The 57671-nt window shown below is 61.3% G+C and carries 42 protein-coding genes and 3 tRNA genes (2 of these 45 running past the window's edge); 7 read left to right on the forward strand and 38 right to left on the reverse strand.

Annotated features, from left to right (window positions below):
- The 13 genes from CAY53_RS00690 to CAY53_RS00755 form a co-directional block, all read right to left on the reverse strand.
- Positions 1-2771, reverse strand: partial view of a type I restriction endonuclease subunit R gene (locus tag CAY53_RS00690; protein WP_104935505.1) — the 5' portion only. It extends 376 nt beyond the left edge of the window; 2771 of the gene's 3147 nt are visible here — the first part of the coding sequence; the start codon lies at positions 2769-2771; its stop codon lies off the left edge, out of view.
- Positions 2759-3367 carry a transposase gene (locus CAY53_RS00695; protein WP_104935506.1) on the reverse strand — a complete coding sequence of 203 codons (609 nt, stop codon included), beginning with the start codon at positions 3365-3367 and terminating at the stop codon, positions 2759-2761. Before CAY53_RS00695 ends, CAY53_RS00690 begins: the two co-directional genes overlap by 13 nt.
- 78 nt (positions 3368-3445) lie before the next feature.
- Positions 3446-4834, reverse strand: a complete 1389-nt coding sequence (locus tag CAY53_RS00700) for a restriction endonuclease subunit S (RefSeq protein WP_104935507.1) — start codon at positions 4832-4834, stop codon at positions 3446-3448.
- Positions 4824-6392 carry a class I SAM-dependent DNA methyltransferase gene (locus tag CAY53_RS00705; protein ID WP_104935508.1) on the reverse strand — a complete coding sequence of 523 codons (1569 nt, stop codon included), beginning with the start codon at positions 6390-6392 and terminating at the stop codon, positions 4824-4826. The genes CAY53_RS00700 and CAY53_RS00705 overlap by 11 nt, the downstream gene beginning before the upstream one ends.
- 614 nt (positions 6393-7006) lie before the next feature.
- Positions 7007-7082, reverse strand: a tRNA-Asn gene (locus CAY53_RS00710).
- Between the two features lie 24 nt (positions 7083-7106).
- Positions 7107-7180, reverse strand: a tRNA-Gln gene (locus CAY53_RS00715).
- A 64-nt stretch (positions 7181-7244) separates the two neighbouring features.
- Positions 7245-8078, reverse strand: coding sequence for a hypothetical protein (locus CAY53_RS00720; protein ID WP_104935509.1), 834 nt, complete (start codon positions 8076-8078; stop codon positions 7245-7247).
- Positions 8079-8335: 257 nt separating this feature from the next.
- Positions 8336-10132, reverse strand: coding sequence for a translational GTPase TypA (gene typA / locus CAY53_RS00725; protein WP_104935510.1), 1797 nt, complete (start codon positions 10130-10132; stop codon positions 8336-8338).
- Between the two features lie 215 nt (positions 10133-10347).
- Positions 10348-10956 (reverse strand): histidine phosphatase family protein, encoded by a 609-nt coding sequence (locus CAY53_RS00735; RefSeq protein WP_104935512.1) that lies wholly within the window; start codon positions 10954-10956, stop codon positions 10348-10350.
- On the reverse strand, positions 10953-11714 hold the full coding sequence (cobS, locus tag CAY53_RS00740; RefSeq protein WP_104935513.1) for an adenosylcobinamide-GDP ribazoletransferase: 762 nt from the start codon (positions 11712-11714) through the stop codon (positions 10953-10955). Before cobS ends, CAY53_RS00735 begins: the two co-directional genes overlap by 4 nt.
- Complete coding sequence (gene cobU / locus CAY53_RS00745; RefSeq protein ID WP_104935514.1) at positions 11702-12289, reverse strand: bifunctional adenosylcobinamide kinase/adenosylcobinamide-phosphate guanylyltransferase; 588 nt, start codon at positions 12287-12289, stop codon at positions 11702-11704. Before cobU ends, cobS begins: the two co-directional genes overlap by 13 nt.
- A 41-nt stretch (positions 12290-12330) precedes the next feature.
- The gene (locus CAY53_RS00750; RefSeq protein ID WP_104935515.1) at positions 12331-12894 is read right to left on the reverse strand and encodes a P-loop nucleotide/nucleoside kinase family protein; all 564 of its coding nucleotides are present in this window, start codon (positions 12892-12894) and stop codon (positions 12331-12333) included.
- A 6-nt stretch (positions 12895-12900) separates the two neighbouring features.
- On the reverse strand, positions 12901-13938 hold the full coding sequence (locus CAY53_RS00755) for a phosphotransferase (RefSeq protein ID WP_104935516.1): 1038 nt from the start codon (positions 13936-13938) through the stop codon (positions 12901-12903).
- A gap of 107 nt (positions 13939-14045) precedes the next feature.
- Here CAY53_RS00755 and CAY53_RS00760 point away from each other — a divergent pair, with 107 nt between their 5' ends.
- Positions 14046-14330, forward strand: coding sequence for a hypothetical protein (locus tag CAY53_RS00760; protein ID WP_104935517.1), 285 nt, complete (start codon positions 14046-14048; stop codon positions 14328-14330).
- 85 nt (positions 14331-14415) lie between these two features.
- On the opposite strand, the gene CAY53_RS00765 is transcribed toward CAY53_RS00760, so the two are convergent.
- The 14 genes from CAY53_RS00765 to CAY53_RS00830 all read right to left on the reverse strand — a co-directional run bounded on the left by CAY53_RS00765 (position 14416) and on the right by CAY53_RS00830 (position 29179).
- Positions 14416-14491 (reverse strand) — tRNA-Arg (locus CAY53_RS00765).
- Positions 14492-14636: 145 nt separating this feature from the next.
- Positions 14637-15905, reverse strand: coding sequence for a glucose-1-phosphate adenylyltransferase family protein (locus CAY53_RS00770; protein WP_104935518.1), 1269 nt, complete (start codon positions 15903-15905; stop codon positions 14637-14639).
- A complete protein-coding gene (locus tag CAY53_RS00775; protein ID WP_104935519.1) occupies positions 15902-17158 on the reverse strand; it encodes a glucose-1-phosphate adenylyltransferase family protein in 1257 nt (418 codons plus the stop codon). The genes CAY53_RS00770 and CAY53_RS00775 overlap by 4 nt, the downstream gene beginning before the upstream one ends.
- A gap of 224 nt (positions 17159-17382) precedes the next feature.
- Entirely contained in the window at positions 17383-19002 is a 1620-nt protein-coding gene (locus CAY53_RS00780) for a fumarate hydratase (protein ID WP_104935520.1), read from the reverse strand.
- Positions 19003-19142: 140 nt separating this feature from the next.
- Entirely contained in the window at positions 19143-20303 is a 1161-nt protein-coding gene (gene hemW / locus CAY53_RS00785) for a radical SAM family heme chaperone HemW (RefSeq protein ID WP_104935521.1), read from the reverse strand.
- A complete protein-coding gene (radC, locus tag CAY53_RS00790) occupies positions 20296-21030 on the reverse strand; it encodes a RadC family protein (RefSeq protein WP_104935522.1) in 735 nt (244 codons plus the stop codon). Before radC ends, hemW begins: the two co-directional genes overlap by 8 nt.
- Complete coding sequence (gene gatB, locus CAY53_RS00795; protein WP_181040332.1) at positions 21027-22448, reverse strand: Asp-tRNA(Asn)/Glu-tRNA(Gln) amidotransferase subunit GatB; 1422 nt, start codon at positions 22446-22448, stop codon at positions 21027-21029. The genes radC and gatB overlap by 4 nt, the downstream gene beginning before the upstream one ends.
- Before the next feature lie 33 nt (positions 22449-22481).
- Positions 22482-23822: a hypothetical protein gene (locus CAY53_RS00800; RefSeq protein ID WP_104935523.1), complete on the reverse strand. Its 1341-nt coding sequence runs from the start codon at positions 23820-23822 to the stop codon at positions 22482-22484.
- Positions 23823-23867: 45 nt separating this feature from the next.
- Positions 23868-24422 carry a hypothetical protein gene (locus CAY53_RS00805; protein WP_104935524.1) on the reverse strand — a complete coding sequence of 185 codons (555 nt, stop codon included), beginning with the start codon at positions 24420-24422 and terminating at the stop codon, positions 23868-23870.
- 24 nt (positions 24423-24446) lie between these two features.
- Entirely contained in the window at positions 24447-25913 is a 1467-nt protein-coding gene (locus CAY53_RS00810; protein ID WP_104935525.1) for a tetratricopeptide repeat protein, read from the reverse strand.
- A gap of 26 nt (positions 25914-25939) precedes the next feature.
- On the reverse strand, positions 25940-26545 hold the full coding sequence (gene rdgC, locus CAY53_RS00815; protein ID WP_104935526.1) for a recombination-associated protein RdgC: 606 nt from the start codon (positions 26543-26545) through the stop codon (positions 25940-25942).
- A 99-nt stretch (positions 26546-26644) separates the two neighbouring features.
- Positions 26645-27343 (reverse strand): ATPase, encoded by a 699-nt coding sequence (locus tag CAY53_RS00820; RefSeq protein ID WP_219842687.1) that lies wholly within the window; start codon positions 27341-27343, stop codon positions 26645-26647.
- A complete protein-coding gene (locus tag CAY53_RS00825) occupies positions 27330-28097 on the reverse strand; it encodes a hypothetical protein (RefSeq protein ID WP_104935527.1) in 768 nt (255 codons plus the stop codon). Before CAY53_RS00825 ends, CAY53_RS00820 begins: the two co-directional genes overlap by 14 nt.
- Positions 28097-29179 carry an LptF/LptG family permease gene (locus tag CAY53_RS00830; protein ID WP_104937378.1) on the reverse strand — a complete coding sequence of 361 codons (1083 nt, stop codon included), beginning with the start codon at positions 29177-29179 and terminating at the stop codon, positions 28097-28099. The genes CAY53_RS00825 and CAY53_RS00830 overlap by 1 nt, the downstream gene beginning before the upstream one ends.
- Positions 29180-29401: 222 nt before the next feature.
- Here CAY53_RS00830 and CAY53_RS00835 point away from each other — a divergent pair, with 222 nt between their 5' ends.
- Complete coding sequence (locus CAY53_RS00835; protein ID WP_104935528.1) at positions 29402-30469, forward strand: DHH family phosphoesterase; 1068 nt, start codon at positions 29402-29404, stop codon at positions 30467-30469.
- 125 nt (positions 30470-30594) lie between these two features.
- Here the strand turns inward: CAY53_RS00835 and CAY53_RS00840 are convergent, their stop codons facing one another.
- From CAY53_RS00840 to CAY53_RS00865, 6 genes are all read right to left on the reverse strand, one after another.
- Positions 30595-31638, reverse strand: a complete 1044-nt coding sequence (locus CAY53_RS00840) for a glycoside hydrolase family 3 N-terminal domain-containing protein (protein WP_104935529.1) — start codon at positions 31636-31638, stop codon at positions 30595-30597.
- On the reverse strand, positions 31635-32030 hold the full coding sequence (locus tag CAY53_RS00845; protein ID WP_104935530.1) for a pancreas/duodenum homeobox protein 1: 396 nt from the start codon (positions 32028-32030) through the stop codon (positions 31635-31637). Before CAY53_RS00845 ends, CAY53_RS00840 begins: the two co-directional genes overlap by 4 nt.
- 120 nt (positions 32031-32150) lie before the next feature.
- A complete protein-coding gene (locus CAY53_RS00850) occupies positions 32151-34346 on the reverse strand; it encodes an ATP-dependent helicase (protein WP_104935531.1) in 2196 nt (731 codons plus the stop codon).
- A gap of 120 nt (positions 34347-34466) precedes the next feature.
- Positions 34467-35012: a dTDP-4-dehydrorhamnose 3,5-epimerase gene (gene rfbC, locus CAY53_RS00855; RefSeq protein WP_104935532.1), complete on the reverse strand. Its 546-nt coding sequence runs from the start codon at positions 35010-35012 to the stop codon at positions 34467-34469.
- A complete protein-coding gene (rfbB, locus tag CAY53_RS00860) occupies positions 35009-36097 on the reverse strand; it encodes a dTDP-glucose 4,6-dehydratase (RefSeq protein ID WP_104935533.1) in 1089 nt (362 codons plus the stop codon). Before rfbB ends, rfbC begins: the two co-directional genes overlap by 4 nt.
- 4 nt (positions 36098-36101) lie before the next feature.
- Complete coding sequence (locus CAY53_RS00865; RefSeq protein ID WP_104935534.1) at positions 36102-37616, reverse strand: diadenylate cyclase; 1515 nt, start codon at positions 37614-37616, stop codon at positions 36102-36104.
- Positions 37617-37827: 211 nt separating this feature from the next.
- Between CAY53_RS00865 and rpmB the strand changes: the two genes are divergently transcribed.
- Together rpmB and CAY53_RS00875 are read left to right on the forward strand one after the other, a co-directional pair.
- The gene (gene rpmB / locus CAY53_RS00870) at positions 37828-38025 is read left to right on the forward strand and encodes a 50S ribosomal protein L28 (protein WP_104935535.1); all 198 of its coding nucleotides are present in this window, start codon (positions 37828-37830) and stop codon (positions 38023-38025) included.
- A complete protein-coding gene (locus CAY53_RS00875) occupies positions 38025-38282 on the forward strand; it encodes a hypothetical protein (protein WP_104935536.1) in 258 nt (85 codons plus the stop codon). The genes rpmB and CAY53_RS00875 overlap by 1 nt, the downstream gene beginning before the upstream one ends.
- A 12-nt stretch (positions 38283-38294) precedes the next feature.
- Here CAY53_RS00875 and CAY53_RS00880 read toward each other — a convergent pair whose 3' ends face one another.
- The gene (locus CAY53_RS00880; protein ID WP_104937379.1) at positions 38295-39122 is read right to left on the reverse strand and encodes an SDR family NAD(P)-dependent oxidoreductase; all 828 of its coding nucleotides are present in this window, start codon (positions 39120-39122) and stop codon (positions 38295-38297) included.
- 97 nt (positions 39123-39219) lie between these two features.
- Between CAY53_RS00880 and CAY53_RS00885 the strand changes: the two genes are divergently transcribed.
- The 3 genes from CAY53_RS00885 (at position 39220) to CAY53_RS00895 (ending at position 44468) form a co-directional block, all read left to right on the forward strand.
- Positions 39220-42081: a M16 family metallopeptidase gene (locus CAY53_RS00885; protein ID WP_181040334.1), complete on the forward strand. Its 2862-nt coding sequence runs from the start codon at positions 39220-39222 to the stop codon at positions 42079-42081.
- 137 nt (positions 42082-42218) lie between these two features.
- On the forward strand, positions 42219-43493 hold the full coding sequence (serS, locus tag CAY53_RS00890) for a serine--tRNA ligase (protein WP_104935538.1): 1275 nt from the start codon (positions 42219-42221) through the stop codon (positions 43491-43493).
- 225 nt (positions 43494-43718) lie between these two features.
- Complete coding sequence (locus CAY53_RS00895) at positions 43719-44468, forward strand: alpha/beta fold hydrolase (RefSeq protein WP_104937380.1); 750 nt, start codon at positions 43719-43721, stop codon at positions 44466-44468.
- Positions 44469-44860: 392 nt separating this feature from the next.
- On the opposite strand, the gene CAY53_RS00905 is transcribed toward CAY53_RS00895, so the two are convergent.
- From CAY53_RS00905 to CAY53_RS00920, 4 genes are all read right to left on the reverse strand, one after another.
- Positions 44861-50830: a putative Ig domain-containing protein gene (locus tag CAY53_RS00905; protein WP_104935540.1), complete on the reverse strand. Its 5970-nt coding sequence runs from the start codon at positions 50828-50830 to the stop codon at positions 44861-44863.
- Between the two features lie 26 nt (positions 50831-50856).
- A complete protein-coding gene (locus tag CAY53_RS00910) occupies positions 50857-52836 on the reverse strand; it encodes a calcium-binding protein (RefSeq protein WP_104935541.1) in 1980 nt (659 codons plus the stop codon).
- Positions 52837-52856: 20 nt separating this feature from the next.
- On the reverse strand, positions 52857-53537 hold the full coding sequence (locus CAY53_RS00915; RefSeq protein ID WP_146106344.1) for a hypothetical protein: 681 nt from the start codon (positions 53535-53537) through the stop codon (positions 52857-52859).
- Between the two features lie 404 nt (positions 53538-53941).
- On the reverse strand, positions 53942-57671 hold the 3' portion of the coding sequence (locus CAY53_RS00920; protein WP_146106345.1) for a putative Ig domain-containing protein. Its footprint extends 2294 nt past the window's final position; the window shows 3730 of its 6024 coding nt (coding positions 2295-6024); the start codon falls outside the window, past its right edge; the stop codon is at positions 53942-53944.

The following is a 57671-nucleotide window of genomic DNA, read 5'->3' on the forward strand; positions in this document are numbered from 1 at the left end:
GCCCGGTTCTGGTATTTCTTGATGGCATTCTCAAGCAGCTCTGCAAAGGACCGGGCCTGGACGACATTCTTTTGACCGCGTGTCCTGATCTCCCCTGCCAGCAGCTTGCGCAGCATCTCCACCGCCAGATTCCGCTGCGGCATGCCGCGCACCTCCGACAAAAACTCGTCAGACAGGATCGAAATGTCCGGCTTCTTCAACCCGGCTGCCGCGAAAATGTCGATGACCTCATCCGAAGAAACCGCCTTCGAAACAATCTGCCGAATGGCGAACTCGACTTCCTCCGGGCTGCGGCGGCCGTCGCCGGTACCCTTGGTCAGCACGGACTTCACTGCCTGGAAAAAGGCCACGTCGTCCCGGATTTCAAGCGCCTTCTCATGGGGAACGGCCAGCGCAAAGGCTTTCGACAGTTCGCCCACCGCCTTCACCAACCGGCTCTTGCCGTCATCCTGAGCCAGCACATGCTCCTGCGCCGCAGGGAGCAACGACAGCCGTTCTCTGGGCCCGCCGGTTTTCCAGGGCGATCGATCGAAGCCATGAAAGATGCCGCAGCAGATTTCGTAACATTCCAGCATGACCGCCACGGCCTCCTCCTGGTCAAGGGTCGTCCGACCCTTGCCGCCGCTCTCGGTGTAGTCGGCCAGGGCGTATTTGAGCTGGTCGGCTAGGCCAAGGTAATCCACCACCAAGCCGCCGGGCTTGTCCCTGAACACGCGGTTCACCCGCGCGATGGCCTGCATCAGCCCGTGGCCGCGCATCGGCTTGTCCACATACATCGTGTGCAGGCACGGCGCGTCAAAACCCGTCAACCACATGTCGCGGACGATAACGATTCTGAAGGGATCCTGCGGGTCCTTGAACCGCTTGGCCAGTTCCTCGCGGCGAGGCTTGTTGCGTATGTGTAACTGCCAATCGGCAGGGTCAGAGGCCGAACCGGTCATCACGATCTTGAGAATTCCCGCGCTGTCGTCATCATTGCACCAGTCCGGGCGGATCTTCGTGATGGCCTTATAGAGTTCGACACAAATGCGGCGGCTCATACAGACGATCATCGCCTTGCCGTCCATCGCCTCCAACCGGGTCTCGAAGTGCTTTACCAAATCCTCGGCGATCAGCTTCAGCCGCTTCTCCGTGCCGACCAGGACTTCGAGCTGCGCCCACTTGGTCTTCAGCCGCTCCCTGTGCTCGACCTCTTCCCCTTCGGTGGCCACCTCGAACTCCTCGTCCAAAAGGGGCCGCTCCGTTTCGTCGAGTTCCAGCCTGGCCAGTCGGCTCTCGTAGTAAATCGGAACCGTCGCCCCGTCCTTCACCGCCCGCTCGATGTCGTAGATGCTGACGTAGTCGCCAAAGACCGCACGGGTGTTCTTGTCGCTCAGTTCGATGGGCGTGCCAGTGAATCCGATGAAGGAGGCGTTCGGCAGCGCCTCCCGCATGTGCCGGGCGAAACCGTCGATGAAGTCATACTGGCTGCGGTGCGCCTCGTCGGCGATCACGACGATGTTGCGCCGCTCCGACAGCAGCGGGTGTTGATCCTCGCCGTTGGTGGGAAAAAACTTGTGCACGGTCGTGAACACCACTCCGCCGGAGGTGGTCCTCAGCAAGTCCCGCAGGTGCGCCCGGCTCTGGGCCTGCACGGGCTGCTGACGCAGCAATTCGTGACAGCGCGCGAAGGTGCCGTAGAGCTGATCGTCCAGGTCGTTTCGGTCGGTGATCATGACCAGCGTCGGGTTTTCCATCGCCGGATGCAGCACGACCCGCCCGGCGTAGAAGGCCATCGTCAGACTCTTGCCCGAACCCTGCGTGTGCCACACCACGCCGACGCGGCGGTCACCGGGCTTGGCGTCTTTCTGCCCCTTGGCAAAGTAGCTTCCTTCGTCCTCCCGCACCCGCCAGGGGAAAGCAGGAGGCGCACAGGCGCGGACCGTCTCCTGCAACGCGACATTGACCGCGTGGTATTGGTGGTAGCCCGCCATCTTCTTGACCAGTACGCCGCCGCCCATGTCTTCGAACACGATGAAATGCCGGATCAGGTCCAGAAAACGGCGTTTCTGGAATACGCCCTCAAGCACCACCTGGAGCTGCGGCAGTTTGGTGTCTGCAAGTTCTTCACCCTCAATGGTGCGCCAGGGCATGAACCACTCGCGGCCTGCCGTCAGCGTGCCGACCCGCGCCTCCACGCCGTCGGAAACCACCAGGGCCTCGTTGTATGCGAACAGCGACGGAATCTGCGCCTTGTAGGTCTGAAGCTGGTTGAAGGCAGACCAGATGGAGGCGTTTTCAGCGGCAGCGTTCTTCAGTTCCATCACCGCCACCGGCAGGCCGTTGACGAACAACACCACATCCGGACGCCGTTCGTGCCGATCCTCCACTACGGTGAACTGATTGACCGCCAGGAATTCGTTGTTTTCCGGGGCGTCGTAATCGAAGACCCGGACCAGATCGCCGCCGATGGTCCCATCGGCCCGCTGGTATTCAACCGGCACGCCATCGACCAGGGACTTGTGGATGGCATGGTTGTTCGCCACCAAGGACGGCGAATCCGGCCGCGTTAGCTTGCGGAACGCCTCCTCCAAGGCATCCGGCGGAACGTCCGGGTTGAGCCGCTCCAGCGCCTGGCGAAACCGACGTTCCAGCACGACCTGTCCATAATTTTCCCGCTCGGCGGCGGGCATACCGGGGGCGATCTCCGGGCCAAACAGGATTTGGTAGCCCAGACTCTCCAGCCAGACGAGAGCCGCGGCTTCAATATCGGATTCGGTCAACTGCGCCATGTTTCGTCCTCCGGCAATGGCCACTCGTGACCCGTCCCTTCGGAATCCGGATTTTCACGGTCCAATGCCCATTGCAACGGGTTATCGACAATATACGCCCGAATCCGATTCAGGGATTCGTCGTTGCGGATGATGTGTTCGTAATAATTGCGTTGCCACAACCGCCCGGGAAATGCCGTCCAGGCCCCTTTGTTCACGCCGTTGGCATACCGTTTCGTGGTCATTGTTTTGAACCGGTGCACCACGTCGGGCAACGACAACCCCGCCACCTGTCGTTGCCCCGCACCAGGGCAGGCACAGGCATTGGGGCAGGCACGGGGGCCTGCCCCTACGATCCCGATCACGATAATACCGTGGATGTGATTTGGCATGACAACGAATGCGTCGGTTGCGATTCCATATTTTTCCGGCATTTCCGTCCAGACCGTTTGAATCATTCGCCCCGCATCGTTTAACCGTATTTGACCATCGGCGATATTCCCGAACAAACAGGCCCGATTTTGCACGCAGATGGTCACAAAATACGCCCCTGCCCTGGAATAATCGTATCCTTTCAAACGGATGGATTGCCGGTGTTTGTCCGGATTATAGATCATTATGCGCCCCTAAATCCGCCCCCATGCCCATATCCCGCCCCATCGCATCCATGTAGGGGCAACCCCCTGTGGTTGCCCCTACGGATTATTCGCCATGAATTGGGTCGCGCCGCAAGAACAAATTCGCGCATGCGTTGGCACACGAACATCAGACCGATCCCCGACAATCCGTTCCGCATCCGGCACCCGCAATTCGCCGGAAATCAATTTGGGAAGCAATGTGTCGCGGATGGCGGCGAGAGTTGTAATAGAGCGCATATTTTTCAACAGCCGGGCAAGATAGTGGCGCGTGACGCTTGAAAACCGTTGCCGGAGTGCTTGCGGCGGAACTAGCATTGGCATCTCGGCAATTTCCTTGGGCTTAACCCTCTGGCGGCTACTAGTCGATCCAGTGACGCGGTTTATAATTTCTGCCTGTGCTACTTCAGACGACAGGAATGCGTAAAGGAAGGGCTGTTCGGATTCAGTTTTCGGGACAAATGGCATGAACTCCGTCGAGCAGATGCTAACCTCTGGATTTGGAATATCGGGAAGCCAGACTCGCGGGAACTGTGGATTGAGCTTTGAGGCCAGCACGCAGCAGGAGGGCACAAGATATTTACCACTCTTGATGGATTCGCCTTTTTCTCGAACTGGTTGGCGGCCATTGTCGAAGGCCGGAATACTGAAATGCTCCCATAATTGATTAGCAGAGTCCCCGGGAATTACTGCCTTTGTTTCCAGACTGGCTATGGTATTAAGCGCTCCCACCTCCCACCCCTCCGGGATCTCCCCCAGTTCTGAGTTCACCAGTCTGTCCGGAAAAGCATCCCACAGGTCAGTCGGCAGGCAGGGCAGGGATTCCCCTTTCTTCCAGCGGCCTTCCATCTTGGCGCGGACGGGGTCGAAGTCCACGAACCAGCTCTTGAAGATCGCCCGCGCCATCTCCTCCAGAGTCCGGTTCATCCGCCGGTTCAGCTCAATTTTGTCGTCCAGCGTGCCGAGGATGTGGGCAATGGCGCGCTGCTCGGCGAGGGAAGGAAACGGTATTTCAGCACTGGCAATGTCTTCGGACGAAACGGCAGGATAGGCTGCCCCCTTCTCTCTTGTGATTAAGTATTCCGTAAAAGCTTGGTTGAAAACGCAGGTGTATAAGAAACGGGGTTCAACAAGCTTAATGTTGGGCCGTAGAACAGCAAAACCTGTAGAGACGACCCAGTCATCGTTTGGCTCAGATGCGAAGAACATTGACCGTCGGTTTGGCCGAACGGTTGAAAGAATGGTGTCACCCTTACGTAGAAGCCGCTTTGCGCGGCTGGGCGCATCTGAAAGCTTCATCCACTGTGGAGCAACCTCTAATTGCCCCACTCCCACAGACGAGATGTCAATGTAACGGATATGTGAATGCGGCCAATCGCGGCCGATGGCATCGGGGTTGATATTTGCAACCTCACCCAACCGTTTTGTAGTCCAACCATCACCCGCCATAGCCCAGCGCCTTCAGGTTCTTTTTAATCTCGGCGTCCAACTTCGCGCCTTCCGCTATCTGCTCCTCCAACCGGGCGGTGAGGCGGGCCATCTTTTCCTCAAAGGGCTCCCCGTCGTCCTCGACCTTGGCTGCTCCGACATAGCGGCCGGGCGTCAGGATGTAATTGTGCTGGCGAATGTCCTCAAGCGTAGCGCTCCTGCAGAAGCCGGGGATATCTTCATAGGCCCCGGCGGATGGGTCGCCGCGCCAGGCGTGGTAGGTGTCCGCGATCTTGCGGATGTCCTCTTCGGTCAGTTCACGGTGAACGCGATCAATCATTGTTCCCAGCTTGCGGGCGTCGATGAAGAGCGTCTGGCCGCGCCGCTCGCGGAAGCGGCCGTTCTTTTTTTCGCGGGCGATGAACCAGAGGCAGACGGGTATCTGCGTCGAGTAGAAAAGCTGTCCGGGCAGGGCCACCATGCAGTCCACCAGATCGGCCTCGATGATGTTCTTGCGGATTTCGCCCTCGCCCGATTGATTGGAGGACATCGAACCGTTGGCAAGGACGAAACCTGCCAGACCGGTCGGGGCCAGGTGATGGATGAAGTGCTGGACCCAGGCGAAGTTGGCGTTACCTGCGGGCGGGACGCCGAATTGCCAGCGTTTGTCGTCCCTGAGCAGCTCGCCGCGCCAGTCGGAATCGTTGAAGGGCGGATTGGCGATGACGTAATCCGCCTTGAGGTCGGGGTGCAGATCGTGGTGGAAGCTGTCGGCGTGTTCCCGGCCCAGGTTGTTGTCGATCTGCCGGATGGCGAGATTCATCTTCGCCAGCCGCCAGGTGGTGTGGTTGGATTCCTGGCCGAAGACGCTGACATCGGCCCTCGCCCTTCCCCCATTGCCGTTGCCGCTCGCATGGGCCTTGACGAAGTCGACCGACTGGACGAACATGCCGCCGGAGCCGCAGCATGGGTCATAGACTCGGCCTTTGTAGGGACTGAGCATCTCAACGAGGAGTCGAACGACACAGCGGGGTGTATAGAACTGGCCGCCCTTCTTGCCCTCGGCGCTGGCGAACTGGGAAAGGAAGTATTCGTACACCCGGCCGAGGATGTCCCTGGAGCGGTTGGCCTTGTCACCCAAACCGATGTTGCCGACCAGGTCTATGAGCTGGCCGAGCCGCTGCTTGTCGAGACGCGGGTGGGCGTAGTCCTTGGGCAGCACGCCCTTGAGCGATGGGTTGTCGCGCTCGATGGCAAGCATGGCATCGTCAACGACCTTGCCGATGGTCGGCTGCTTGGCGTTGGCCTTGAGATGAGCCCACCGGGCTTCCTCCGGCACCCAAAATATGTTGACCGCCCGGTACTCGTCCGGATCCTCCGGATCGGCGCCCTGGCCCCGCTCCGCCTCGAGCCTGGCGTGCTGCTCCTCGAAGGCGTCGGAGATGTACTTGAGGAAAATCAGACCGAGCACAACGTGCTTGTACTCGGCAGCGTCCATGTTGGAGCGGAGCGCGTCGGCCGCCCTCCACAGATCGGCTTCAAAACCGAGGTTTGCGCCGTTGTTCGTGTTTTTTGCCATATCAGCGCCTCTTCTGGAGAAAACTTCTGTAGGAGGGCCTTGCCCTGTTCATCCGGATCCCGGGCCGGAGTCTCGATCTGTTTCTGCGCCAACGGCGGCGGCTTGCTGCGGCCGTTCTCCGGTCGGTGACGATGGGGCAGGTCATGCCAGGCCTGGGCGCCCTCGGTTCCTTTGCAAAGCTCATGGAGTGACCAGAATGTCCAGTCTGGGCGGACAACGTCGCTTGCCCTCCAGACCAGAAAAACCTGAGAGAAATAAAGGAAACCGAGGCAGTATCATGCAATAAAAGGAGCGATGTCAACGCTTATTTCCAGTGGGAGCCCTTTCTGGACTGGCAGCGGATTCTTTCGGCCTTTCAGCGCCAGATTCCGCCCCGAGCGGCATGTCGAAGCGGATCGAAAAACGGAGAACAGGAGAATTCAAAAAGGACATTTTCGGTGAGCGCCCGCGAGCTCAGGCTTGGTGCCTGACACCCAGATTTCGAAACGAAAAAACAGGGCAGATTGCGGGGCAGATTCAGCGTCGGCACGCCGGAAACGACAAGACCCCGGGGGGACTCGCCCACGGGGTCTTGTCGTCAAACAGGAAGCGCTGACATTCAGCGGCTTGCATTCTGGCTCCTCGGGAGGGACTCGAACCCCCGACAGGGTGGTTAACAGCCACCTGCTCTACCGGCTGAGCTACCGAGGAATAAAGTGCTCCAGCAAAAAATGCTGGCTGGGGGACAGGGATTCGAACCCCGATAAGCGGAGTCAGAGTCCGCTGTCTTGCCATTAGACCATCCCCCAACGCGATGGCGACTCGCTTTTTAGGAAAATCTGACGCCGCTGTCAAGGGAAAAGAGCCTGAAGCTCACTGCCTGCTCCCGTCTTCGACCGAAAGCGTACCGATGTTGATGCTGTTCTGCTCTGGCCGGTCAGTTGCCGGCTGCTCGCCATTGCGCACCGAAAGCGGCTTGATGGCAATATTGTTACCGTCCTGGGCTTGCAGCGATCTATCTGAATAGGTGCGACGCATCATGTTCAGAAACAGCAGGCCCAACACCAAAAGCACAATGAGCGTGCCCAGCGCCGCTGCCCTGCCCTTGGGAACAGCCGTCCATTTTTCCTGCAGACCGGCAAAAAGAGGGGCGCGCGCCGGGGCGAAGTCGCCTTCCGGCTGCTCCCGGACGCTTTCCACTGCATCGACGGGCCGGGCTGCCAGTCTGGCGCCAAGGGCCGCCCGCCACCGGGCGATGCGGCCATGCAAGGGTCGGCGAGCGCTGCGCCGGGAGCTGTGCAGATCTTCGGGCCCGGGCTCATTTTTCGGCCGGGTAGCCTCGGGAACGGGATCAGCGACTGCTTTCCTGGCCGCCTGGTCCTGGGCCTCCACCTGCCGCTTGCCGTATTCCAGACCAGGCACGTCAACGGCAATCCGCTCCATTTCCCGGTGCATTTTGCGGGCCAGCACGTACTCGCCCTCGGCAATATACTTATTGGCCTGCAGTTGCAGGTCGCGCACCACGGCGAGCAGGCCGTCCAGTTCGCGTTCCAGCGCCTGCCGTTCCTCGGCCGGGATGTCGTCCTCATCCAAAAGGCCGAAAAGAAACTGGGCCTCGAAGAGCCGCTTTTCCTTGATCCGTTCCCGAATCACAACAGCGGCATTGTGCGAGGGCAACTGGGAAGAGGCAAGATGTGGCGTTGGCATGGTCTTCTGATCTGAATCCAGGAAAAGCTCTTGACAAAAATCGCCCCAGCCATCGAAACAGGTTCTGGGGCTTAATGCAGCATCCGAACCAGTATTTTCACAAGCACATAGGTCGCAAGCCCCGCACCTGCGGCGCCGTACATGGGCAGTCAGGGCGAACAGCGCCCCCGGCTCATACGGCGCAAGCACCTCAGGGTTATCCAGGCCGCACCGACCGCGCAACCAAGCGCCAACACTTCGTTCAGCATGGGCACCTCCTAAATATGGGCCTTGACCCCGGTCTTTTTACGCAGCCGAATGGCATTGGGCGTAATCTCGACCAGCTCGTCTTCGTTGATATAGGCTATACATTCTTCAAGACTCATGTCAAGAGGCGGTGTCAGAATGACCGCATCATCCGAGCCGGCGGCACGGATATTGGTGAGCTTTTTGCCCCGGGCCGGGTTGACGACCAGATCGGTCTGGCGGTTGTGCTCGCCTATGATCATGCCCGGATAGGTTGCCACGCCCGGGCCGACAAAAAGCCGGCCGCGCTCCTGAAGGTTGAAGAGCGCGTAGGCCACGGTGGTGACCGCCTCCTTGACCACCATGACGCCGTTGACGCGGTTCTGAATCTCGCCGGTATAGGGCCCCCAGCCGGCGAAGACATAGTTCATCACGCCCATGCCGTGGGTATCGGTCATAAACACCGAGCGGTAGCCCAACAGCCCGCGGGTCGGAATTTTGAACTTCATGCGGGTCAGCTCCGGCCCCACCTGCATGTCGATCAACACGCCCCTGAGCCGGCCCAGTTTTTCGATGACCGCGCCCTGATACTGCTCGTCCACGTCAATCGTCAGCTCTTCGTAGGGTTCCAGCTTCTGGCCATTTTCCTCGCGCATGATGACCTGCGGCCGGGTCACCTGAAACTCGTAGCCTTCCCGCCGCATCTTCTCGATGAGAATCGAGAGGTGCAGTTCGCCGCGGCCTGCAACCTCAAAGCCGCCCCCCTTGCCCAGAGGGCTTACCTGCAGCGCCACGTCGGCCAGCGTCTCCCGCTTCAGTCGTTCCTCAAGGTGCCGGGAGGTCACGAATTTGCCATCCTGCCCCACAAAGGGCGAATCGTTGGGGATAAAGTGCATGGCAATGGTGGGCGGATCGATTTCGATCACCGGCAGGGGCTGTGGCTTGTCCGGGTCGGTGAAGGTCACGCCCACGGTCACGTCCTCCATGCCGGCAACCGACACAATGGCCCCGCAGCAGGCCTCGTCCACCGGCGCTTTCTGGTCGCCATTAAAGGCAAAGATCTTGTTGATGCGGGCGGGCCCGATGCTGCCATCCCGCCGCACCACAACCATGGGAGTGCGCAGGTCAAAACGGCCGCTGCTCACCTTGCCGGTCCCCAAGCGGCCCAGATACGGCGAATAGTCGATGGTGGCGATCTGAAACTGCAGGGGGCCCTTCGGATCGCCAGGCGGCGGCGGCACGTGCCGCACGATCATTTCGCTGATGGCGTCCATGGTTGCGCCCTCGGGCGAGTCGCTGAGACTGTTGAGCGCATAGCCGCTCTTGGCCGAGGCATAGACCACCGGGAAGTCCAGAATTTCGTCCGGTGCGCCCAGCCGGACCAGCAGATCGAACACCTGATCCACCGCCCAGTCGGGCCGGGCCGCCGGCTTGTCGATCTTGTTCACCACCAGAAGAATCGGGAGCCTGGCAGCCAGCGCCTTTTTCACCACAAAAAAGGTCTGGGGCATGGGGCCCTCCTGGGCGTCGACCAAGAGTACCGCGCCGTCGGCCATGCGCAGCACCCGCTCCACCTGACCGCCGAAATCGGCGTGGCCGGGCGTATCGATGATGTTGATCTGATACCCGCCGTAACGGTAGGAGCCGTTTTTGGCGGCAATGGTGATACCGCGCTCGCGTTCCAGTTCCATGGAATCCATCAGGCGTTCCGCCACCTGCTGGTTATCGCGAAACATGCCGCTCTGGCGGAAGAGCTGGTCAACCAGGGTGGTCTTGCCGTGGTCAACGTGGGCGATTATGGCGACATTACGAATGTTTTCCTGCTTCATAATCGGCGTGCACAAAAACGAAAAACGGAAGGATGCAGGGCGTCAGCAAACGGGCCGCACCAGGAACAAAAAAGGGGGGGGGGCAGTAAAACAAAAAGTCGGAAAAATTGCAAGAAAAGCGCCGCACAGCTACCCGGCCCTGTGCCCCTGTTCCGGGTTTTTCGGGCGGGTGGACCCGGGCGCTGCCGCCATGCTGTTCCAGGTGGCCGCACGCTTCAGCGCTGGTTGAAGCCGGTGAGAATGGGGAACTTATCGGCGAATTCAATAGTGGTCAGCGCAGCGTTTTCCACCTTGAACTTCCAGTAGCCACCGCTCGCGGAGCCGCTGAGGTAATGCGACAGGATTGCGCGGATACAGCCCCCGTGGGATACTACCGCAAGATTTCGCCCCGAATACTCGTTCAGGATTTCATCGCAAAAATCCAGCAGTCGCTGAGCGAAGGCCGTAAAATCATCGCCGCCCGGAATCCGGGTATGTGCCCAATCGTGCAGCCAGCTTTGCCAGAGATCCGGGTAACGGCTCGCAATCTCGGCAAAATACAGCCCTTCCCATTCGCCGAAATGGCATTCGCGCAGGCTGCTGTTGGTCAGAATGCGGGCCTCTGGCCCGAAAACCTGCACAGCGGTTTCCACGGTGCGCAGCATGGGGCTGGCAAAAATCGCGTCCACCGGCAGGCTCCGTGCCAGGCGGGCCAGCGCCATCGCCTGCCCACGTCCCTTGTCGCTCAGGGGCACGTCGGTGCTGCCCACCAGAATGCCACGCTCGTTTTCCTCGGTCGCCCCGTGCCGGATGAGATAGAGCCGGGTCGTCGCCATCTCCTTCATGCCAGTTTCCAAAACAAATAGAAAATAAAAAATGTTGCTATTTCAGAGAGTTCAATCGTCGCCCCGATGGTATCGCCGGTAATGCCGCCCAGTTTTTTGGTCAGAAAGCGGGCAAAGCCCACCGCAAGCGCCATGCAGGCGGCCATGGTGCAGACGAGCAGGGGCAGAGGATTGGGCGTGCTCAGGCAAATGGGCAGGAGCAGGACCAGCGCCAGCAAGGTGGCGCGCAGGGCCTCGCGGCTGCCCACCTGATCGACAAAGGCGCCCAGACCCGGGCTGTTCCGGGCATATCCGGCCGCAGCGGCATGCCAGGTCAGCGCCATACGGCCGGCAATGGGCGCGGCCAAAAGGGCCGGCACTGCCCAGCGCGTCGGCAGTGCGGACAGGATGAGCCACGGGAACAGCAGGGCCAGCACAATGGCCACCACGCCGTTTGCGCCAGTGGCCGGGTCCCGCATGATGTGCAGCATTTTTTCAGGAGAACGGTTCGAGAAGAGGCCGTCCGCGGTGTCGCCCAAACCGTCCAGATGCAGGCCGCCGGTGATGAGAATCAGTGCCAGCACGGCAAAAAAGGCCGCCAGGTTCGCATCGAAAAACCGGGCCGCCAGCCCGAAAAGCGCTGCCGCCGGCAGGCCGATGAGCAGGCCCACAAGGGGCATCCACTTCATGCCGCACACGAAATTTTCAGCCGTGAAAGGCACCTCACCGGGCAGCGGGTAGCGGGTCATGAATTGAATCATCAAAATCAGGGCAGCCATTTGCTCCCCTCCGGCTGCTTGAGGCAGAGCGGCAGACCGGCCACGACCAGATACACGGCATCCGCCCTGGCGGCCAGATACTGGCTGGCCGTTCCCGCGCAATCGCGAAAGAAGCGTGCAAGCGGGGCAGGCGGCACAATGCCGAAGCCGACCTCGTTGGCCACGAAAATCACCCGCCCCGGAAAGGCCGCGGCAGCATCGGCCAGCGCCGCCATTTCCGCCTGCACCGCCTCTGCCGGCAGGCGCAGTTCGGCGCTGGGCGGCGATTGCGGCGCATCCCAGTCCAAAGCTTGCTGCAAAATGATATTGGTGATAAGCACGGTCAGGCAGTCCAGGAGCAGCACGTCAAGATTACTTAAGGCGATAAGCCGGGACGGCGTCAGCGGCTCCTCGAAGGTCTGCCACTGCGGGCCCCGGCGTTCCCGGTGCCGCCTGATGCGTTCCACCATCTCGGGGTCCATCGCCTGGGCGGTGGCAATGTAGCCCAATCTGCCGCCGCACTTTTCGGCAAGGCTTTCCGCAAAAGCGCTTTTGCCGCTTTTGGCCCCGCCGGTTACCAAAGTCACATGGCCCATACTGTGCTCCACCGTCCCTGGGCAAGATGCAGCCGCCGCTTTCAGGCCGCAGGCAGGGGAATCAGGCGGCTGCTTTCCAAACGGGCCACGAGCGCCTCCGGCCGGTCTTCGGTGTCCAGCCTGATGACGCCCGGCTCCTCCGCCCCGGGCAGGTCAAAGGTCTTTTGCTGATACCGGTAAATTTCCGGCCGGCCGTCGGAAACCGCGTCCCTGTCCGCACCGCGCAGGGCCAGGCGCCGCATGGTCTCGGCCCGGGAGCAATGGCAATACACGAACAGCGCCGGACAGGCCAGCCGGGCCGCGGCTTGCCGCAGCCGGTCACGCTCCGCAAGCTGGCTGTAGGAACCGTCCAGCAGCACCAGGGGCGCCCCGGCCCTGATGTCCGCCTCCGCCTGCCCAAGCAGGGCCTGATAGGTCCTGGCACTCATGTCCCTGGTATAGATGCCCTGTTCGATGCCGTCCGGCCTGCGGGTGCCGGGCGCCAGTCCGGCCAGTTCCTTGCGCATCTGATCGGTATTGTAGCGAGGCGCGTGCCAGCGGGCCGCACAGGCCGCTGCCAGCGTGGATTTGCCCGAAGCGGTCATGCCAAAGAAAACCAGAATCATGGCGCCTTACTGATCTGCCGCATAACGCATGGCGAGCCGGAAGTACTGCTCCGCCCCGGCCAGACATTTGCGGCGGCTCTGCTCGTCCACGCTTTGGTCGTTTGCCGTGAACAGGCCGATCTTGCCACGCACGTAGGCCCGGTAGCACTTGTAGAAGTTCAGCATGTCCAAAAGCCCCCTATCCCCGCTCACCTGGACAAAGCGTTCGATAAAGTGCCGGGACAGGTCGTCCAGACCGTGATAGTCCAGATCCATTGCCAGAAAGGCCACGTCACAGGCCACATCGCTGTAGCGAAAACGCTCGTTGAACTCGATACAGTCGAAGATATAGGGCTTGTCCGCCAGACAGATATTGGCAGAGTACAAATCGCCGTGGCACTCGCGGATGGCGCCCGCCTGAATACGCTTCTGGAAGCGCTCCGGCTTGGCCAGCACCGCGCAGGCGGCAGTGGAGATGGCGTCAAACTGCTCCTTGGTAAGCGCTCCGCCGCCAATGAAGCCCTTGGTCTGCTCGAAATTTTCCAGCACATTCATGGTCACGGCCTCCGCAGCGCCGAATCGGGCCAGACTTTCCCCGCTTGCCGTCTGCTGCGCGGCCTGCCGGTAAAAGGGCACGAGCAGGTCCACGATCTGGTCGATATGCGCGGCCCCAAGCTCGCCCCGCTCGATCAGGTGCGGCATCATGCGCTCTTCCGGCATGCGCCGCATTTTTATGCCGTATTCCACCACGTCTTTGGCCTGCTCCAGCGGCAGGAGCGCCAATCCGCCGTTCTGTTCGCATACAGCCACCATGCCCAGGTAAATGTCCGGGCAGAGGCGGCGGTTCAGCGCCACCTCCTGTTCGCAGTAAAATCGCCGCTGCTCCAGGGTCGAAAAATCGAGAAAACCGAAATTGACCGGCTTCTTGAATTTGTAGACCGTGTCGTTGACCAAAAATACCCAGGAAATATGGGTCTGCACCAGCTCGACTGCAGCCCCCGAGCCGCCGCCTGCGGATTCCAGCAAGAACCGGACAAAAGCCGGAGAATTCGTGTGTGTCGTCATAGCATGCCTCGCTTTGAAATGGAGGCCTTACTGTACCAAAGCCCGCCCGTTTCGTAAACCGGCAGCCTGTGACAGAGTGCCTGAGAACCCTGGCAGAGGAGAAAAACATGAACGACGCATCCCTGCTGATCCAGGCAGCTTTCCTGCAGGAAAGCCGGGTGGTCATCGTGATTGCGGGGATGGCAGGCGCTGCCTTCCGCGGTGGCAGGTCGCACGCCGGCCCCGGGGTCTCGCCCCGTGCCGACCGGCGCGGGCTATGGCGGCGCTGCCGCGCTTCCGGGCATGCTCAACAGAAAGTTGCAGCCCAGGCGCAGGTTCCAAATCAAACGCGAGGCGACAGAAGAGCGGACGCACGCCGGGGCCGAAATAAAAAAAGACCGGCTCAAAATTGAACCGGTTTGGCTGGGCAATTTTTCCAGAACATATTGCCGGACGAAAAATGGGCTAAGACTAAAAGTCGTAGCCCATTGAAATTATTGGTGCTCCAGGCAGGAATCGAACCTGCGGCACCAGGATTAGGAATCCTGTGCTCTATCCCCTGAGCTACTGGAGCGTACAGAAATTCCGGGGCAAAGGCATGGCACGCCCATCCCAGCCACTCCTGTGCGCCGGGAATAAACCATACTCAGGCAGCAAGGGCAAGAAATTCTCTGGCCTTTTATCCCGTCTCCTGTCCCTGCTCCTTGTTTTTGCCTGGCTCAAATCGACTCGCCGTCCGCCAGTTCAAGGGCATCCCTGCTGTCATCCTCGTTAAAACCGTAGGTCACACGGCAATTCCGCCCGATGTGGGCATGGGCCGGCACCCGCGCCTCCTTGCCGACCAGCGTGATCCCCGTATACAGGTGTTTGGGAAAGAGCCTGTTGGCCACGTGCAAGTCCTCGCCCTGGCCCACGACCGCGCCCTCGCGCACGTACACCCGTTTGTCGCAGATGGCCAGATCCACCTTGGCCCCTTCCTCGATCACCGAATCATGAAAGATCACCGAATTGTTGACTACAGCGCCCTTGCGCACCCACACTCCCGGAGACAGTACCGAATTGGTCACCGTCCCTTCAATGATGCAACCCGCCGAAATCATGGATGCATGCACCTTGCACCCGCTCACGAAACGTGCGGCCTGCCGGTCCATGGGGCGGTCGCCGTATTCCGGATTGGAACAGATGTCCCATGCCTCGGGCGAAATGCCGGACCCGGGCCGGAGCACGTCCATATTGGCTTCCCAATAGGCCTGAATGGTACCGACATCGCGCCAGTAGCCGTAGAAGGGATAGGCAAAGACCTTGTCTTCCCTGATGGCCCGCGGAACGATGTGCATGCCGAAATCCACCTCCTCCCGGTCGCGCTCCAGAGTGCGCAGCAGGTATTTGGTCTCGAACACGTAAATACCCATGGAGGCCAGGTTGGTGCGCGGAATGGCCGGTTTTTCCTCCCAGTCAACGATCCGGTTTTCCGTGTCCACAATGCCGGCGCCAAACTGATGAATGTCACGCATGGGCACGACCATCATGCCGATGGTGATATCTGCCTTCTTGTGGCGATGGTAGGCCAGCATGGCATCGAAATCCATGCGGTAAATGTGATCGCCTGAAAGGACGATAACCTGATCCGCCGGGTTTTGTTGGATAAAATCGATGTTTTGCCTGATGGCGTCAGCCGTGCCCCGGTACCAGTCGGAATCCTTTGCGCCGGTACGCGGCGGCAGAATCTTGACCCCGCGGGAGCGGCCCGTAAAGTCCCAGGCCTCGCCGCCTTTGATATGGGCCATGAGGGAAAGCGGCTTGTACTGGGTGAGCACGCCCACCCGGTTCAGGCCGGAGTTCATGACATTCGAGAGACTGAAATCAATAATACGGTACAAACCGGCAAAGGGCACCGCCGGTTTGGCCCGGTGCCCAACCAACAGATCCAGCCGGCTGCCGATACCGCCTGCCAGCAACAGGACCAGAGCCTCACCTGTGTCTCTCATAGCAGTGCCTCTCCGTCTTGCAGTTGTGATGCCGGCCAGGATGGGGCAGGCAGACTCGGGACAACCGAACAGCCGCTCCCTATCTGCATGCCTTTGGGCACGCTGTTGCTGGCGCCAATAACCGTTACCCTGCCCATGGCAGCGTCGTCACCGGGCCTGCCCACCACGGCGCCTGTGTTGTACACCGTGTCCACATCGCTGACGACCCTGTTCAGCAGGACCCCCTCATGCACGATGTTGTCGAACATGATGACGGAATTGCTGATCTCCGCGCCGCACTTCACGTGCACGCCGGGGAAGAGGATGGAATTACGCACCGTGCCATCGATCACGCAGCCGTCATAGGCCAGCGAATTCTCCAGGCTGCCCCGGGGGCCGATCATAACCGGCTGCCGGTTGGCAATGTCCCGATGGTGCAGGTTGGTACGGATGCCCCAGGCTTCCATGTCGATTTTGGGCGCCTCGCCCAAAAGGTCCATGGAGGTCTGCCAGTACTCTTCAATGGTCTTGGTGTAACCCCAGTAACCCTGGAAATTGTAGCCATAAACCTTGTAGTGCTCACGCACCATCATAGGAATGATGTCGTGGCCGAACTCGTAGGAGGTGTTCTTCTGATTCCTGGTGAGCACATCCACCAAAACCGCGGGCTTGAAGCAGAAAAGAGTGAGGGAGGCCTTGGTGTAGTGCGGACGTTTTGGTTTTTCCTTGTAATCCAGAATCGGCCCACCATAGGGGCCATCTTCGGCAATTTTGGCCACGCCGAAGCGGGAAGCGGACTCGATGGGCACATCAACGAAAGCTGCAGTCAGATCCGCATCCATCTGCTGATGGTAACGGATCATGCGGCTGTAATCCATGTGGTAAATATGGTCGCCGGAAAGGATCAGGACCACTGAGGGATTGATGTGCCGGATAAAGTCCAGGTTCTGGAACACGGCGTCTGCCGTACCGCGGTACCAGTGCGTGTTGCTGTAGTCCTTGAAAGGCGGCAGAATGGAAATGCCGCGGTTCCGGCCGATCATGTCCCAGGACGCGCCCGTACCAATATGGTTGATGAGAGAGTAGGAACGGTACTGGCTCAGGATAGCCACCCGTTCAATGCCTGAATGCAGCAAATTGGACAGGGCAAAATCAATGACACGGGCAAAGCCGCCAAAAGGAACAGCGGATTTGGGACGGTGGTGCGTAAGTACGCCAAGCTCGTCTACGCGGCCGCCAGCCAGTACCATTGCCAAAATGGCCGGTCTATTCATAGGGCACCGCCTCGCAGGTAGGGGCAACCGCAAGCCAGGACAGGCCATTATTCCAGGGCACGCGGCTGCTCGATGAATATGCCTGCATTATGATATGCCCCCGCTGGCATTGCAAGCGCTAAAAATTCCGCCCTTGCAGGCGCGGGCTGGCCTTTTTTCGCAAAAAAGCCCCGCCGGCATGCACCAGCGGGGCTTGACGGCCCTTCAGCACCAAGGGGCCGGGCTTACATCAACTGCCTGAAGAAGTCGTTGCCCTTGTCGTCCACCAGGATGAAGGCGGGGAAGTCCACGACTTCGATTTGCCACACCGCCTCCATGCCCAGTTCCGGATAGTCGATGCACTCCACCTTCCTGATGTTTTCCTCGGCAAGTTTGGCCGCCGGGCCGCCGATGGAGCCCAGATAGAAGCCGCCGTGCTTCTTGCAGGCATCCGTCACCTGCTGGGAGCGGTTGCCCTTGGCGATCATCACCATGGCGCCGCCATGGCTCTGCAGCAGATCCACGTAGGAATCCATGCGGCCGGCCGTGGTGGGGCCAAAGGAGCCGGAGGGCTTGCCTTCCGGCTTTTTGGCCGGGCCGGCGTAATAAACCGGGTGCCTGCCCAGATATGCGGGCAGCGGCTTGCCGGCATCCAGCAGCTCCTTCCACTTGGCATGGGCGATATCCCGGCCCACGATGATGGTGCCGCTCAGCGACAGGGGCGTGGCGACCGGATGCTTGCTCAGCTCTGCCCGGATGGCCGTCATGGGCTGGTTCAGGTCGATCCTGACCACCTTCGGGTTGCTCTGCCTGCGAATGCTCTCCGGAATGAGGCGGCCCGGTCTGGCGTCCATCTGCTCGATCCACAGGCCCTCTCTGGTGATTTTGGCCTTGATGTTGCGATCGGCCGAGCAGGACACGCCCATGCCCACCGGACAGGAGGCGCCGTGACGCGACATGCGGATGACACGGATGTCGTGGGCAAAGGCCACACCGCCAAACTGCGCGCCCAGTCCCAGTTTGCGGGCTTCCGCCAGCAGCTCCTTTTCCATGTCCAGATCGCGGAAGGAACGGCCGTATTCATTGCCGCTCGTGGGCAGGCTGTCCAGATATTTGGCGCTGGCCAGCTTGACGGTCTTCAGGTTGGTCTCGGCGCTGGTGCCGCCGATGACAAAGGCGATGTGGTAGGGCGGACAGGCGGCGGTGCCGAGCGTGCGCATCTTGTCCACCAGAAATTTCCTGAGGGTCTGGGGATTGAGCAGCGCCTTGGTCTCCTGATACAGGTAGCTCTTGTTGGCGCTGCCGCCGCCCTTGGCGATGAAGAGAAACTTGTATTCGCCGCCCGCGGTGGCGTAGATGTCGATCTGGGCCGGCAGGTTGCACTTGGTGTTGACCTCCTCGTACATGGAAAGGGGCGCATTCTGCGAGTAGCGCAGGTTCTCCCCGGTGTAGGTGGCATAGATACCTTCGGAGAGCTTTTCGGCGTCATCGCAGCCAGTCCACACCTGTTGGCCCTTTTTGGCCACCACGCAGGCCGTGCCCGTATCCTGACAGAAGGGGAGGACAAAGTCCGCAGCCACCTCGGCATTGCGCAGCATGGCAAAGGCCACCAGCTTGTCGTTTTCCGAGGCCTCGGGATCGCCGAAGATCGCGGCCACCTGCTCGTTGTGTTCGGGCCGGAGCAGGAAGGAGACCTCGCGCATGGCAGTCCTGGCCAGCACCTTCAGGGCCTCGGGGTCAACTCTGAGCACATCTTCGCCGGCAAATTGCTCCACGCTCACATACTTTTCGGAGCCTTCGAGGCGGCGGTAGCTGGTGGTGTCGGGGCCGAGAGGCAGGGGATCCTGATAGACAAAATTGCTCATGGTTCTGCTCCTTGGATTGGGAAAGGTGGGTGGATGCAACACAGGCGATACAGTTCGGCGGCAGTTGCCGGGGCCGGTGCATACAACTTTCTTTTACAGCCCCAGCTCATGAAAGGCAAGCCTGTACGCAGGGCTGTGCGTCAAACCAGTTCGGCCATGACCTGATTGGCGAGCAGGAGCCCCGAGTCGCTCAGGGCCAACAGGTCGCCGTGCCAGACGACGAGTTTTTGGGCCAGCAGTCGTTCCAGAACCGGGCCGTAGTAGCGGCGCAGATCCAGGGCAAAGCGTCGCTGCAAAGCGGCCGCCGAAATCCCCCGGATCATGCGCAGGCCCATGATCACCGTTTCCCGAAAGGCCGCCTCCCTATCCAGGCGTTCTCCCGCATCCCAGGCGGGCTGACCGCTGGCAGCGCGTTCCCGGTACCGCGTCAGGCCGGGCGGAATGGCAAAACGGCCGCCGCCAAAGGCTGAAACCGCGCCAGGCCCCAGGCCCAGATAGAAACCGTTTTCCCAGTAGTTGAGGTTGTGGCGGCACTGCAAGCCGGGCCGTGCGTAGTTGGAGATCTCGTAACGGGCCAGAGCGGTTCCTGCCATCAGCCTGCGCGTAATGGCCATCATCGCCAACACCTCGTCCTCCTCCGGCAGGCGGATGGCCCCGCGTTCCAGGGCCGCGGCCAGGGGCGTTCCCGCCTCCGGCGTCAGTTCGTACAGGGCGAGGTGCTGCGGCTCCAGGGCCAAAGCCGCCTCCAGACTGTGCTGCCAGTCGGCCGCACTCTGCCCCGGCAGGCCGTACATCAAATCCAGGCTGATATTGGCAAAGCCCGCGGCGCGGGCCATGGCCACGGCCTTTCCGGCCTCCGCCGCCGAATGGATGCGCCCCAGCCGCCGCAGTTCCGCATCGCAAAACGACTGTACGCCCACGGACAGGCGATTGAACCCGGCCTTCCTGAGCACCTGCAGCGCCGGGGCGCCTATGGTGCCAGGGTTGACTTCAACACTGATTTCCCTGTCTGCGGCACAGTTTAGGGCGGCGGTGCAGGCGTGCAGAAGACTGGCCAGCATTCCGGCCGGCAAAAGGGAGGGGGTGCCGCCGCCGAAAAAGACGCTGGCAAAGCGGAGTTCCCGAATCTCCGGCAAGCGGGCCACGGTGTGCAGCTGGGCCAGCACCGCCTTGAAATAGCAGGCAAAATCTCCGTCTCGCGGCGGCCTGGAGGAGAAGCCGCAGTAGGGACATTTGCGCTGGCAAAAGGGCACGTGCAGGTACAGCCCCGCGCGTTGCGCAAGCGGGGTATGCTCAGCCAAGGGATCCCAGGAGCCGGCCGCACTGGGCCCGGATCCCGCTCATCAGTCCGGCCTCGGCAAAGCTGAACACCGTGTCGCCCTCGCCCACGATGAGGTGATCCAAAAGGCTAATGTGCAGAAAGGAGCCCAAAAGATACAGATTCCGGGTCAGGGCCTTGTCCTGCTCGGAAGGCTTGAGCGCACCGGAGGGGTGGTTATGGGCAATGACCAGGGCGCTGGCGTTCAGGCGCAGGGCCTCTTTGACCAGTTCGCGGGGATAGATGGTGTTGACGTTGACCGTGCCCTCGGCCACCACTTCGCTGGTAATGACCGCATGGGCGGCATCCAGAAAAACCACGGTGAGCACTTCGTGCTTGAGGCCGCGCATGCTGTGGATGAGGAAATCCGCCACCTCGCGGGCCGAGCGCAGATACTGCCTGCCTACGATGCGCTGTTTGAGATAGCGGCGCGCCACGCCCTGAATGAAGCGCAGGGCAAAGATGTTTTTTCCGCCCATCCCCTTGATCTGCTGCAACTCCTGGGGCGCAGCGTCCAGCACGGCCGGCAGCGAGCCAAAACGGGCCAGCGCAGCCCGGGCCGCCTCCTTGCAGTCGGAGCGGGGGGTGCCGAAGCTGAGCAGCACCTCGATCACCTCGCTGTCGGTGAATGCCTCGATGCCCAGCTCCAGAAACTTGTCGCGCAGACGCTGACGGTGGCCTGCACCTTTGTTTTGCGGCTCTTCGCTCACTTGAGCGCCTTGCGGAGCAGCTCATTCGCCAGTTGGGGATTGGCCTTGCCGCGGGTTTTCTTCATGAGCTGGCCCACGAAAAAGCCCAGCACCTTGTCCTTGCCCTCCCTGAACTGCTGCGCCTGTTCCGGATTGGCGGCCACGATTTCCTGCACCATGGCCGCCAGCTCGCCCTCGTCACTCATCTGGGAGAGGCCCTTTTGCCGCACAATGACCTCCGGATCGCCGCCGCCCTGCAGCATATCGGCAAACACGCCCTTCGCGATCTTGCCGGAAATGGCGCCGCTCTCCACCATCCGCATCAGCTTGCCCAGGTCCTCCGGCCTGACCGGGCAGGCGGCCATCTCGTCCGCAGCCACTTCTCGCAAAAGCTCGGTGCCGATGAAGTTGGCGAGCCGCTTGGGCTGCTGGCATAGGGCATTCGCAGACTCGAAGAAATCCGCCAGCTCGCGGGAGGCACAGAGCAGATCCGCATCGTAATCGCCCAGATCGTAGTCCCGCATGAGCCGGTTTTTGCGGGCATCCGGCAGTTCCGGCAGGCTTCCTTGCATCTGGGCGATCAGCTCCTCCGACAACTGCACGGGCACCAGGTCCGGATCGGGAAAATAGCGGTAGTCGTGGGCCTCCTCCTTGCCGCGCATGGTCTCGGTGCGGTTCGTATCCGGGTTCCAGAGCCTTGTGTCCTGCACGACTGTGCCGCCGTCCAGGAGCAGATCGCGCTGGCGGCGCTCCTCGAACTCCAGGGCCAGTTGCACGTTGCGGAAGGAATTCATGTTCTTCAGTTCCGTGCGGGTGCCAAAGGCCTGTTGCCCAAGCGGCCTGAGCGAAATATTGGCATCGCAGCGAAAGCTGCCTTCCTGCATGTTGCCGTCGCAGATGTCCAGATAGCGCACAATGGCGTGCAGCTTCTTCAGGTAGGCCACCGCCTCCTCGGGCGAGCGCATGTCTGGCTCGCTCACGATTTCGAGCAGGGGCGTGCCGGCGCGGTTCAGGTCGACATAACTGACCTGTTCAAGTTCGTCATGCACCAGCTTGCCGGCGTCTTCCTCCATGTGAATACGGGTGATGCCGATGCGCTTGACCGTGCCTGCCACCTCGATGTCCAAAGCGCCGTGCTCACAGATGGGCAGCTCGAACTGGGAAATCTGGTAGCCCTTGGGCAGGTCGGGATAGAAGTAGTTTTTGCGGGCGAAGCGGTTGTCCCGGTTCAGGGTGGCATTCGTGGCCAGCCCCAGCCTGACCGCAAATTTCACCACCCTGCGGTTCAGAACCGGCAGGGATCCGGGCATGCCCAGACAGACCGGGCAGGTATGGGTGTTGGGCGGCGCGCCAAACTCGGTGGAGCAGGAGCAGAAGATCTTGCTGTTGGTCTTGAGCTGGGCATGCACCTCCAGCCCGATGACGGTTTCAAATTCCATGATATGCACCTGTGATGGGCGAATGCGCCCGGTTTATTGCGCCTTGTAGGTCAGGGCCGCCTGATCCCTTGCCACATTGTACAGCCAGATGGCCTGGACGCCGGCGGCCTCCGCTCCGCCGGGGCGGGGCATACCGCCGCCCGCAAAGGCCACCAGGGCCAGTTCGTCACCGTGGGGGAACACGGCCAGCGCGGGCCTGGGGCCGTTGCCCGAGTCGTAGAGGCGACCAAAGCCTGGCAGTCTGTCCGCGACTCTCCTGGAGAACAGTGCCTCGCCCTCGCCGGAAAAGAAGACCAGATCGCCCGGCCCAAAGTCCACCCAGCCGATATAGCGGTCGTTCTGCGCGTCATAGGCCAGGGAATGGAAATCCACGTTGTTGAGCGAGCGGAAGTCCAGCCACCTGCCTGTTTTCACACTGTAGCGGTACAGACAGCCTTCCCCACCGAAACTCACCACACTGACGATGTCCCGCCTACTGTCATAGGCCATGCCGCTGGCCCAGGAAAAACGCGGAAAATTGGGCGGCAGGTCGACCGTCTCGCTGGCCCCGTCATGCAGCTTTTTGATGTTCAACTGATCCTTGCCCAGCCTATAGAGCGTGCCGCCGTCCGGTGCAAGCGTCCACAGGCGGTCGCTGATGGGCGAAAGTTCCAGCGGGCCACTGTCGCTGTAGCGGGCGTCACGGGCCGCCTCCCTGTTCTCGACCGGCCCGGTCAGCGTCCAGGGCACGCGGCGGTACTGGCTGTCGGTCAGATAAAAGACGAAGTTGCGGGCCGGCCGCGTCACCGCAGGCCCGGCCAGGGTCAACTCTGGCCCAGGGGCATCTAGGGCGGCAATCGTGGTTTCCGCCGGAATGGTATAACTGCCGCGAAAGGCGTCCACTTTGCCGACGCCAAAGAGTTGGTCAAGCTGCCTGAGCAGCGCAGTGAACTCGATATTGTCGGTTTGACGGGCATAAGGCAGAGAAACACGGAAGGCCGGAACCTTGACATTGGCGGAAACTGCCGACGGCTGGTAACCGCCCACCAGAATTCCCGCAAGCGTCGTGCGTTCCGTGGCCGTCACCTGCCAAAGCACGGTTTCATAGCTGGAAAGCACAAGGAGCACCCGGGCGCCGGGCCGGTTCACCGTGACCCGCGCGGCCGTGCCCTTGTTGCCCACATTGGCCGGTTCATAGCCGGAAACCAAAATAATTTCCGCACCCGCAGCCAGTTCCCTGGGCGGCGTTTCGCGGGAAAGCGCCAACAGGCCGTCCTTGGTGCTGGGATATTCGGCCTGAACGGGTGCGCCAAAAACGAGCGCTTCGGCGGCTGGAGAGGGTGCCGCAGCCAGGGTCAACAGGCCTGCCAGCAGAATGCAAAGGCAGCGGTGCACAGTGGTTCCTCCGAATGTTTGCTGAAATGATGATAGGGGATGGCGTCACGGCTGGGCCAGCCGCTGCGAGCTTTCCTGAATCCAGGCGCGGATCTGCAGCAGTTCCCGGGGCCAGTCCCTGGAGATGCGGATGCCAATAAAGAGCCTGAAAAGGTCGAGCACCAGATCAGAGAGCAGCTCGAAGAGGGCGAGGCGCTCTAGCACGCGGGCCTCGAGGTCCTCCGGCCCCCTGCCCTCATCGGCCCGATCCACGATTTTGGGCAGGCGCACGTTGCGGAATTCAAAAGTCGCGGCTGTCAGGGTGACGCCGAATTCCTGCTCGTGCCACTCCAGCTTCAGGCGGGCCTGCTCCGGCTTTTTTGCCAGACTGAGACCTGCCCTGGCCTCTTTCAGTTCAGTCTGCAGGCCCCGGCAGATGACCTTTTCCTGCTCCTGGCCTTCCCCGTATTCAAGCAGCATGTGCTTCTCGAAGGTCACCGACACGTCGCCCCGGCCCGGCACCGCGACCGCGCCGCCGCGCTCTTCGGATTTGTACCAGAGCCAGGTCAGGAATTCCTGCCCCAGAAAACGCTTTTCTGTAATGAGATCGACAAGGTCCATAAGAAAATATTGCGTGAGGAAAAATCAGGAAGCAGGCGCCGGCGCTTCGTCCCTGTCCAGCGCCGCATGGATGGCCTCGGCCTCGTTCTGATAGCGGCTGGCCTCCTCCAGCTTGCCCTGCTGGGCGCAGAGCCAGCTCAGTTCGGAGAGCAACGCGACGATTGTCGGGTGCTCGCGCTCGTGAATGGCTTCGGTGATTTTCAGGCTTTTCCGGCAGCACTGCTCGGCCAGCGAAAACTCGCCGCAACTGATGCAGGCCTCGGCCAGGGCGGTCAGGCTGTCCGCCAGGAAGGGATGATCGGGGGACAGCGCCTTTTCCTGAATGGTCACCAATTTGCGGTAATAGGCCAGGGCATCCTGTTCCCGGCCAAAGCGCAGGGACAGGGTGGCCAGCTTTTCCAGAGCCGGGCAAAGTCTGGGGTCTAGCAGGCCCAACGTGGACTCCAGCATTTTGAAGCTGCGCTGATACAGGACATAGGCCTGCTCAAAGGTGCCCTGGCTCTCCTGCATTTCGCCGATCTGAAACCAGGCTGTGGCCATTTCCGGGTGATTGTTGCCCAGCTCAGTGCCCATGACGCTCATGGCACTTTTATAAAGCGGGCCGGCTTCATCCTGACGCCCAGCCTTCAGGCAGGTGTAGGCCAGATCACGCTGGGCCAGGGCCAGTTCCAGCGGATTGCAGCCGCCCGGGCGCTGGCGGATGAGGCGGAGCAGCGCAGCGCGCCACCGTCGCGCGTAATCATAGTGGCCCAGTTGATGGGCCAGATTGCCGGCCGTGCGCAGGTATTCGGGGTCGTCCGGGGCCAGGTGCAGAGCCCGGCAATAGCAGGTCAGGGCCTGAGCCAGATCAATGCGGAGTTCGGCCAAGCGCCCGCTCAAAAAGGCGGCCATGGCACTCCGGGTGCGGCCATGCTGCCTGTCCTGACTCCACTCATCCAGAAAATGCTCGGCCTCGCCGGGAAAGGCGCTGTGCAGCAGGGACTCTCTGATCTGTGCGGCCGGCGACCCGGGATCCCGGTCGGCCAGCTTGCCCAGAAAGGCAATGACCGCCTCATGGCAGGCAAGCTCTTCCTGATAGCTGGCCTCCAGACGGACCATGCGTTCGCCGGAAATGCGCACCTGCTGCTGGGCCAGACGGCGCTCCTGCGCGCCGCCGACCTTGTCTTCCAAAGACTCCAGCTTCAGCCGGCAGGTCACCGCCAGGGCATGCTGCCGGGCCAGAAACACTTCCCATAAAAGCACCGAACTGACCGAATCCGGGCGGGGCGGCCCTGCCACCTCGGGCTCGGAGAGCTCCGGGGGCGGCAGGGGCTCGGCCATCGGCTGGCCTCCCGCTGTCCCGCCCCCAATGGCAGGCCCATCCATCTGGGGCGCCGGACGGGCGGCGTGTTTCGAAGGCCGGGCCGCCTTGCGACGCAGACGCCGCCAGCCCAGTGCCGCTGCCAGCACCGCGATCGTCGCCAAAAACACCAGCCAGTTTGTGCCGTTCATGCCGATTTTTCCTGGTAGGCGCCAGCTTACAGAAAGACGGCGGGCTGCAGCTCGTTCAGACTGGCCCGGCCAGCCTCGTCCAGCATCCGCTCGCCGGTCAGCCAGGGCACCTGCAGCACCAGCCCGAGGCCAAAGCTCTCCCTGAACAGCTCTTCCAGCAGGGCCACGGCCTTCCTGCTGGTGCTGAAGAACAGGACAAGGCCATCGGCCACGTGCCAGCACAGGTCGCTGGTGGAGGGAATGGGCGGCGATTTGCGCAAAAGCTCCGCCTGAATGCGCTCGCGGATTTCCACCCGCGCCGCCTTGGCCAGGCGGGGAATCTGTTTTTCCTGCAGGATGCGCGCCTCCTCCTTCTGGCAGAATTTTTTGAGCACCGCAGGCGAAACCCGGCGTTCATCCATGCGCATGGTCAGGGCGACATAATCGCCGGCAGCATAGGAACTGCGGGCAAAAGCGGTGTCGAACATATTGGCCACCGACACCCAACCCACCGAAAACTCGTCCATGGTGTCGTCGATGTCGCGGAAACTGTGCTTTTCGATCTGCCCGGCGATGAAATCCCAGGGAGACTCGGGCAGTTCACCGCTGACCGCAAAGCGGGTGAAAGAGGCGGCTCCGGTTAAAAGTCCCATAATTCGGCTGCAAAAAGAAGGAAACAGATGACAACGAGCCGGACGGGGCCGACCCGCCGGTTCGCTGCACACGGCAAAGCCGTATTGTGCCGCAAATGCTCAGGCTTTGCCAGCAAAAACGTGCCCTGCCGGCAGAGCCGGGAAACCCGGCCTTTCCGGGCCGCCCAGAGCCAAAAGCCCCTCCAGCAGCACAAAGCGGCCCAGAGGGTGGACACGGCAGGGCAGGCAGGCCAGAAAAAGGGGATTTTCACACAGACCGCCGGAGAGATACAGCTCGGCCGGCGCGCCGGCAAAGCGCCAGGCATTCAGGGCAATGCCCCGCACGAAGCGGGCCACTGCTTCGGCTTCGCTGGCACCCCCAACCACGGCGTCAAAAATATGGCTCATGCCCAGAACGCCGCAGGTGACGGAAAAGCCGCTTTTCGGTACAGGCAGGGCCGCATAGTCCAGGTGGTAGTAATGGGCCAGCAGCTCGACGGTAAACCCCATGGATGCACCGCATTCCGTGTTCCAGCCCATGTCCGCCACCCGGCCGCCGGCAAAGCGGACAAACTTCAGATCGCGGCTGCCACAGTCCAGGAGCACGAAATCGCTGCCCGCTATCAACCGGGCTCCGCCCCTGGCCAGGGCTAGCAGTTCGTTGACCGCGCGCCCGCTGCGCTGGGCGGCATTGTGGCCGGTGCCCAGGTCGGCCCGAAAGCCTGCAGGCAGCGCGCGGCTGGCGACAACGTACGGCCCCTCGCCTTTTGCCGTATCCAGCACCTTGCAGTAGGTGGTGCCAAAATCAGCCAGCAGCATGGGCGCTGGCCTCGCTTGCGAGCGGCACTCCGGACAGGGCCAGAAAGGCCTCGATCTTGGCTTTGGCCGAATGGCTCGGGCCGACATCGCAGTCGATCACCAGAGCCCGTGGATGCTGCCGGCCCAGATGCCAGGCAAGCGCCGATTTGGCGCAAAAGGACTGGCTGAAAAAGACCGTGGGTAAATGGGGATCGACGTGGCGCTCCAGCTCCAGATCGGCGGGGGTCTTGTTCTCCATGCAGCGGGTCCAGCCAAACACGTGGGTTTGCGGCGGAAAAGGCCGCAGCAGAGTGAAGTCCCGCGGCGGCACGCCCCAGAAAGCGCAGAGGGGCGTGCAGGCCCTGCGGGCCTTGTGCGGGGCAGCGCTTTGCACGCTCCTGCTAATGCGGCCGAATTTTTCCATGAGCGGCATTTCAGCCTGACACAGGGGCCAGCCAAAGGGCATGGTATCCCGGTTTTCGGTGCACTCAACCGGAATGGGCAGGGTGTCGGCCAATACCCGGGCGATGTGGAGCGCTCCGTCGCACTTGCCGGGGCCGATATCGATGCAAATGCGGTCAAGCGAAAGCGTCATGCTGTTCAGCACCACGGTACGCAAAATGGCGCAATACACCCGGGGCACCAAAGCAGCGCTCCGGTCGAGCGAGGCCTGCGACAGCGGCTCGTCCAGGTCCACGATTTCCGCGCCCTCCCGGTTCAGCCGGGCAATCACCGCGAGGGGAGGCACTCCCACTATGCCAACCTTTTCCGGCATCAGAGATCCTCGCGGATCAGCAGCACAATGCCCGCAAGGCCCACTACGATGTGGACGCCTATGGCCGCTGCCAGCGGGTTGATATAGCTCTCCTTGGCCAAAGATTGCAGGGCCGCCCAGCCACCCCAGCAGAAAAAGGCCATACCGCAACTGACCGGCACGGCGAGGGACAGATCACGGCCCCAGCGGCGGTAGACTATCAGCAGGAGCGGCAGCCCCAGAAGGAGCAGGGGCAGGCCCAGGGTGGTGTAGGATATGCGGCCGAAAAATTCGGCCCAGGCCCGGTTGGTATCCTCTGGGGAGTGCTGATGTCTGGTGGCCTCGTACAGTTCCAGCAGGGAAAGCTCCATGGTGTGATAGGCCGGCACGAAAAAACTGGCCGGGGTTTCGGGAAACTGCTCTTGAAGCGCATAAAAGACTTCCGTACTGTACTGCTCGGGGCCGATCCGCTTCTGCTCCTGCCCCTGCACCAGAAGCCACTGTGCGCCGTTCCAGTTCACGATCCTTGAGGCGACAATCGAGTTCAGGTCAAAATTCGCATCCCAAGTACTGTAGGAAAAATACAGGAAGATATTCTGCTTGGGATCGGGCCGCTGAAAGGAGTAAAATCCTTCCTTGCCGCGATAGAAATAACGGCCGTTGCGGTAAATGCCCAGCGCCACCCGGCCCTGCACTTCCCTGTTCCAGATCTCGTTGGTAACGGACACGGTTCTGGGCAGCACCCACTGGGAGATGGCCAGAAAAACAAGCATGCACAGCATGCCGGCCACAACGATGGGCGCAACGACCTTGCCCAGCGGAATGCCGCAGGACTTAAGGGCAACCAGTTCGTTGCTGTGATTGAGCACCCCCAAGGTGATGACGCCGGCCAGCAGCACGCAAACCGGGCTCATCTGCTCGACGATAAAGGGAATGTTCAGCAGAAAGAATTTGAGGATCAGCCCGGTGGACTTGCCCTTCTCCAGAAAGTTGTCGATCTTCTCGAAGAAGTCGATGAGCATGTACAGGGCAATGAGCGCGGCAAGCAGCAGGCCCAGATTGCGCAGAAAATTCCTCAGGATATAACGGTTGAGCAGCAGCACGTTCGTCAGCGGGTGAAGGGTATGCGGAGCAAGGCGCAGGCCGGAAAAGAGACGGCATCGACTGGGCGGCAGACCAGATCCCGGCCGGCTTGCCGTCATCCGCCCCGGAGAGGGGGGCTTCTCAAGCCGTCCTTTCCGTGGTAATTTAGAGTGAGCTGTGGTTGAATAGTAAGAGCTTTCTGCCCGTTCCTGCACTGATTTTCCGTATCTTACTTCTTTTTTATGGCTTCTACCACCCCGAAACATCTGGAAAAGATCGCGCCGGCCACCGTTGTCACCCGTGCCGGCAAAGTCTCTGCCACGGCACGTCTGCAAGGTCTTTGGGCGCAGTTTCAGCGCAACGACACGGTGCTCATCCTCATCAACGCCGATCCGGACGCCATGGCCTCTGCCATGGCCCTGAAACGCCTTCTGAGCTACCGGGTGCAGAGCGTGACCATCGGCTACCCGAACGAGATCCGCCGGCTCAACAACCTCACCATGATGAAGCGGCTGAATCTGCCCATAGAGCGCCTGCACACCCTGGCTGGCCGGGAGTTCAGCAAACGGGTGCTGGTGGATTCCCAGCCGCCTCACCTGCCGGTGTTTGAAAAGATGAGCTTCACTGCCGTGATCGACCACCATCCGGTCACTACCGGATGGGATGCGCCCTTTATCGACATCCGGCCGGAATACGGGGCTGTCTCCTCCATGATGGTGGAATACCTGAAGGCCGCCAAAATCAAGATGTCCGCGTCGCTTGCCACCGCGCTCTACTATGGGGTCAAGGTGGATACCCAGAACTTCCAGCGCCAGACCGCACAGCCTGCCGAGGGCATCAGCTTCAGAACGCTGCTGGAAAGCGCCAACCTGGCTCTGGTCCGCAAATTCGAACTCGCCTCAACCAGGCGATCGGAGCTCAAGTACTTCCGCACCGCCCTGTCCGTCCTCAAGTACAGCAAGGGCAAGGCCTTTGCCCATCTGGGTTCGGTCAGCACGCCGGATATTCTGGTGATTATCGCCGATTTTTTCAACTACGTGGATGGCTACGACTGGGTGCTCATCTCCGGCAACATGGGCGACAAGCTGGTGGTGATCTTCCGCTGCGACGGCTACCGCAAAAATGCCGGCAAGCTGGCTCAGAAGATGTTCGCCCAGTACGGTTCCGCAGGCGGTCACCGGGAGGCGGCCAGGGCGGAAGTGTCCCTAAAGAGCCTGCCCCTGAAGCCTGGAAGCGAGTTTACCACCCAAACCCTCATGCGCCTGGCAAACGTCTCCGAAACAAGGGGGAGCGACAGCCCGGCGAAGTAAGGCGCTGCACAAAAGGCTGCGGCTACGCCACTCAGGGCCTGCATCCGGCCGGCCCCGGTTTTTGCGGCCGTGCGGCAAGCGGCAGAGGCCTTGCCGCCTTGTCTGCACGCGCTGCCCTGACACAGTCAGGCCGCACTGTTTCGGGCCCGATCTGCAAGGGGCCCCCGCGCCAGCCGCTCCACCCTGGCAATGGACGCCGCCAGCCTGGCTTCGGTGATGCGGCCCTCCTGCAACAGCTCCTCTATCGCGGCCACGCCTGCGGTCAAGGCTTCCGGCTGATCCTTGAGATTGTTGCCCACAAGGAGCAGGTCCGCACCCGCCAGCAGCGCCTGCTGCACCGCCTGGCGGTAACCGTACTCGTTCGCGATCGCGCCCATCTGCAGGTCATCGGTGCAGATGACGCCCCGAAAGCCCAGCCTCTCCCGCAAAAGTCCCTGCAGGATGGGCCGGGACAGGGTAGCGGGGCGGCCCGCCGGGTCCAGTTGGCGGAGGACCAGATGGGCGCTCATCACCGCATCCTGAAAGCCAGCGGCAATCAGGCGCTCATAGGGCGCGAGCTCATCCTCGCGCCAGCCGGAGCCGGCATCCACAAAGCCCAGATGCGTGTCCCCCCTGGCCCGGCCATGCCCTGGAAAATGCTTGAGGCAACAGGCAAGCCCCTGGGCGTGCAGAGCTCTGACCCAGAGTGCCGCATGGGCGGCCACGGTCTCCGCATCCGTGCCGAAACTGCGGCCAAGGCCGCCGATCACCGGACAGGGCGGGGAGCTGTCAATATCCACCACCGGCGCAAAATTGCAGGTAATGCCGCAATCGGCCAGCAGCGCAGCGCAGCGCTCGGCCGCCGCCCTGCTGGCCGCAAGACCCGCTGTCGCCACTTCCTTGGCACCCGGCTGGGGCGGAAAGCCGGCGGCCGGCTTCAGGCGGCAAACCCGGCCCCCTTCCTGGTCAATGCCGATGATGAGTCCGCCTCCGGCGGCGTCCTGCAAGTCTCTGGTCAGGCCCTTCAACTGCTCCGGCGAGCTGATGTTCTGCACCGAAGCGTCCACGTTCCTGTCAAAAAGCACGACACCGCCCAGGTGCTGCTGGAGTGCCTGGCAAAGCCAGTGGTCGGGCTTCAGCCGTTCACCCCGGAAGCCCAGCAAGAAAAGGCGGCCCAGTTCCAGCGTCATGACCCGCTCAGACTCAGCACCAGGGGGATGCAGTAGCGTGTGGGCTCTTCCTGCCGGGTGCGCCCCAGTTCCCAGCCCGTGCAACGGGCCTCCAGGAGGTGCTCCGTGCCGGCGACCAGGCCCCTGATGTTGATGACCGGGTGCCTGGCAAACACGTCGGGCAGGCCGGAGGTCAGGTTGCAGGCCAGGCATTTGCCGGGTCGCTGGAGCAGATCCAGAAAGAAGGTGAGCGTGCCGCTTTTCGCGTCATACGCGCCGTAGCGGAGCTTGATATTGTATGCGCCTTCCGTGGCGTCGCCAAAGAGCGCGTCGAAAAACTCGTCGCTCCGGCTCTCGGGAAAGAGGGTTTCCAGCACCCTGGCCTCGGCAAAAACGGTATCGGGATTTTTCATGCTTTTCCTCGTAAGTGGTTGGTAAACAGGCGCTCCCAAGGACAGCGGCGCGCTCCGGCATGGCACCAAAAGGACGCAGACACTGCCGCAGGCCTGCGCAAGGCGGCAGAGGATTGCCTGCTAGCCAGAGTCCACGAGTTTGCTCAGCCTGGCATAATCCAAATGCAATATTTTGCTGCCATGGCGGTCAAAGAGCACCTCAACCCGACCCGGAGCGGGCAGGCGGCTGATGGTGCCCGGCCCGAAGAAAGCGTGGCCCACTCGCATTCCGGGCAGGAGTTCACCGGGCGCCAGAGACGGCCCCAGGCGGCTTGAAGCGGCCGAAGCCGGCCCGGGTTCCGGAACGGCATCGGTCCTGGGAGCGCCCGCTCCGGCACGGGCAGGGCCCTGTTGCTCCACGGTGACGGTCTGATACAGCACCGGCTTCAGTTCGGCCACAAAGGACGACATGCCGGCATAGACCCGCTGACCGGAGTTGAACATTTCCCTGGGGAAACTTAAAAAGAGCCGCTTTTTGGCCCGGGTCGCGGCCACGTAAAAGAGCCGGCGTTCCTCTTCCCACTGCTCGCCCGGCGGCAGCACGTACTGGCCGGGGAAGCGCCCCACAGCCAGACCGATCACAAAAACCACCGTCCACTCCAGGCCCTTGGCCGAGTGAATGGTGGAAAGCACCAGCCTGTGCCCGCTCTCGCCCGCCGCCTCGCTCTCCGGCGGGTCGAGCGCGGTGTCGTCCACAAAGGCGCGCAGGTCGCCGTAGCCCGCTGCCAGCGCCTTGAGCTGGTCCAAATCGCGGCTGCGCTTGGGGTAGTCGTCAAAGTAGAGTTTCTCGAAAACCGGCTGATAATAGCCCATAACCGCATCAAAAAGTGCGGCCGGCGTCTGGCCCTCGCCCTGCAGGCTGGTCAGACAGGCCACGAGCTGCCGCAACTGCGCCTGCCAGGAACCGCGTCCCGGATAGCGGCCCAGCGCTGCCACCGGGTCGGCTTCCGCTGTGATGGCCCGCACGATCTTCTGGGCTGTTCTGGGACCGACCCTGTCCAGTTGCAGCAAAAGGCGGCTCCAGGAAAGCTCGTCTCTGGGGTTGACCGTGACCCGGAAAAAGGCGAGCACGTCTTTGGTGTGCGCGGATTCGGTGAGCTTCAGGCCGCCACGCTTTTCAAAGGTCAGACTCCGGCCCGCCAACTCGATCTCCAGCTTGAAGGAGTGGAAGGCCGAGCGGAAAAGCACCGCGATCTCGCTGGCCGGCAGCCCCCCTGCCACGAGTTGTTCCACCCGATCGGCCACGAAACGGGCCTCGGCGGCCTCGTTCGCACAGACAGCCAGTTCCGGCAGCACCCCGCCCTCGCTTTCGGTGAAAAGCGCCTTGTCGAAGTGTTCCTCGGCGTGGGCGATGATATCGTTGCTCAGCTCCAGAATGGGCCGGGTGGAGCGGTAATTCTGTTCCAGCAGCACCCGCCGCACACCGGGGAACTGCTTTTCAAAGCGCATGATATTGGCAAAATCCGCGCCGCGGAAGCTGTATATGGACTGGGCGTCGTCGCCAACCACCATCACGTTGCCGTGCCCGGCCAGGAGCCGCACGATTTCCGCCTGCAGGTGGTTGGTGTCCTGGTATTCGTCCACCAGGACATGCTGAAAGCGGGCGGAGAGCGCTGCCCTGGCCGCTTCGCACTCGGCCAGCAGGCGGTGCCAGTTGACCAGGAGGTCATCATAGTCCATGAGGCCGTGGTCGCGTTTGAATGCCGCATAATGACCGGCAATCTCCTGAAAATCGTCCAGAAATTCAACCAGGTGCATGGCGCCTGTCATGACCAGCTCTTCCAGGCTGGCGTTCTTGTTCACCGCGCCTGAAATCAGATTCAGGATCACGCGCTTTGATGGAAAGCGCTTGTCCGCGCCCGATTGGCCAAGAGAAGACTTGATGAGGTTGATGATGCCCTCGGCATCCGCCCGGTCTATGATGGAAAAGTTCGGTTCTATGTCCAGATAGCGGCCATATTGGCGCAAAAGCAGGTTTGCGGTGGCGTGGAAGGTGCCGCCCATGACCTGACGGCAGTTCGCGCCCGTCAACTGCGCCGCCCGCCAGAGCATGTTCTGCGCGGCCTTACGGGTAAAGGTCAGGAGCAGGATGGATTCCGGAGCTGCGCCGCCGGCCACCAGATAGGCCATGCGATGCACCAGCATGCGGGTCTTGCCGCTGCCCGCGCCCGCGATCACGAGCAGGGGCCCGCTGCCGTGCAGCACCGCCGCCCGCTGTGCTGGATTCAAACCTTCGAGAATGGCCTCGCCTGCAGGGAAAAGGGTGTCGTTCTGCATAATCAGTGCGCCCGCAGCCGCCGGTCCGGCTCGGGGCGGCTGCGCTGCCGCCCGCGCCTGACAGCGGACGGGACAGGCGGGACCTGGGATACAGGCCAGCCGCTGTCCCGCACGCTCCCTCTATGAGTACACTTCGGCGTCACGGAAGGCGACTGCGCTCCTGTCCTTGGCAGAGAGGAGCGGCTCGCCTGCAAAGGGCCAGGCAATGGCCAGATCCGGATCGTTCCAGATGATACTGCGCTCGTGCTCGGGCGCATAGTAGTCCGTGGTCAGGTAGAGGAACTCGGCCGTGTCGGAAAGCACGACAAAACCATGGCCAAAGCCCGGTGGAATCCAGAACTGTTTCCTGTTTTCAGCCGACAGACGGGCGCCGACCCATTTGCCGAAATTGGGCGAACTCCTGCGCAGGTCCACCGCCACGTCAAAGACCTCGCCCAAAATCACGCGGACCAGCTTGCCCTGGGCCTGCCTGATTTGATAGTGCAGACCGCGGAGCACAGCCCTTGAGGAGCGGGAATGGTTTTCCTGCACAAAGGTGGTGTGCAGGCCGGTTTCCGCCTCCCAGCGGCGCTGGTTGAAGCTCTCGAAGAAAAAGCCGCGCGCGTCGCCAAAAATCTGCGGCTCCAGAATCAGCACCTCCGGGATGGCTGTAGCTTCGACTTTCACTGTCCGCTCTCCTGTGCCGCCTCGCGGCGGCCGTACATGCCTTCATAATATTTTTGATAGGATCCGTCCAACACCCCGTCCAGCCAGCTCTGATGGCTCAAATACCAGTCCACGGTCTGCTCGATGCCCTGCTCGAAGGTGAAGCGCGGCGTCCAGCCAAGCTCCCGCCTGATCCTGCCGGCGTCAATGGCGTAGCGGCGGTCGTGCCCCTGCCGGTCGCGCACAAAGGTGATGAGCGTCCGCCTGGGGGCTCCGCCGGGCAGAGGCGCCACTTTCCTGTCCAGAAGGTCGCAGAGCAGTTCCACGATCTCCAGATTCTTCTTTTCGTTGTGGCCGCCGATATTGTAGGACTCTCCGGGCCGGCCCGCGTCCAGCACCCTGAGGATGGCCTCGCAGTGATCCCCCACGTAGAGCCAGTCGCGCACGTTCTGGCCGTCGCCGTATACGGGGAGCGCTCTGCCCAGGCGGGCGTTGTTGAGGATCAGCGGAATCAGCTTTTCCGGAAACTGGTAGGGCCCGTAGTTGTTGGAACAGTTGGTGAGCAGCACCGGCAGGCCGTAGGTATGGAACCAGGCGCGGGCCAGGTGGTCGGATGCGGCCTTGGAGGCCGAATATGGCGAGCGTGGGGCATAGGCGGTGGTTTCGGTGAAAAAACCGTCGGGGCCGAGCGAGCCGAAGACCTCGTCCGTGCTCACGTGGAGGAAGCGGCAGTCCTCGTGCGCCTCCCCCAGCCAGGCCCTGCGGGCCGCTTCCAGCAGGGTGAAGGTACCGCCCACATTGGTGCTGATAAAGGCATCCGGCCCGGCAATGGAGCGATCCACGTGGGACTCGGCGGCGAAGTGGACGACCGTGCGGATCCGATAGCGCTGAAAGAGCCCGTGGACCAGTTCCCCGTCGCAGATGTCGCCATGGACAAAGGTGTAGCGCGGGCTGCCCTCCAGATCGGCCAGATTGGCCGGATTGCCGGCATAGGTGAGCTTGTCGAGATTGACCACGTGCCATTCGGGTCGCGTGCCCAGTGCCAGCCGGACAAAGTTGGAGCCGATAAAGCCCGCACCGCCGGTGACCAGAACAGTGTGTGACATGGTGTTATTTTGGTTTGGAGTTGTGCTGTAAGGCGGTTTCAGCGCCAGGTTTCCTACTTTCTTCCGGCTTGGGGGGCGTGACGCTTTCCACTTCCACCCGCACCTCGACATTGGGCCAGCTTTTGGATACAGGCTGAATGGCGGGCCGGGCCGCAACCCCACAGAAAATGCTGCTGTCCGCGCTGATGGAATCCAGATAGATGGGCGTGGTCAGGATCTTGAAGGCCCCCTGCCCCTTTTTGACCTTGGGCATGGTCACCAGCACCGTTTCCGGAGACACGCTCACCTTTTTCAGCTTCAGCCCGCCCGGCAGTTTGCCGATCAGCTGCGGCGTGATGGGCAGATTTTTGCGCTCCATGGGCGCCAGCGTCAGGTCGAGCTGGGCTGGAGACACATCCAGAAGCGTGATGTTTTTGGGCAGATTCAAATTTTCGCTGGTGATGACGACCGAGTGCCTGCCCTCCTCCAGGGTGCTCAGATCGATGTTCACGTGCGGCGGCCGCTGACGGAGTTCGTCCATGTCCGTGAGCGGCCCGCTCAGGTGCAGAATCACCTCGGTGCCCCTGTCGCCCACCAGAACTGAACCGTCTACGGTGGACTGCGTATAGTCCACGGGCGCAGACACGCTGCGCTCCACGATGTTGCGGCTCGTATCCAGAACGGACAGGGACAGGGCCGTGGCCGTAAACAGGCTGATCATGACGAGCAGAAAATGCACCTTGTTGAAGACCCGGCTTTTCCGTTTCCGTCTGACCTGACCGATGCGCTCCAGATGGGCGTTGATGAGCTGACAGACCGCCTCCTGCCCTTCCAGCGGCAGCATCTCGCTCTCATAAAAGGCCGCCATCTGACCGCGCTCCTCGGAGACCACCAGAACCAGCGCGTCGCTCTGCTCGGCCATGCCCATGGCGGCATGGTGCCGGGTGCCGTAGCTGTCGGCCAGCCGGGTCGTGGTGGACATGGGCAGGCGCACGCCGAAGCGGGCAAGCCGGTCGCCCTCGACAATGAGCGCGCCGTCATGACCTGGAGAACTGTCGTCAAAAAGGCTCAGAATCAGCGGATAGCTCGGCTCCGCGTTCAGCTCGAAGCCGCCGGTGATCTTGTCCCCGATCGGTTCCCGGCCCGGGTAGACGATCAGCGCGCCACAGCAATCCTTGGCCATGGCAACCAGGCAGTCGGCAACGAGCCGGGAAAGCTGCTCGCTGCCGGCAGGCGTGAGCTTGGGCGGCGCCCAGACCGCCCGCTCCAGCACCTTGCGCAACTCTGGCTGAAAAATGACAATGAGACCGATCAGGGCCACATGGCTGACGTTGTTGTAGATCCACTCTATGCCCTGCAAGTGGAGCAGATTGGCGCCAATGAACACCACCAGGGCCAGGAAAATGCCGGCCATGATCTTCCAGGTGCCGAGCCGTGCCAGCGTCAGCAGCAGGAAAAACATGCCGGTGGTGATCAGAATGATGTCCAGCAGTGTACGCCAGGAAAGCGCCACCGCCAGAAGAGACGGGGAAATATCCATGAACCTAGGGGTAAAAAAGAACGGCGCAGGGGACAGCGTGTGCTTCAGGCCTCAGCTCCCGTACTCTATACCAAGTTCTCCGCGCTTTGCTCAATCTTTTTGTCAGGCGCCGGCCAGGGCGGGCGGACGCGCACAAAAAGAAAGCCTTGCTTTTTCCCTTTTTTTTGCTAGTATAGGCGGCTTGAAATTTTTCTTGTCAAGGAGAGCAATCATGTCACGCGTCTGTGCCATTTGCGGGAAAGCCCCCGTAAGCGGAAATAATGTCAGCCATGCCCACAACAAGACCCGCCGCCGTTGGATGCCAAACCTGCAACGGGTTCGCGCCCTCAGCGAAAACGGCGGCACCGTGCATGTCGATGTCTGCACCCGCTGCATCCGCTCCGGAGCCATCGTCAAACCGCAGCGCTGATGGCCGAAGAGAAAATCCGTTTTCTTCCCTATGAACAGGCGGCCGAGCTGGTGGCTGCCATTCAGGAGGAAGAAGACATCGACAATCCGGACCGGCATATCCTGACCGTCTACAACCATGAGGATCGGGCCATTTGCTGGTTCGATTTCGATGAGGTCATGCATGATGCCGGCATAACGGGCATGAGCGAAGCCTCACGGCAGACGGTCACGGACTATGTCCTGCACCGGATTCCTGACTGGGTGCAGGGCAAATAGGCCCAAACGGCTTCATTCCACCAGGCCCGGCGGCATATCCGCCACCGGCTCGCCGCCCAGCAGATAACCGCCGTCCACCCGCAGCACCGTTCCGGTGCAGTAGTCGGCGTCGCGCACCAAAAAGAGGACGGCCTGCGCCACTTCCTCCGGCCTCCCTGTTCGTTCCAGAAGAACATGCCCCGAGAGCTCCTGCCGCTGCTCCGGCGTCAACTGTTGCCATCCCCGGGTGCCGGGGCCGTGGCGGCTTGCTATCAAGCCCAGCATCACTTCATTGACCCGGATGCGGGGAGCGCCTTCCCTGGCCCACTGCTCGGTCAGAACGCCGAGCGCGCGGTTGGCCACTGCATAGCCGTCGCTGAACAGCAGCGAGGCCGGGCCGGAACGGCCGACCAGCCCCGCGATGGACGAGATGTTTACCACCACGGCCTGTTCCGCCCGTTGCAGAAGCGGCAGGCTCTGCCGCCAGACCAGCCACTTGGCTCTGACCGTGGTGTCCAGTTCAAGTTCCCACTCGCCATGGTTGACCGGCCGGCTGTAATCGCCATGCACTACCGGCATGCCGCCACGCTCGATATTGTTGATCACAATGTCGAGCCCGCCCCATTCCTGTGCGATCCGGCTGCACAGGGCCGCCACCGCAGCCTCCTGCCGCAGATCCGCGGCCATCAGGAGGTGGCGGCCGTCACTGCCGAATTCCGTCTGCAAAGTCGCCACCGATTCCGGCCAATCCAGCCAGGGCAGAGCCAGCCGCGCGCCCTCCTGCGCCAAAGTACGGGCAATCGCCCGGCCAATGCCCCGGGCCGCGCCCAGAACCAGGGCCCTTTTGCCATTCAGCTCCATCTTGCCACCTCCCTGCCGCTGTTCTATAGTGGCCTCCGCTTTTGCCGTGCTGAAACCGCCACCCATACCAAACTACCCGGAAACTCTGTCTGCAACAATGCCTGAACGTATTCTTTGGCCCCACCTCTTGCTCGGCGCCCTGCTCTGTCTGTTGCTGCTGCCCCCGGCCCTGCCCGCCAAAGAAGGCCCGACGCCGGGCTGCACCAGCCAGGGCTGGCCACATGAAAAAAGCGATCTGCCGGTGGATCCGGATATCCGCTTCGGCACGCTGGACAATGGCCTGCGCTATCTCATCCGCGAAAACCGCGAACCCAGGAAGCGGGTGGCCCTGTACCTGAACGTCCAGGCCGGTTCGCTGCAGGAAACCAACGAAGAGCGGGGGCTGGCGCACTATCTCGAACATATGCTCTTCAACGGCAGCACCCACTATCCGCCCGGCACCCTGATCAAATATTTCCAGTCCATCGGCATGGATTTCGGTGCAGACACCAATGCCCACACCGCCTACGATGAAACGGTGTACACGCTCACCCTGCCCGCGGCAGACGAAAAAACACTTGCGGAGGGCCTCACCGTACTGGCGGACTTCGCCCGGGGCGCGCTCCTTTTGGAGTCCGAGGTGGACCGGGAGCGCGGCGTCATTTTTTCGGAAAAGCGCAGCCGCGACACCGCCGCCGCGCGCGTGCGCAAAGCCAGGCTTGCCTTTGATTTTGCCGGCACCATCGTGGCGGAACGCGATCCCATCGGCATCGAGGCCACGCTGCAGCAGGCCGACTCCGCCCGGCTCAGAGCCTTTTATGACAAGTGGTACCGGCCGGACAACATGATCGTGGTCATGGTCGGCGACATGGATCCCCGGCTTGCCGAAGGACTGCTGCGGCAGCACTTTGCCCCGCTCACCCGGGCCAAGGCCCGGCCGGTGTGCCCGCAGTACGGCGAGCCCGCGGCCGCGGGCCTGCGCCTGCACTATCTGGCCGAACCGGAACTGGGCCATACCGAAGTCAGTCTGAGCACGGTGCGCGCGCTGCCCGCCGGCCCGGACACGCTTGCGCGGGAAACAGAGCGGCTGCACCAGGATCTGGCCATGATCCTCCTGAACAACCGCCTGCAGCAACTGGAGCGTGAGGCGGGCAGCCCCATCAGCGGAAGCATGGTCTATTCGGGCCCCTTTCTGCCGCAGTTCCGCTACACGCTGCTCGGCGCCCGCACAGAGGCTGCCAGGTGGCACAAGGGCCTGCAGCTCCTGACCGGCGTTTTGGAACAGGCACTGCGCGAGGGTTTTACAGAGGCCGAACTCACGCGCGGCAAAAAGGAAATCCTCGCCATGCTGGAAGAAGAGGCACAGTCCGCAGGCGGCCGTGACAGCCGGGAGCTCGCCATGGAGCTGGTGCAGGCACTCAACAACGGCGAGGTTCCGCTGGCGCCTGCAGGCAAAAAGGCCATCTTCGCACCGCTGACCAGGCAAAGCACGCTGGCCGAAGTCAACCGGGCCCTGCACGAACTCTGGCCCAGGGAGCCGCGCACCGTCAGCGTGGCCGGCACGGCCATGCCAGCGCAGTCCGCAGCCCAGGCCAGGGCGCGGATACAGGCGGTCTATACCGGCGCGCTCAGCGCCCAGGCCCGGCCCTGGCACAAGATGGCAGCCAGGGCCTTCCCCTATCTGGCGTACCGGCAGGAGCCCATCCGGCCGACCGGCCAGCAGAGCGACAGCGCCACCCAGGTGCAGACCCTGACATTCGGGGGCGGCGTGGTGGCGCACCTGAAAAAAACGGATTTCCAGCCCAATCAGGTGCTGCTGAACCTGCACTTCGGCCAGGGGCTTGCGGGGGAAACTCCGCCCGGCGCGGCCATGCTGGCGCCCGGCCTGATCAACGAAAGCGGTACCGGCGCCATGAGCCGGGAGCAACTGCAGGAAGTGCTGGCCGGCACCAGTCTCAGCCTGGACTTTGCCGTTGCCGCGGAGAGTTTTTCCTTCAGGGGCAGTTGCCTGTCCTCCGAGCTGGAGAGGATGCTGCAGGTGCTCCACGCCCGCCTGCACGATCCGGGCTTCAGGCCCGAGGCCTTTGCCCGCGTCAGGGAGCAGCTTGAGCAGATGTACGCCGGGCTGGCCAGTTCGGTCGAAGGCGTGCAGCGGCTGGCAGGCGACCACTTTTTGAGCGGTGGCAGCCGGGCTTTCGCCACACCGGCCTGGCAGGAGGTGGCACGGATCACCCTGCCGCAGTTGGAGGCCTGGCTGCGACCTGCCTTTGCCCATGCACCGCTTGAGATCAACATTGTGGGCGACATCGACCTCAAGGAAACGAAGCGCCTGCTGGGCCGCTATTTCGGCGAGGAAAGGCGCACAGCGGCGACTGCCTTGCCGGCACGCAAGACCCCCGCCTTCCCGGCTGGCCAGAGTCGCCGGTTCACGGCCGCCGCTGCATCGGACAAGGCATATCTGACCCTGGCCTGGAAAACGGATGATTTCTGGAACATCCAGCGGACCCGGGGGCTGAATCTGCTGGCCAGCATTCTGGAGGACCGGCTGCGGGTCAAGATCCGGGAGGAACTGGGCTCGACCTATTCGCCGCAGGTCTTCAGCCTGCCCGGCAAGATCGACCCGGGCTTCGGCCTTCTGGAAAGCCGCATGATCGTAGCGCCGGCGCAGGCTGAAAAACTGGCGCAGGTCGTACGTGACGAAACAGCCCGGCTGGCCCGGAACGGTGTCAGCGCCGAGGCATTCAAACGGGCGCAGGCGCCGACCCTGACCGCGATTCGCGAGCAGATGCGCAGCAACAGCTACTGGCTGCATGCGGTGCTGAGCCTGTCGAGCCGCCACCCCGAACAGCTCGAATGGCCAAAGCACATTGTGCAGGAATTCGAGGCCATGCAGGCAGCGGATGTGAACAGGCTGGCAGCCCAATACCTCGGGCCGGAGCAGGCAGCCACCGTGCTGGTCGTACCGGCCAGCTCCCTGTAAGCCTGTCTGCCATCAACCCGAATGCAGCCTGGAAGCGACCGGGATTACGGCTTGCGCTTGGCAGAGCGAAATGCTAACGTCCCGCCCTGGCATAACGCACCATTGTTTCCCTTAAAAACCCATACTCCCGTATCCCGATGCTTGAACTTCGTTTTGTCCGCGAGCATATGGAACTGGTGCGCAAAAAATGCGCGCTGCGCCATTTCGACCTCACCCAGCTTGACCGCTTTGCCGAGATTGACAGTCGCCGCCTCGAGGTGCTTGCCAGGGCGGAAGCCCTGAAAAACCAGCGCAACACGGTCTCCAAAGAGATTGCCCGGCTGAAGACGGCAGGCGCCGAGGATAAGGCCGGCCTTCGCATCCAGGAGATGAGGGCGGTGTCGGAGGAGATTCGCGAGCTGGATTGCCAATTGGCAGGCATCGAGGAAGAACTGCAGGCCGTCATCATGGCCGTGCCCAATCTGGTGGACGACAGCGTCCCCGCAGGCGACAGCGAGGCCGACAACGTGGAAATCAGGCGTTGGGGCGAACCTGCGCAGTTTGATTTCAAGCCGCTGAACCACTGGGATCTGGGCGAAAAGCTGGGCATTCTGGATTTCAACACCGCAGCCAGACTCTCGGGCGCCCGCTTTGCGGTGCTGAAGGGCTTTGCCGCCCGGCTTTCCCGCGCGCTGGTCGATTTTTTTCTCGACCTGCACACCCAGCGCCACGGCTACAGCGAGATCAACCCGCCCTTTCTGGTCAACACCCCGACCATGACCGGCACCGGTCAGTTGCCGAAGTTCAGCGAAGACCTGTTCCGCGTAGAGGGCCGCGACCTCTGGCTCATTCCCACGGCCGAGGTGCCGCTCACAAACCTCTATGCCGGCCAGACCCTTGCCGAGGACATGCTGCCCATCAGGAACACCGCCCATACCCCCTGCTTCCGCTCCGAGGCGGGCTCCTACGGCAAGGACACCCGCGGCCTCATCCGTCAGCACCAGTTCGAAAAGGTGGAGCTGGTCAAGATCTGCACGCCGGAGCAGTCTTTTGCCGAGCTGGAAAGCCTGCTCGCCGACGCCGAAGAGACGCTGCAGCTTCTGGAACTGCCCTACCGTGTGGTCACGCTCTGCACGGCAGACCTGGGCTTTTCCGCGGCCAAGACCTATGACATCGAAGTCTGGCTGCCCGGCCAAAACTGCTACCGGGAGATCTCGTCCTGCTCCAACTGCACCGACTTTCAGGCCCGCCGCGCCGGCATCCGTTGCAAGGCGAAGGACGGCGGCAGGACCCGGCTGGCCCATACCCTGAACGGCTCCGGCCTGGCCGTGGGCCGCACGCTGGTGGCCGTGATGGAGAACTATCAGCAGGCCGATGGCAGCATCAGACTGCCCAGGGTACTGGAACCCTATTTCGTGCAGCGTTTTGCCTGAAAAGCCCCCGGGACAGCGCTCCGGTGAGCGCCACGGCCGGCCCATGGGGCACAAACGGAGCGTGCAGGCCCAACAGGGCTTCAATCGCGTGACCGCAGCGTCCAGGGGCCCATCATGCGATCCCCGGCCTTTTTCCTCGGTGTCACCCTGCTGCTCCTGGTATCCGCCTGCGTCTCCAGCGACGCAGGCAGCGACCTGCCCCCCAAACAACACAAGGAAGTCATCATGCAATCTCATTGCACAGACTATCTTGGTGCCAGCCTGCATTACCAGACCGGCGGCAAGGCCGATGCCCCTGTACTCGTGCTCTTGCACGGCGGTTTTGGTTCAATCGATGATTTTGCCGCTCTCCTGCCGCGCCTGCAGGAGCATTTCCGTCTTATCGCCATCGATACGCGCGGGCATGGACGCTCGACCCTGGGCCAGGCCCCACTCAGCTACGCCCAGATCGCCGATGACACCCGCCATATCTTGAACACCCTGGGTATTACCCGCTTCGCTCTTTTCGGGTTCAGCGATGGTGGTACCGCTGCCTACCGTATCGGTGCGGCAGATCCGGGCGTGGAAAAAATCATCACCGTTGGCGCCCATTGGCACTACGACAACCTGCGTGACCTCCACGCGATGTTTGGGCAGATCACGGTCGACTTTGTCCGCGAAAACATGCCGCAGCAGGCTGCAGCCTATGAGGCGCAGAACCCCGAAGCCGACCTGAACCAACTCACGGGCCGCCTGCAGGCCATGTGGCTGGACAACAGCACCAGCGCTTATCCAAACGAGACGATCAGTCGCATCGGCGCTCCTGTCCTGGCCATACGCGGCGAGGATGATTTTCTTTTGTCCCTGCCCGATCTGGCGGCACTGAAAAAACATCTGCCCGAAGCCCATCTGATGAACATCCCCTTTGCCTCCCACGAAGCCATACGCGAAGAGCCCGATATGCTGTGGGCGGCCATCATGGCTTTCTATCGATAGACCCCGCTGCCCGCAGCCTGATCAAAACCGGCGGATTCCAATGCCGCTCCCCCTGGGGTGTTGAGGATGAAAAGGACGCCATGGCACGCCGGCGCAGACCCGAGCGCCCGGCACCCATGCCGCCATGGACAGAAAGTCCTGCCCCCACAGAAGAGTGGAGGCAGGGCCATTGTACAGAAAGTCCAGGAGCATGCAAAGACCTGGAACCCGGTTCAGCGCGAGTTCATGGGCGGCTCCGCCCGCCCTGTGGCCGGCCGCCTGTTGCACCACGAAGAAGTCGCCGGCCTTGAATTCCGGCCTGCTATCCAGCCGGGCAAACCGGATCGCAGCTCCTGCTCCGGTGTCTGCGGCCGGGCAGGGGGCAGCACCGCCCCCCTGCCCGGAACGCCGGTTCAGCAGACGGCAAACAGCTCGTTGACCCTGGGATTCTCCCGCTCATCCGCTCCGGAGAGCTGGATCGCAGCTCCTGCGTTTGCAGCGTCCAGGCCGTGACGAAGCGCCCCTGCCGTGGTGTTGTAGAGGATGCAGTCCCGGTCATCCAGGGCAGAGCCTGTGGCATTGGCCACAAAAAGGCTGTCTGCAGGCGGGCCCGCTTTAGAAAGGGCCGTGAACACCGACCCGCTCAGATGCAGAGGGGCTTTTTGCGCATCCCCAGGCCCTTCGGCCTCCGGACTGTCCAGACACAGGCGCGCCCCCTCCGGTCCGGATTCCCCCAGCCCCTGGAGACCCTTCAGAGGCTCCGCTGCCTCTGCCAGGACAAAGGGCGCCTTGCGGTCAGTGGAGAGCATGGCCGCTCGTCCCGCATCCGCACCGCTCCCGGATGCATCCCTGGCTCCACTCAGGTTCAGGGCTTTTCCGTCAGAGCTCAGATACTGGCTCAGGTTCTGGGCGGTGATGTCGCCGTCCGTAAACCGGATCGTCTCGATGCGGTTGTTGGGGTTCTTCCAGTTTTTGATGGTCAACACATCAGAAAGCCGGGAAAAGGCCTTGCCTTCCTCTTTAATGCCGATCTCAAGGTCATCACCAGAAAGCCGCATCACAACCTGCTCACGACTCAGATCCCGCATGATGAGCGTGTCGTTGCCCGCATGGTACCGCTTGTCCACTCCGGCAAAGCTCGACTCGGCGCCGTCCCACTCAGAGTAGTTGTCAAAGAGACTCACCCGGCCGCCGGCCCTGCCATAGCTGTAGCTGTCATTGCCCGCTCCTCCCTGAACAATCGAACCGGAAGCCCCGGCAGAGACATGAATGCTGTCGTTGCCGCCAGCGGTAAACACTTTGTTCGCCCCGCTGCCGGTGATAACCGTATCCCCATAGTTGCCGGTGGTGATGGTATCGTTGCCAGAGCCGCCTGTGACACGCACCGCGCTGTCTGTCCAGGACAGGCTGTCGCCCATATCGCTGGTCTCGAGGCTCAGGTTGGCAATCGTCACCCTGGCATCCGTAAACTGGATCGTCTCGATGCGGTTGTTGGCGTTCCGCCAGTTTTTGATGGTCAACACATCAGAAAGCCCGGAAAAGGCCTTGCCCTCCTCTTTAATGCCGATCTCGAGGTCATCACCAGAAAGCCGCATCACAACCTGCTCACGACTCAGATCCCGCATGATGAGCGTGTCGTTGCCCGCATGGTACCGCTTGTCCACTCCGGCAAAGCTCGACTCGGCGCCGTCCCACTCAGAGTAGTTGTCAAAGAGACTCACCCGGCCGCCGGCCCTGCCATAGCTGTAGCTGTCGTTGCCCACTCCGCCCTGAACAATCGAACCGGAAGCCCCGGCAGAGACATGAATGCTGTCGTTGCCGCCAGAGGTAAACACTTTGTTCGCCCCGCTGCCGGTGATAACCGTATCCCCATAGTTGCCGGTGGTGATGACATCGTTGCCAGAGCCGCCTGTGACACGCACCGCGCTGTCTGTCCAGGACAGGCTGTCGCCCATATCGCTGGTCTCGAGGCTCAGGTTGGCAATCGTCACCCTGGCATCCGTAAACTGGATCGTCTCGATGCGGTTGTTGGCGTTCTTCCAGTTTTTGATGGTCAGCACATCAGAAAGCCCGGAAAAGGCCTTGCCCTCCTCTTTAATGCCGATCTCAAGGTCATCACCAGAAAGCCGCATCACAACCTGCTCACGACTCAGATCCCGCATGATGAGCGTGTCGTTGCCCGCATGGTACCGCTTGTCCACTCCGGCAAAGCTCGACTCCGCGCCGTCCCACTCAGAGTAGTTGTCAAAGAGACTCACCCGGCCGCCGGCCCTGCCATAGCTGTAGCTGTCATTGCCCACTCCGCCCTGAACAATCGAACCGGAAGCCCCGGCAGAGACATGAATGCTGTCGTTGCCGCCAGCGGTAAACACTTTGTTCGCCCCGCTGCCGGTGATAACCGTGTCCCCATAGTTGCCGGTGGTGATGGTATCGTTGCCAGAGCCGCCTGTGACACGCACCGCGCTGTCTGTCCAGGACAGGCTGTCGCCCATATCGCTGGTCTCGAGGCTCAGGTTGGCAATCGTCACCCTGGCATCCGTAAACTGGATCGTCTCGATGCGGTTGTTGGCGTTCTTCCAATTTTTGATGGTCAGCACATCAGAAAGCCCGGAAAAGGCCTTGCCCTCCTCTTTAATGCCGATCTCGAGGTCATCACCAGAAAGCCGCATCACAACCTGCTCACGACTCAGATCCCGCATGATGAGCGTGTCGTTGCCCGCATGGTACCGCTTGTCCACTCCGGCAAAGCTCGACTCGGCGCCGTCCCACTCAGAGTAGTTGTCAAAGAGACTCACCCGGCCGCCGGCCCTGCCATAGCTGTAGCTGTCGTTGCCCACTCCGCCCTGAACAATCGAACCGGAAGCCCCGGCAGAGACATGAATGCTGTCGTTGCCGCCAGAGGTAAACACTTTGTTCGCCCCGCTGCCGGTGATAACCGTATCCCCATAGTTGCCGGTGGTGATGACATCGTTGCCAGAGCCCAGACTGAGATCTGCCGCACTCTCCGTCCAGGTGAAGTTCTGCCCTTCGTCGCCGAATGTCAGGTAGCCGGTCAGGTTCTGGGCGGTGATGTCGCCGTCCGTAAACCGGATCGTCTCGATGCGGTTGTTGGGGTTCCGCCAGTTTTTGATGGTCAGCACATCAGAAAGCCCGGAAAAGGCCTTGCCCTCCTCTTTAATGCCGATCTCGAGGTCATCACCAGAAAGCCGCATCACAACCTGCTCACGACTCAGATCCCGCATGATGAGCGTGTCGTTGCCCGCATGGTACCGCTTGTCCACTCCGGCAAAGCTCGACCCGGCACCGTCCCACTCATAGTAGTTGTCAAAGAGGGTGTCATGACCATAACCTTTTGAAAATACATAGTTGTCATTGCCAGCCATCCCCTGGGCCAGGTCACGGCCCCCGCCAGGATCCAGCGTATCATTCCCCGCCAGGCCAAACAGGATCTCTCCGGCAGCCGTGCCCTTCAGAACATCGCTGCTGTTCGTGCCCCGGATAACGCTTGCCGCAGCACCTGCCTCAACCGTTACAGTAAACACATCAGACACGCTGTACTCGCCGTCAGAGGCCACGACTTTCACATCCCAGGTTCCGGCCGCGCCCGGCCTGCCGCTGAAGGTCCGGCTCGCCGCATCGAAGCTCAGCCAGGAGGGCAGCGCCGAACCGTCCGCCAGACTCGCGCTGTACGAAAGCTCATCGCCGTCCGGATCGCTGAAGGCCCCGGCCGCCAGCACATAGCTGAAGTCCTCCCCAGCCTTGCCCGCAGCATCCGCAAGCGGAGAAGACAGCACCGGCTCGTGGTTGACAGGTGCTGCCGCCACGCTCAGCCTGAACACATCAGACACGCTGTACTCCCCGTCAGAGGCCACGACTTTCACCTCCCAGGTTCCGGCCGCGCCCGGCCTGCCGCTGAAGGTCCGGCTCGCCGCATCGAAGCTCAGCCAGGAGGGCAGCGCCGAACCGTCCGCCAGACTCGCGCTGTACGAAAGCTCATCGCCGTCCGGATCGCTGAAGGCCCCGGCCGCCAGCACATAGCTGAAGTCTTCCCCAGCCTTGCCCGCAGCATCCGCAAGCGGAGAAGACAACACCGGCTCGTGGTTGACAGGTGCTGCCGCCACGCTCAGCCTGAACACATCAGACACGCTGAACTCCCCGTCAGAGGCCACGACTTTCACCTCCCAGGTTCCGGCCGCGCCCGGCCTGCCGCTGAAGGTCCGGCTCGCCGCATCGAAGCTCAGCCAGGAGGGCAGCGCCGAACCGTCCGCCAGACTCGCGCTGTACGAAAGCTCATCGCCGTCCGGATCGCTGAAGGCCCCGGCCGCCAGCACATAGCTGAAGTCTTCCCCAGCCTTGCCCGCAGCATCCGCAAGCGGGGTGGACAGCACTGGCTCGTGGTTGACAGGTGCTGCCGCCACGCTCAGCCTGAACACATCAGATACGCTGTACTCCCCGTCAGAGGCCACGACTTTCACCTCCCAGGTTCCGGCCGCGCCCGGCCTGCCGCTGAAGGTCCGGCTCGCCGCATCGAAGCTCAGCCAGGAGGGCAGCGCCGAACCGTCCGCCAGACTCGCGCTGTACGAAAGCTCATCGCCGTCCGGATCGCTGAAGGCCCCGGCCGCCAGCACATAGCTGAAGTCTTCCCCGGCCTTGCCCGCAGCATCCGCAAGCGGAGAAGACAGCACCGGCTCGTGGTTGACAGGTGCTGCCGCCACGCTCAGCCTGAACACATCAGATACGCTGAACTCCCCGTCAGAGGCCACGACTTTCACCTCCCAGGTTCCGGCCGCGCCCGGCCTGCCGCTGAAGGTCCGGCTCGCCGCATCGAAGCTCAGCCAGGAGGGCAGCGCCGAACCGTCCGCCAGACTCGCGCTGTACGAAAGCTCATCGCCGTCCGGATCGCTGAAGGCCCCGGCCGCCAGCACATAGCTGAAGTCTTCCCCAGCCTTGCCCGCAGCATCCGCAAGCGGGGTGGACAGCACCGGCTCGTGGTTTTCCGTTACCGTCAGGGCAAAAATGCCGCTCGTCCTCGCACCCTTCGAGTCGGTTGCTGTGACCTGTATCTGCAGGTTGCCCATATCACCCCGGCCAGGCGTACCGGTAAGCGCCAGCCTGGCCTGGTCAAACGCGAGCCAGGCCGGAAGCGCTGTCGTGCTGCCATCATCCATGAGCAGCGCCGCCTGGCAGGTGACCGCGTCGCCATCAGGGTCGCTCACTGTACCCAGAACATAGTCCCAGGCCGCGTCGCGTTTGATCGTCTGGCTCTCATTGGCCAGCAAAAGCTCAGGCGCGCGATTGGGATTGACCGTGCCGCCTCCGCCGCCTTCGCCGCCGCCTTCGCCTCCACCGCCTGAACCCTCGCCGGCCACCGAAAGACCAAGCAGCCCCTTCTGGTAATGCTCGATCACAACCCTGCCTCCGCCATTCTTCTGAATGGACAGATTGCCGCCCGAAAGGCTCAGCGTCATGCCCCCGCCGTGCCAGATGTTTTTGTGCTCCGCATCCGCCGTAAAGCTCTGGCTTCTGATGTCGGTACTCCCCAGAATCAGCCCATCCCCCGCCTCCGCATCGTGAATCACCGTCACTGCGGATGCATCCGTCCACGCCCGCCCCCGCACCACAAAGGTATCGCTCTCCCCGTCAGGCGCGGACAGCCCCCCGCCCCACAGCTCATTGCCCAGGCCGCGGGCAACGAGCACATCCCGGCCGCTGCCCCCGATCAGCACATTGTGCCGGCCCGAGGACCCCGAATCCACATAGTCGTTGCCGGAACCCGCGTCGATCCAGTCATCCCCGCCGTTTGCAGCATCCCGCTCCAGGCCGCTGAGCGCGGCCCTGGCCCTCAGGCTGAAGTCGTAGTCCTCTCCCAGAGTCCAGCCCCAGCCCTGAAAGACCAGCGCCCTAGGCGCCAGCACCGTGCTGTTCGACTGCAAAAGCTCCTGCGCATCACGGTTCCACGTGTACTCCCGCGCCACCGGCTTGCCGTTCAGGGTCCCGGACAGGCTCTGGTACTGCAGGGTCAACTGGCAGTGGCCATCACCAAGAATCAGATCATTGCCTGCACCGGCAAAAATCCTGTCGCCATCACCCCCGCCAAACAGAAAGTCTCCTTTGTTCGACCCATAGATCACGTCCGCTCCGTCCTCGCCGGCCACCCAGTCGCCAGTCTCTTTACTGGCAGCCGTTTCGGTTTCAATATCATCACCTGCATGCGTGCCATAGAGAAAGTCCAGACCAGCCCCGCCGTATATGATATCCGAGCCGCCATAGCCCTGAACCATGTCATTGTCCGTCTGCCCCGGCCCAGGGCCTGAGATGCCGGCACGGATATAGTCTGTCCCGGAGCCCCCGTCTATCCGGTCGTCTCCTGCAAGCGCCAGCACAATGCTGCTGGCCCCGTCGCCGGTCTCTATCCGGTCATTGAAGCTGCTGCCTGTGATATTGTCGTTCTTCCGCCCGCCAATGATATGTGCCCCCGCTCCGCCAGCCGGAAGTTCAGACCCAGGTTCAGATTCCTGATACTCATGTCCGCCACAATCGCGTCCTCGCCCAGACCATCGCTCAGCACAATCCCAAAGGCATTGCGCCACTCGGATGGCGATGTCTGGTTCTGAAAGGTGACCGTGCTTTCTCCTATGCTGAGAGTCGCTGGCGAATGAAAGGTGAAGCTGGCCTGTCCATCGGCACTCGTAAAGGTATTGCTGTCATTGCTGCTGCGCGTGAAATAACCACTGTAGGTCTGCCACTGATTGCTCTTGCTCTCGTAAACTCTGAGTCTGTTCTCACCATCGTCAATAATGGTGTTGACTGCTTTGATTCGGGGATCAATGACATAGATATCGTTGCCCGCCCCGCCTATTAAAACGTTGGTTCCGCCACGGGCATCAAGGTAGTCGTCACCCACCATGCCCTCAATATAGTCGTCGCCATCGCCGGTTATGATAATGTCGTTTCCTGCGCCACCATACACATGCTGGACAACGTGGTATCCGCTGCCGTCGTACGTGTCCGATCTGTCAGTGCCAAAGATATAGTGAGGAACATCCATTTTTTCAGGCAATTTTATGCCTGTCGCCCTGTCTTCAAAATACACATCAAATGTACCGGGCCCTTCTCCTGTAAAATAACGGAATGTTGTGTTACTCAGCTCGTCGTCAATGTAATCCGTCCAGGGAGCACTGCTGGAAAAAACAAATGCATGCTCTTGCCAGTATGCCGATTGCGCTGCCAGAAAGAGCGCACGATCCCGGAGATATTCATCCGTTATGCCTGCAGGATGGCCAGTACCATAATCCAGTTCTCCATTCTGATTGAACGGTGCGTAAAATTTTTCTCCCGCATCCACCACAAACGGCAGATTGTGCAACAGGGCATAGCGAACCGCCATGCTTGCTTTGGCCGCCGCTACCAGAGAATTGACATCTGACCACTCGGAAATACATTTTACGCTGCCATTCTGGCTGGGAAATGGCTCCAGTGCCTGGTATGCCTTAGTCAACAAGGAGGCTGGGTGAGAATTTTCCGCAGCCATCATATATACGCCGCACAGTGCGGCAGCAAGAGCAAAGCCCTTCCCCTCGTTGGCTGTGGCAGACTTCAAAGAAGGGTCAATCGCATACAGGCGTGATAGCAGATTTTTTATTACTTTAATTTCGTTTTCCGTAGCCTGCAGGACCTTTTCTCCATCTTCTCCACCAATTCCCAAACGTCCTGCGCTGTACCCGCCATCAGGGGCTACCCTGACCGCTTTCAGCCAGGCAATATAGCGCTCGCCAACACTTGTTGTGTCTCCATTTGCCTCAGACTGGTTGCCCCAGGCAATCCAGGTGCGCACATCCGCTTCATAATGCCGCCAGGCCCCGTTCGGAGTTCCGCCGGGCGGGTTGATGTCGTAGGTGCCGCCGTTGATGGGGTCGTTTTTCAGTAATCTTTGTTCTTTATCAAACACAAACTGGAAGCCCGCTTTCAGGGTTGCCGTATGCGTCCCGTCTGTCAGCGTCGCCCCGTCCGGTCCGATATAGCGGTAGCTGGTATTGCCGCTTGCCCCGCCAAGCTGGTGGCAGGCGGGCAGGTTGCCTCCGCTCTGTTCACTCTTCCAGTTTTCCTCAAATGTCCCAAGGTCAGGGTGCGCTTTATACCAGGCCCGGAGTTGCGTTAAGTTTTTTATGCCAAGTTGTTCCAATGCCGAATAGGCCGCATTTTGCCCACCCGTGACGTTGCGCTCATAATGGGCCTTTCTGCTTAAGGTGAACGATCTTTCCACCTTACGCGTCAGCTCGCCGCCCTCGCCGTCGTCCACGGCTTCCTCGACCAGCTTTGTGTAGTTCAGTTCATTCTTGTATGAAAGCGCCAGAAAATTGAAATAGAGTTGCATCAATTCCGCATTCATGTTGTTCTCCTTGAAAAAGGTTATCGGCTTATGCCGTCACAACAGCCAGGGCAGCGGATCAATCCCTGGCCTAGCATCGTGGCTTCAAACTTTGTCTGCGGGTATACGATGGTAAAAGCATCATCCACCTTGTATTCCCTGACAAATTTTGTCGACTGATAGATCATGCTTCGCAGGGCCTCTCTGGCTGGCGCTTTGGTGATAATGAACTCGCAGTACCGGTAGCCATATTCCCGCCCATTGACCCCCATCTCAAGCAGCCAGTATTCGTAAATATCGCCCTTATACTCCTGCTGATAATCGCAGAATAAATCGCTGTAGACATGCGTTGCCATGGAAGCGAGTCTGGCCGGCTGCCAAACGGGCCTGCCATCCACCTCCCAGCGTTCATCGATTGTGGGCGCAATATGAAATTTATACCCTTTTGAGACCAGTGCCCGGCGCATGTAGTCTTTGTCGCCAGATTTATAATAGGCGGCAAGCCCGTTTTTGATGAAATCCATGTTGATCTTGTACAGCCAGTCGTACTCAATCCTGTCCATGGTCAGCATATTTCGATATGCTGGCGACTTGTAAAAGCCGGGCTCTGTGTCAACAGTATAATTTTCCTTCGCCGCCCCGGCCAAAGACGGCTGCACAGCCCCGGCCTGCGCCACAGATAGTACGGTCAGACTGCAAAACAGCGGCAGGAGCAGCAGCACGGAAAGAAAACGACGGAGCATGGTAACAGAGCAAGACCAAAGAGCAGCACTGTACCAGCAGAAGAAGAGCGAAAAGAGCCAGCCCAGACATCTACCCGCCGCAGGCCTGGCTGGCAGCCGGGCCAGGGCAGGCTCTGTACCCGGGCCATTCCGGAAAAAGGATGGAGAAGAAGGAGAAAAAGGAAGGTACAAACCGGAAGGAACACAGAGCGACATGGCATCCCTCACAAAATATGTTAGAGGAATCTTAAGCTATCGCCAGTATAGCTCCCCCTGCTGCCCACTGGCAAGCCCTGATGTATAAACAACGCCCCCGCCGTGCCAGGTGTTTTTGTGCTCCGCATCCGCCGTAAAGCTCTGGCTTCTGGTGTCGGTACTCCCCAGAATCAGCCCGGAACGCCGGTTCAGCAAACGGCAAACAGCTCGTTGACCCTGGGCTTCTCCCGCTCATCCGCTCCGGAGAGCTGGATCGCAGCTCCTGCGTTTGCAGCGTCCAGGCCGTGACGAAGCGCCCCTGCCGTGGTGTTGTAGAGGATGCAGTCCCGGTCATCCAGGGCAGAGCCTGTGGCATTGGCCACAAAAAGGCTGTCTGCAGGCGGGCCCGCTTCAGAAAGGGCCGTGAACACCGACCCGCTCAGATGCAGAGGGGCTTTTTGCGCATCCCCAGACCCTCCGGCCTCCGGACTGTCCAGACACAGGCGCGCCCCCTTCGGTCCGGAGTCCCCCAGCCCCTGGAGACCCTTCAGAGGCTCCGCTGCCTCTGCCAGGACAAAGGGCGCCTTGCGGTCAGTGGAGAGCATGGCCGCTCGTCCCGCATCCGCACCGCTCCCGGATGCATCCCTGGCTCCACTCAGGTTCAGGGCTTTTCCGTCAGAGCTCAGATACTGGCTCAGGTTCTGGGCGGTGATGTCGCCGTCCGTAAACTGGATCGTCTCGATGCGGTTGTTGGGGTTCCGCCAGTTTTTGATGGTCAGCACATCAGAAAGCCCGGAAAAGGCCTTGCCCTCCTCTTTAATGCCGATCTCGAGGTCACCCTCCGAAAGCCGCATCACAACCTGCTCACGACTCAGATCCCGCATGATGAGCGTGTCGTTGCCCGCATGGTACCGCTTGTCCACTCCGGCAAAGCTCGACTCGGCGCCGTCCCACTCAGAGTAGTTGTCAAAGAGACTCACCCGGCCGCCGGCCCTGCCATAGCTGTAGCTGTCGTTGCCCGCTCCGCCCTGAACAATCGAACCGGAAGCCCCGGCAGAGACATGAATGCTGTCGTTGCCGCCAGCGGTAAACACTTTGTTCGCCCCGCTGCCGGTGATAACCGTATCCCCATAGTTGCCGGTGGTGATGGTATCGTTGCCAGAGCCGCCTGTGACACGCACCGCGCTGTCTGTCCAGGACAGGCTGTCGCCCATATCGCTGGTCTCGAGGCTCAGGTTGGCAATCGTCACCCTGGCATCCGTAAACTGGATCGTCTCGATGCGGTTGTTGGGGTTCTTCCAGTTTTTGATGGTCAGCACATCAGAAAGCCCGGAAAAGGCCTTGCCCTCCTCTTTAATGCCGATCTCGAGGTCATCCTCCGAAAACCGCATCACAACCTGCTCACGACTCAGATCCCGCATGATGAGCGTGTCGTTGCCCGCATGGTACCGTTTGTCCACTCCGGCAAAGCTCGACTCCGCGCCGTCCCACTCAGAGTAGTTGTCAAAGAGACTCACCCGGCCGCCGGCCCTGCCATAGCTGTAGCTGTCATTGCCCGCTCCGCCCTGAACAATCGAACCCGAAGCCCCGGCAGAGACATGAATGCTGTCGTTGCCGCCAGCGGTAAACACTTTGTTCGCCCCGCTGCCGGTGATAACCGTGTCCCCATAGTTGCCGGTGGTGATGGTATCGTTGCCAGAGCCCAGACTGAGATCTGCCGCACTCTCCGTCCAGGTGAAGTTCTGACCTTCGTCGCCGAATGTCAGGTAGCCGGTCAGGTTCTGGGCGGTGATGTCGCCGTCCGTAAACCGGATCGTCTCGATGCGGTTGTTGGGGTTCCGCCAGTTTTTGATGGTCAACACATCAGAAAGCCCGGAAAAGGCCTTGCCCTCCTCTTTAATGCCGATCTCGAGGTCATCACCAGAAAGCCGCATCACAACCTGCTCACGACTCAGATCCCGCATAATGAGCGTGTCGTTGCCCGCATGGTACCGCTTGTCCACTCCGGCAAAGCTCGACTCGGCGCCGTCCCACTCAGAGTAGTTGTCAAAGAGACTCACCCGGCCGCCGGCCCTGCCATAGCTGTAGCTGTCATTGCCCGCTCCTCCCTGAACAATCGAACCGGAAGCCCCGGCAGAGACATGAATGCTGTCGTTGCCGCCAGCGGTAAACACTTTGTTCGCCCCGCTGCCAGTGATAACCGTATCCCCATAGTTGCCGGTGGTGATGACATCGTTGCCAGAGCCCAGACTGAGATCTGCCGCACTCTCCGTCCAGGTGAAGTTCTGCCCTTCGTCGCCGAATGTCAGGTAGCCGGTCAGGTTCTGGGCGGTGATGTCGCCGTCCGTAAACCGGATCGTCTCGATGCGGTTGTTGGCGTTCCGCCAGTTTTTGATGGTCAACACATCAGAAAGCCCGGAAAAGGCCTTGCCCTCCTCTTTAATGCCGATCTCGAGGTCATCACCAGAAAGCCGCATCACAACCTGCTCACGACTCAGATCCCGCATGATGAGCGTGTCGTTGCCCGCATGGTACCGCTTGTCCACTCCGGCAAAGCTCGACTCGGCGCCGTCCCACTCAGAGTAGTTGTCAAAGAGACTCACCCGGCCGCCGGCCCTGCCATAGCTGTAGCTGTCGTTGCCCACTCCGCCCTGAACAATCGAACCGGAAGCCCCGGCAGAGACATGAATGCTGTCGTTGCCGCCAGAGGTAAACACTTTGTTCGCCCCGCTGCCGGTGATAACCGTATCCCCATAGTTGCCGGTGGTGATGACATCGTTGCCAGAGCCGCCTGTGACACGCACCGCGCTGTCTGTCCAGGACAGGCTGTCGCCCATATCGCTGGTCTCGAGGCTCAGGTTGGCAATCGTCACCCTGGCATCCGTAAACTGGATCGTCTCGATGCGGTTGTTGGCGTTCTTCCAGTTTTTGATGGTCAGCACATCAGAAAGCCCGGAAAAGGCCTTGCCCTCCTCTTTAATGCCGATCTCAAGGTCATCACCAGAAAGCCGCATCACAACCTGCTCACGACTCAGATCCCGCATGATGAGCGTGTCGTTGCCCGCATGGTACCGCTTGTCCACTCCGGCAAAGCTCGACTCCGCGCCGTCCCACTCAGAGTAGTTGTCAAAGAGACTCACCCGGCCGCCGGCCCTGCCATAGCTGTAGCTGTCATTGCCCACTCCGCCCTGAACAATCGAACCGGAAGCCCCGGCAGAGACATGAATGCTGTCGTTGCCGCCAGCGGTAAACACTTTGTTCGCCCCGCTGCCGGTGATAACCGTGTCCCCATAGTTGCCGGTGGTGATGGTATCGTTGCCAGAGCCGCCTGTGACACGCACCGCGCTGTCTGTCCAGGACAGGCTGTCGCCCATATCGCTGGTCTCGAGGCTCAGGTTGGCAATCGTCACCCTGGCATCCGTAAACTGGATCGTCTCGATGCGGTTGTTGGCGTTCTTCCAATTTTTGATGGTCAGCACATCAGAAAGCCCGGAAAAGGCCTTGCCCTCCTCTTTAATGCCGATCTCGAGGTCATCACCAGAAAGCCGCATCACAACCTGCTCACGACTCAGATCCCGCATGATGAGCGTGTCATTGCCCGCATGGTACCGCTTGTCCACTCCGGCAAAGCTCGACTCGGCGCCGTCCCACTCAGAGTAGTTGTCAAAGAGACTCACCCGGCCGCCGGCCCTGCCATAGCTGTAGCTGTCGTTGCCCACTCCGCCCTGAACAATCGAACCGGAAGCCCCGGCAGAGACATGAATGCTGTCATTGCCGCCAGAGGTAAACACTTTGTTCGCCCCGCTGCCGGTGATAACCGTGTCCCCATAGTTGCCGGTGGTGATGGTATCGTTGCCAGAGCCCAGACTGAGATCTGCCGCACTCTCCGTCCAGGTGAAGTTCTGCCCTTCGTCGCCGAATGTCAGGTAGCCGGTCAGG

It is taken from the genome of Desulfobulbus oralis, from assembly GCF_002952055.1.
Classification (GTDB): Bacteria; Desulfobacterota; Desulfobulbia; order Desulfobulbales; family Desulfobulbaceae; genus Desulfobulbus; species Desulfobulbus oralis.

Excerpts from the sequence above, each read along its gene's own strand:
- CAY53_RS00695 (WP_104935506.1), bottom strand. The coding sequence starts at position 3,367 with ATGATCTATAATCCGGACAAACACCGGCAATCCATCCGTTTGAAAGGA.
- CAY53_RS00700 (WP_104935507.1), bottom strand. The coding sequence starts at position 4,834 with ATGGCGGGTGATGGTTGGACTACAAAACGGTTGGGTGAGGTTGCAAAT.
- CAY53_RS00705 (WP_104935508.1), bottom strand. The coding sequence starts at position 6,392 with ATGGCAAAAAACACGAACAACGGCGCAAACCTCGGTTTTGAAGCCGAT.
- CAY53_RS00720 (WP_104935509.1), bottom strand. The coding sequence starts at position 8,078 with ATGCCAACGCCACATCTTGCCTCTTCCCAGTTGCCCTCGCACAATGCC.
- typA (WP_104935510.1), bottom strand. The coding sequence starts at position 10,132 with ATGAAGCAGGAAAACATTCGTAATGTCGCCATAATCGCCCACGTTGAC.
- CAY53_RS00735 (WP_104935512.1), bottom strand. The coding sequence starts at position 10,956 with ATGAAGGAGATGGCGACGACCCGGCTCTATCTCATCCGGCACGGGGCG.
- cobS (WP_104935513.1), bottom strand. The coding sequence starts at position 11,714 with ATGGCTGCCCTGATTTTGATGATTCAATTCATGACCCGCTACCCGCTG.
- cobU (WP_104935514.1), bottom strand. The coding sequence starts at position 12,289 with ATGGGCCATGTGACTTTGGTAACCGGCGGGGCCAAAAGCGGCAAAAGC.
- CAY53_RS00750 (WP_104935515.1), bottom strand. The coding sequence starts at position 12,894 with ATGATTCTGGTTTTCTTTGGCATGACCGCTTCGGGCAAATCCACGCTG.
- CAY53_RS00755 (WP_104935516.1), bottom strand. The coding sequence starts at position 13,938 with ATGACGACACACACGAATTCTCCGGCTTTTGTCCGGTTCTTGCTGGAA.
- CAY53_RS00760 (WP_104935517.1), top strand. The coding sequence starts at position 14,046 with ATGAACGACGCATCCCTGCTGATCCAGGCAGCTTTCCTGCAGGAAAGC.
- CAY53_RS00770 (WP_104935518.1), bottom strand. The coding sequence starts at position 15,905 with ATGAGAGACACAGGTGAGGCTCTGGTCCTGTTGCTGGCAGGCGGTATC.
- CAY53_RS00775 (WP_104935519.1), bottom strand. The coding sequence starts at position 17,158 with ATGAATAGACCGGCCATTTTGGCAATGGTACTGGCTGGCGGCCGCGTA.
- CAY53_RS00780 (WP_104935520.1), bottom strand. The coding sequence starts at position 19,002 with ATGAGCAATTTTGTCTATCAGGATCCCCTGCCTCTCGGCCCCGACACC.
- gatB (WP_181040332.1), bottom strand. The coding sequence starts at position 22,448 with ATGGAATTTGAAACCGTCATCGGGCTGGAGGTGCATGCCCAGCTCAAG.
- CAY53_RS00805 (WP_104935524.1), bottom strand. The coding sequence starts at position 24,422 with ATGGACCTTGTCGATCTCATTACAGAAAAGCGTTTTCTGGGGCAGGAA.
- CAY53_RS00810 (WP_104935525.1), bottom strand. The coding sequence starts at position 25,913 with ATGAACGGCACAAACTGGCTGGTGTTTTTGGCGACGATCGCGGTGCTG.
- rdgC (WP_104935526.1), bottom strand. The coding sequence starts at position 26,545 with ATGGGACTTTTAACCGGAGCCGCCTCTTTCACCCGCTTTGCGGTCAGC.
- CAY53_RS00820 (WP_219842687.1), bottom strand. The coding sequence starts at position 27,343 with ATGCTGCTGGCTGATTTTGGCACCACCTACTGCAAGGTGCTGGATACG.
- CAY53_RS00825 (WP_104935527.1), bottom strand. The coding sequence starts at position 28,097 with ATGCCGGAAAAGGTTGGCATAGTGGGAGTGCCTCCCCTCGCGGTGATT.
- CAY53_RS00835 (WP_104935528.1), top strand. The coding sequence starts at position 29,402 with ATGGCTTCTACCACCCCGAAACATCTGGAAAAGATCGCGCCGGCCACC.
- CAY53_RS00840 (WP_104935529.1), bottom strand. The coding sequence starts at position 31,638 with ATGACGCTGGAACTGGGCCGCCTTTTCTTGCTGGGCTTCCGGGGTGAA.
- CAY53_RS00845 (WP_104935530.1), bottom strand. The coding sequence starts at position 32,030 with ATGAAAAATCCCGATACCGTTTTTGCCGAGGCCAGGGTGCTGGAAACC.
- CAY53_RS00850 (WP_104935531.1), bottom strand. The coding sequence starts at position 34,346 with ATGCAGAACGACACCCTTTTCCCTGCAGGCGAGGCCATTCTCGAAGGT.
- rfbB (WP_104935533.1), bottom strand. The coding sequence starts at position 36,097 with ATGTCACACACTGTTCTGGTCACCGGCGGTGCGGGCTTTATCGGCTCC.
- CAY53_RS00865 (WP_104935534.1), bottom strand. The coding sequence starts at position 37,616 with ATGGATATTTCCCCGTCTCTTCTGGCGGTGGCGCTTTCCTGGCGTACA.
- rpmB (WP_104935535.1), top strand. The coding sequence starts at position 37,828 with ATGTCACGCGTCTGTGCCATTTGCGGGAAAGCCCCCGTAAGCGGAAAT.
- CAY53_RS00875 (WP_104935536.1), top strand. The coding sequence starts at position 38,025 with ATGGCCGAAGAGAAAATCCGTTTTCTTCCCTATGAACAGGCGGCCGAG.
- CAY53_RS00880 (WP_104937379.1), bottom strand. The coding sequence starts at position 39,122 with ATGGAGCTGAATGGCAAAAGGGCCCTGGTTCTGGGCGCGGCCCGGGGC.
- CAY53_RS00885 (WP_181040334.1), top strand. The coding sequence starts at position 39,220 with ATGCCTGAACGTATTCTTTGGCCCCACCTCTTGCTCGGCGCCCTGCTC.
- serS (WP_104935538.1), top strand. The coding sequence starts at position 42,219 with ATGCTTGAACTTCGTTTTGTCCGCGAGCATATGGAACTGGTGCGCAAA.
- CAY53_RS00895 (WP_104937380.1), top strand. The coding sequence starts at position 43,719 with ATGCAATCTCATTGCACAGACTATCTTGGTGCCAGCCTGCATTACCAG.
- CAY53_RS00910 (WP_104935541.1), bottom strand. The coding sequence starts at position 52,836 with ATGAATGCGGAATTGATGCAACTCTATTTCAATTTTCTGGCGCTTTCA.